The 46,317-nt window shown below is 60.1% G+C and carries 45 protein-coding genes and 2 tRNA genes (1 of these 47 only partly in view); 28 read left to right on the top strand and 19 right to left on the bottom strand.

The genetic code is table 11. The features are described from left to right. Positions 1 to 52 precede the first annotated feature (52 nt). The gene (locus tag ACRESH_RS03450) at positions 53 to 1,156 is read right to left on the bottom strand and encodes a GlxA family transcriptional regulator (RefSeq protein WP_431740621.1); all 1,104 of its coding nucleotides are present in this window, start codon (positions 1,154 to 1,156) and stop codon (positions 53 to 55) included. 399 nt (positions 1,157 to 1,555) lie between these two features. Then, entirely contained in the window at positions 1,556 to 2,932 is a 1,377-nt protein-coding gene (locus ACRESH_RS03445; RefSeq protein ID WP_431740620.1) for an L-serine ammonia-lyase, read from the bottom strand. A 451-nt stretch (positions 2,933 to 3,383) separates the two neighbouring features. Between ACRESH_RS03445 and ACRESH_RS03440 the strand changes: the two genes are divergently transcribed. From ACRESH_RS03440 to choV, 3 genes are all read left to right on the top strand, one after another. Next, positions 3,384 to 4,331, top strand: coding sequence for a choline ABC transporter substrate-binding protein (locus ACRESH_RS03440; protein ID WP_431740619.1), 948 nt, complete (start codon positions 3,384 to 3,386; stop codon positions 4,329 to 4,331). A gap of 66 nt (positions 4,332 to 4,397) precedes the next feature. After that, positions 4,398 to 5,246 (top strand): choline ABC transporter permease subunit, encoded by an 849-nt coding sequence (choW, locus tag ACRESH_RS03435; RefSeq protein WP_431740623.1) that lies wholly within the window; start codon positions 4,398 to 4,400, stop codon positions 5,244 to 5,246. Continuing rightward, positions 5,243 to 6,421 carry a choline ABC transporter ATP-binding protein gene (gene choV / locus ACRESH_RS03430; protein WP_431740618.1) on the top strand — a complete coding sequence of 393 codons (1,179 nt, stop codon included), beginning with the start codon at positions 5,243 to 5,245 and terminating at the stop codon, positions 6,419 to 6,421. The genes choW and choV overlap by 4 nt, the downstream gene beginning before the upstream one ends. Before the next feature lie 37 nt (positions 6,422 to 6,458). On the opposite strand, the gene hisF is transcribed toward choV, so the two are convergent. The 5 genes from hisF to hisB are packed head-to-tail and all read right to left on the bottom strand — an operon-like array spanning position 6,459 to position 9,512. After that, positions 6,459 to 7,229, bottom strand: coding sequence for an imidazole glycerol phosphate synthase subunit HisF (gene hisF, locus ACRESH_RS03425; RefSeq protein WP_038605774.1), 771 nt, complete (start codon positions 7,227 to 7,229; stop codon positions 6,459 to 6,461). 10 nt (positions 7,230 to 7,239) lie between these two features. Beyond that, positions 7,240 to 7,977 carry a 1-(5-phosphoribosyl)-5-[(5-phosphoribosylamino)methylideneamino]imidazole-4-carboxamide isomerase gene (gene hisA, locus ACRESH_RS03420; RefSeq protein ID WP_431740617.1) on the bottom strand — a complete coding sequence of 246 codons (738 nt, stop codon included), beginning with the start codon at positions 7,975 to 7,977 and terminating at the stop codon, positions 7,240 to 7,242. Positions 7,978 to 8,020: 43 nt separating this feature from the next. Continuing rightward, complete coding sequence (locus tag ACRESH_RS03415; RefSeq protein ID WP_431740616.1) at positions 8,021 to 8,281, bottom strand: DUF2164 domain-containing protein; 261 nt, start codon at positions 8,279 to 8,281, stop codon at positions 8,021 to 8,023. Further along, complete coding sequence (gene hisH, locus ACRESH_RS03410) at positions 8,281 to 8,919, bottom strand: imidazole glycerol phosphate synthase subunit HisH (protein WP_431740615.1); 639 nt, start codon at positions 8,917 to 8,919, stop codon at positions 8,281 to 8,283. The genes ACRESH_RS03415 and hisH overlap by 1 nt, the downstream gene beginning before the upstream one ends. Continuing rightward, positions 8,919 to 9,512 (bottom strand): imidazoleglycerol-phosphate dehydratase HisB, encoded by a 594-nt coding sequence (hisB, locus tag ACRESH_RS03405; RefSeq protein WP_028942262.1) that lies wholly within the window; start codon positions 9,510 to 9,512, stop codon positions 8,919 to 8,921. The genes hisH and hisB overlap by 1 nt, the downstream gene beginning before the upstream one ends. Before the next feature lie 311 nt (positions 9,513 to 9,823). Between hisB and ACRESH_RS03400 the strand changes: the two genes are divergently transcribed. From ACRESH_RS03400 to ACRESH_RS03385, 4 genes are all read left to right on the top strand, one after another. Beyond that, complete coding sequence (locus ACRESH_RS03400; protein WP_431740614.1) at positions 9,824 to 12,076, top strand: AsmA family protein; 2,253 nt, start codon at positions 9,824 to 9,826, stop codon at positions 12,074 to 12,076. Further along, entirely contained in the window at positions 12,073 to 13,140 is a 1,068-nt protein-coding gene (gene mutY, locus ACRESH_RS03395; RefSeq protein ID WP_431740613.1) for an A/G-specific adenine glycosylase, read from the top strand. The genes ACRESH_RS03400 and mutY overlap by 4 nt, the downstream gene beginning before the upstream one ends. Further along, complete coding sequence (locus tag ACRESH_RS03390) at positions 13,137 to 13,409, top strand: oxidative damage protection protein (RefSeq protein ID WP_431740612.1); 273 nt, start codon at positions 13,137 to 13,139, stop codon at positions 13,407 to 13,409. Before mutY ends, ACRESH_RS03390 begins: the two co-directional genes overlap by 4 nt. Positions 13,410 to 13,500: 91 nt before the next feature. Beyond that, positions 13,501 to 13,576, top strand: a tRNA-Phe gene (locus ACRESH_RS03385). Positions 13,577 to 13,757: 181 nt separating this feature from the next. Here the strand turns inward: ACRESH_RS03385 and ACRESH_RS03380 are convergent. Beyond that, a complete protein-coding gene (locus ACRESH_RS03380; protein ID WP_431740611.1) occupies positions 13,758 to 14,327 on the bottom strand; it encodes a TetR/AcrR family transcriptional regulator in 570 nt (189 codons plus the stop codon). Positions 14,328 to 14,435: 108 nt separating this feature from the next. On the opposite strand from ACRESH_RS03380, the gene ACRESH_RS03375 reads away from it, so the two are divergent. From ACRESH_RS03375 to ACRESH_RS03365, 3 genes are all read left to right on the top strand, one after another. Further along, positions 14,436 to 14,924, top strand: a complete 489-nt coding sequence (locus ACRESH_RS03375) for an HPP family protein (protein ID WP_431740610.1) — start codon at positions 14,436 to 14,438, stop codon at positions 14,922 to 14,924. 99 nt (positions 14,925 to 15,023) lie between these two features. After that, a complete protein-coding gene (ppk2, locus tag ACRESH_RS03370) occupies positions 15,024 to 16,064 on the top strand; it encodes a polyphosphate kinase 2 (RefSeq protein WP_431740609.1) in 1,041 nt (346 codons plus the stop codon). A 78-nt stretch (positions 16,065 to 16,142) separates the two neighbouring features. Continuing rightward, positions 16,143 to 16,583, top strand: coding sequence for a hypothetical protein (locus ACRESH_RS03365; protein ID WP_431740608.1), 441 nt, complete (start codon positions 16,143 to 16,145; stop codon positions 16,581 to 16,583). Between the two features lie 70 nt (positions 16,584 to 16,653). Here the strand turns inward: ACRESH_RS03365 and gabP are convergent, their stop codons facing one another. Both gabP and ACRESH_RS03355 read right to left on the bottom strand, forming a co-directional pair. Next, a complete protein-coding gene (gene gabP, locus ACRESH_RS03360; RefSeq protein ID WP_431740607.1) occupies positions 16,654 to 18,048 on the bottom strand; it encodes a GABA permease in 1,395 nt (464 codons plus the stop codon). A 233-nt stretch (positions 18,049 to 18,281) separates the two neighbouring features. Continuing rightward, complete coding sequence (locus ACRESH_RS03355; RefSeq protein ID WP_431740606.1) at positions 18,282 to 18,461, bottom strand: hypothetical protein; 180 nt, start codon at positions 18,459 to 18,461, stop codon at positions 18,282 to 18,284. Positions 18,462 to 18,656: 195 nt separating this feature from the next. Here ACRESH_RS03355 and ACRESH_RS03350 point away from each other — a divergent pair, with 195 nt between their 5' ends. Genes ACRESH_RS03350 through ACRESH_RS03330 form a run of 5 tightly spaced genes read left to right on the top strand, consistent with a single transcriptional unit; the run spans position 18,657 to position 22,887 of the window. Next, positions 18,657 to 19,430, top strand: a complete 774-nt coding sequence (locus ACRESH_RS03350) for an ABC transporter ATP-binding protein (RefSeq protein ID WP_431740605.1) — start codon at positions 18,657 to 18,659, stop codon at positions 19,428 to 19,430. A 13-nt stretch (positions 19,431 to 19,443) separates the two neighbouring features. Beyond that, positions 19,444 to 20,220, top strand: a complete 777-nt coding sequence (locus ACRESH_RS03345) for an ABC transporter substrate-binding protein (RefSeq protein ID WP_431740604.1) — start codon at positions 19,444 to 19,446, stop codon at positions 20,218 to 20,220. Between the two features lie 58 nt (positions 20,221 to 20,278). Further along, positions 20,279 to 20,935, top strand: a complete 657-nt coding sequence (locus ACRESH_RS03340; RefSeq protein WP_431740603.1) for an ABC transporter permease — start codon at positions 20,279 to 20,281, stop codon at positions 20,933 to 20,935. Continuing rightward, positions 20,932 to 21,621, top strand: coding sequence for an ABC transporter permease (locus tag ACRESH_RS03335; RefSeq protein WP_431740602.1), 690 nt, complete (start codon positions 20,932 to 20,934; stop codon positions 21,619 to 21,621). The genes ACRESH_RS03340 and ACRESH_RS03335 overlap by 4 nt, the downstream gene beginning before the upstream one ends. Before the next feature lie 45 nt (positions 21,622 to 21,666). Beyond that, on the top strand, positions 21,667 to 22,887 hold the full coding sequence (locus ACRESH_RS03330) for a methyltransferase (RefSeq protein ID WP_431740601.1): 1,221 nt from the start codon (positions 21,667 to 21,669) through the stop codon (positions 22,885 to 22,887). A 239-nt stretch (positions 22,888 to 23,126) separates the two neighbouring features. Here ACRESH_RS03330 and mdtI read toward each other — a convergent pair whose 3' ends face one another. Together mdtI and ACRESH_RS03320 are read right to left on the bottom strand one after the other, a co-directional pair. Beyond that, complete coding sequence (mdtI, locus tag ACRESH_RS03325; RefSeq protein ID WP_157190839.1) at positions 23,127 to 23,456, bottom strand: multidrug/spermidine efflux SMR transporter subunit MdtI; 330 nt, start codon at positions 23,454 to 23,456, stop codon at positions 23,127 to 23,129. Continuing rightward, complete coding sequence (locus ACRESH_RS03320; RefSeq protein ID WP_431740600.1) at positions 23,450 to 23,809, bottom strand: SMR family transporter; 360 nt, start codon at positions 23,807 to 23,809, stop codon at positions 23,450 to 23,452. The genes mdtI and ACRESH_RS03320 overlap by 7 nt, the downstream gene beginning before the upstream one ends. A gap of 770 nt (positions 23,810 to 24,579) precedes the next feature. On the opposite strand from ACRESH_RS03320, the gene ACRESH_RS03315 reads away from it, so the two are divergent. The 6 genes from ACRESH_RS03315 to ACRESH_RS03290 all read left to right on the top strand — a co-directional run bounded on the left by ACRESH_RS03315 (position 24,580) and on the right by ACRESH_RS03290 (position 27,145). Next, positions 24,580 to 24,864 (top strand): hypothetical protein, encoded by a 285-nt coding sequence (locus ACRESH_RS03315; protein ID WP_431740599.1) that lies wholly within the window; start codon positions 24,580 to 24,582, stop codon positions 24,862 to 24,864. A 9-nt stretch (positions 24,865 to 24,873) separates the two neighbouring features. Beyond that, positions 24,874 to 25,080, top strand: a complete 207-nt coding sequence (locus ACRESH_RS03310; RefSeq protein ID WP_038605723.1) for a helix-turn-helix domain-containing protein — start codon at positions 24,874 to 24,876, stop codon at positions 25,078 to 25,080. A gap of 18 nt (positions 25,081 to 25,098) precedes the next feature. Further along, positions 25,099 to 25,479 (top strand): hypothetical protein, encoded by a 381-nt coding sequence (locus ACRESH_RS03305; RefSeq protein ID WP_431740598.1) that lies wholly within the window; start codon positions 25,099 to 25,101, stop codon positions 25,477 to 25,479. Positions 25,480 to 25,503: 24 nt separating this feature from the next. Next, a complete protein-coding gene (locus ACRESH_RS03300; protein WP_431740597.1) occupies positions 25,504 to 25,746 on the top strand; it encodes a hypothetical protein in 243 nt (80 codons plus the stop codon). A 97-nt stretch (positions 25,747 to 25,843) separates the two neighbouring features. Continuing rightward, positions 25,844 to 25,919: transfer RNA gene (locus tag ACRESH_RS03295), tRNA-Thr, on the top strand. 242 nt (positions 25,920 to 26,161) lie between these two features. Continuing rightward, the gene (locus tag ACRESH_RS03290) at positions 26,162 to 27,145 is read left to right on the top strand and encodes an Abi family protein (protein ID WP_431740596.1); all 984 of its coding nucleotides are present in this window, start codon (positions 26,162 to 26,164) and stop codon (positions 27,143 to 27,145) included. A 3-nt stretch (positions 27,146 to 27,148) separates the two neighbouring features. Here the strand turns inward: ACRESH_RS03290 and rfaD are convergent, their stop codons facing one another. The 3 genes from rfaD to ACRESH_RS03275 all read right to left on the bottom strand — a co-directional run bounded on the left by rfaD (position 27,149) and on the right by ACRESH_RS03275 (position 30,933). Beyond that, positions 27,149 to 28,156: an ADP-glyceromanno-heptose 6-epimerase gene (gene rfaD / locus ACRESH_RS03285; RefSeq protein ID WP_431740595.1), complete on the bottom strand. Its 1,008-nt coding sequence runs from the start codon at positions 28,154 to 28,156 to the stop codon at positions 27,149 to 27,151. A gap of 92 nt (positions 28,157 to 28,248) precedes the next feature. Then, a complete protein-coding gene (locus tag ACRESH_RS03280) occupies positions 28,249 to 29,439 on the bottom strand; it encodes an MFS transporter (RefSeq protein ID WP_431740594.1) in 1,191 nt (396 codons plus the stop codon). A 174-nt stretch (positions 29,440 to 29,613) separates the two neighbouring features. After that, positions 29,614 to 30,933 (bottom strand): OprD family porin, encoded by a 1,320-nt coding sequence (locus ACRESH_RS03275; protein ID WP_431740593.1) that lies wholly within the window; start codon positions 30,931 to 30,933, stop codon positions 29,614 to 29,616. Between the two features lie 386 nt (positions 30,934 to 31,319). Between ACRESH_RS03275 and ACRESH_RS03270 the strand changes: the two genes are divergently transcribed. Beyond that, positions 31,320 to 33,422 carry a TonB-dependent receptor gene (locus ACRESH_RS03270; RefSeq protein ID WP_431740592.1) on the top strand — a complete coding sequence of 701 codons (2,103 nt, stop codon included), beginning with the start codon at positions 31,320 to 31,322 and terminating at the stop codon, positions 33,420 to 33,422. A 658-nt stretch (positions 33,423 to 34,080) separates the two neighbouring features. Here ACRESH_RS03270 and ACRESH_RS03265 read toward each other — a convergent pair. The 4 genes from ACRESH_RS03265 to ACRESH_RS03250 all read right to left on the bottom strand — a co-directional run bounded on the left by ACRESH_RS03265 (position 34,081) and on the right by ACRESH_RS03250 (position 40,354). Further along, positions 34,081 to 35,106 (bottom strand): IS110 family transposase, encoded by a 1,026-nt coding sequence (locus tag ACRESH_RS03265; RefSeq protein WP_431740591.1) that lies wholly within the window; start codon positions 35,104 to 35,106, stop codon positions 34,081 to 34,083. A 109-nt stretch (positions 35,107 to 35,215) separates the two neighbouring features. Continuing rightward, positions 35,216 to 36,322 (bottom strand): agmatine deiminase, encoded by a 1,107-nt coding sequence (gene aguA, locus ACRESH_RS03260; RefSeq protein ID WP_431740590.1) that lies wholly within the window; start codon positions 36,320 to 36,322, stop codon positions 35,216 to 35,218. Positions 36,323 to 36,382: 60 nt separating this feature from the next. After that, the gene (gene aguB / locus ACRESH_RS03255) at positions 36,383 to 37,261 is read right to left on the bottom strand and encodes an N-carbamoylputrescine amidase (RefSeq protein ID WP_431740589.1); all 879 of its coding nucleotides are present in this window, start codon (positions 37,259 to 37,261) and stop codon (positions 36,383 to 36,385) included. 183 nt (positions 37,262 to 37,444) lie between these two features. Beyond that, positions 37,445 to 40,354 (bottom strand): aminotransferase, encoded by a 2,910-nt coding sequence (locus tag ACRESH_RS03250; protein ID WP_431740588.1) that lies wholly within the window; start codon positions 40,352 to 40,354, stop codon positions 37,445 to 37,447. 161 nt (positions 40,355 to 40,515) lie between these two features. Here ACRESH_RS03250 and rfbB point away from each other — a divergent pair, with 161 nt between their 5' ends. The 6 genes in view from rfbB to ACRESH_RS03220 are tightly spaced (at most 35 nt apart) and all read left to right on the top strand, a layout consistent with a single transcriptional unit that may run on beyond the window. Further along, positions 40,516 to 41,598 carry a dTDP-glucose 4,6-dehydratase gene (gene rfbB / locus ACRESH_RS03245; protein WP_431740587.1) on the top strand — a complete coding sequence of 361 codons (1,083 nt, stop codon included), beginning with the start codon at positions 40,516 to 40,518 and terminating at the stop codon, positions 41,596 to 41,598. Then, positions 41,595 to 42,470: a glucose-1-phosphate thymidylyltransferase RfbA gene (gene rfbA, locus ACRESH_RS03240; RefSeq protein ID WP_431740586.1), complete on the top strand. Its 876-nt coding sequence runs from the start codon at positions 41,595 to 41,597 to the stop codon at positions 42,468 to 42,470. Before rfbB ends, rfbA begins: the two co-directional genes overlap by 4 nt. Continuing rightward, entirely contained in the window at positions 42,467 to 43,012 is a 546-nt protein-coding gene (gene rfbC / locus ACRESH_RS03235) for a dTDP-4-dehydrorhamnose 3,5-epimerase (protein ID WP_431740585.1), read from the top strand. The genes rfbA and rfbC overlap by 4 nt, the downstream gene beginning before the upstream one ends. Continuing rightward, a complete protein-coding gene (gene rfbD / locus ACRESH_RS03230) occupies positions 43,009 to 43,884 on the top strand; it encodes a dTDP-4-dehydrorhamnose reductase (RefSeq protein ID WP_431740584.1) in 876 nt (291 codons plus the stop codon). Before rfbC ends, rfbD begins: the two co-directional genes overlap by 4 nt. Before the next feature lie 35 nt (positions 43,885 to 43,919). After that, positions 43,920 to 45,734 (top strand): sensor histidine kinase, encoded by a 1,815-nt coding sequence (locus ACRESH_RS03225; RefSeq protein ID WP_431740583.1) that lies wholly within the window; start codon positions 43,920 to 43,922, stop codon positions 45,732 to 45,734. Further along, positions 45,731 to 46,317, top strand: partial view of a sigma-54-dependent transcriptional regulator gene (locus ACRESH_RS03220; RefSeq protein WP_431740582.1) — the beginning only. Its footprint extends 826 nt past the window's final position; 587 of the gene's 1,413 nt are visible here — the first part of the coding sequence; its start codon is at positions 45,731 to 45,733; its stop codon lies beyond the right edge, outside the window. Before ACRESH_RS03225 ends, ACRESH_RS03220 begins: the two co-directional genes overlap by 4 nt.

Genomic DNA, 46,317 nt, shown 5'->3' with positions numbered 1-46,317 from the left:
GGGCAAACCCGCTCCCACAGTGTGGGAGCGGGTTTGCCCCGCGATGCGCTACTTAGAGCCTCACACTGGCAAACGTCGACTCATTACGGGCCTGACTCAATGCCGACATCGGCCCCGCCAGCGGCGACAGCACCAATGCCTGCGGAATCGGCATCATTGCCACCTGCTGCGCAGTATTGGAGCCCACGCGCTCGTCACGCGGCGGAATGCCGAAGTACTCGCGGTAGCACTTGGAGAAGTGCGGCGTGGAGACAAAGCCGCACACCGACGCCACTTCAATGATCGACATCGGCGTCTGCTTGAGCAGTTGCCGGGCACGAATCAGGCGCAGCTTCAGGTAGTAACGCGACGGCGAGCAGTGCAGGTACTTCTGGAACAGGCGCTCAAGCTGGCGACGCGACACCGCGACATACACAGCCAGCTCGTCCAGATCGATCGGCTCTTCCAGGTTGGCTTCCATCAGCGCGACGATTTCCTGCAGCTTCGGCTGGTTGGTGCCGAGCATATGCTTGAGCGGCACACGCTGGTGGTCCTGCTCGTTACGAATCCGCTCGTAGACGAACATCTCGGAAATCGCTGCCGACAGCTCGCGACCATGATCGCGGCTGATCAGGTGCAGCATCATGTCCAGCGGCGCGGTGCCACCGGAGCTGGTAAAACGGTTCCGGTCCAGGGTGAACAACCGGGTGCTCATGCTCACCCGTGGGAAGGCTTCCTGCATCGCCGCCAGGCATTCCCAGTGCACGCTGCAATCGAAGCCGTCGAGCAAGCCGGCGCAAGCCAGTGCCCAGCTGCCTGTGCATACCGCACCAAGACGGCGCGACTGGCGGGCCTGGCTTTGCAGCCAGGTCACGTGTTCGCGGGTCACAGTACGCTGAATGCCAATACCGCCGCAGACGATCACGGTGTCCATGGCCGGCGCCTTGTGCATGGCCGCATCCGGGGTGATCTGCAAGCCATCGCTGGCCCAGACCTGACCACCATCCACGCTCAAGGTACTCCAGCGATACAGCTCGCGGCCGGACAGCTGGTTGGCCATGCGCAGCGGTTCGACTGCAGAAGCCAGGGAGATAAGGGTGAAGTTATCCAACAGCAGGAAGCCGATGGATTGTGGTGTGCGGTTCTGGGTTGGGGTCCCGGAGTTGTACGACATCATCGCGGTATCTCCTCACACAATGCAGGTTGCGCCTCAGGCAGGCACGGGCTTTTTTGTCACGGCCCCGATTCGAATGCAGGGGCTTTGCCAATCACAACGCAATTGCCATGCCTGAAATTGAATGGGTATTCAATAAAACCCAAAAACGACGTCGCGCAGCGTCTACAGGGCCTTTGTTCCGGGACAGCGCTTTAAACGCAAACAAGCGTCCTAGCGCCGCTGCGTAAGAGACATGAGCAATTCGGTAGCACTTGTGGGAAGGATGCCCAGAAACGACATCAACGAGTGTCACCCCAGGCGCCAATGGCTGGGGTGACAGCTGTTTATAGAGGGAATATCGAACAGCGCGCTAAAAGGTGGCACAGGTGCCAGTCGCGGGCATAAACGGCGCAGGCCGAATCAACATTCGATGGCGTTGACCGCCAAACCACCGCGTGAGGTTTCCTTGTATTTGTCGTGCATGTCGGCGCCGGTGTCGCGCATGGTACGAATCACCCGGTCGAGCGAGATGAAGTGCTCACCGTCGCCACGCAGCGCCATCTGTGCGGCATTGATCGCCTTCACCGCGGCAATGGCATTGCGCTCAATGCAAGGCACCTGGACCAACCCGCCGACTGGATCGCAGGTGAGCCCCAGGTTATGTTCAAGGCCGATCTCGGCCGCATTTTCCAGTTGTCCCGGGGTCGCGCCGAGCACTTCGGCAAGACCCGCCGCCGCCATCGCACAGGCCGAACCGACCTCGCCCTGGCACCCCACCTCGGCACCGGAAATCGATGCATTTTTCTTGCACAAAATACCCACCGCCGCCGCCCCCAGAAAGAAATCCACCACGCAGGCTTCGCTGACTTCATCGCTAAAACGCATGTAGTAATGGAGCACCGCCGGGATGATTCCGGCCGCGCCATTGGTCGGTGCCGTGACCATGCGTCCACCCGCCGCGTTTTCCTCGTTGACCGCCAAGGCATAGAGGTTGACCCACTCCATGGCGCTCAAGGTCGAACCGATCACATTAGGCTTGTTCAGCTCTTGCAGGCTGCGGTGCAGCTTGGCCGCACGGCGTTTGACGTTGAGCCCGCCGGGGAGGATGCCTTCATACTTGAGGCCGTTTTCGACACACGCCTGCATGGCATGCCAGAGCTTGAGCAAGCCGGCGCGAATCTCCGCTTCGCTACGCCAGACCTTCTCGTTTTCCAGCATCAGTTGCGACACGCGCAGGTCGTTTTGCTTGCACAGTTCCAAGAGCTCCACGGCGCTGTTGAAATCGTAGGGGAGTACGGTGTTGTCAGCGTCCAGCACGCCACTTGCGGCCTGGGCCGCGTCTACCACAAAGCCGCCACCGACCGAGTAATAGGTATCGCGATGCAGTTCGCCCGCCGCGCCTTCAGCGACCAGGGTCATGGCATTGGGGTGGTAGGGCAGGTTTTCATCGAGCAGGAGCATGTCGCGCGCCCAGACAAATCCGACTTCGAGTCGCCCATCGAGCAGCAAGGTGTCTGTTTCACGCAGTGCAGCGATGCGTGGGCCGATTTGCGACGGGTCGATTGCGTCCGGCCATTCGCCCATCAGGCCCATGATCACCGCATTGTCGCTACCGTGACCGATACCGGTGGCCGACAGTGAGCCGTACAGGCGCACCTCGATGCGTCGCACCTGCTCCAGCTCACCGCGCTCGCGCAGCCCCTGGACGAACAAAGCCGCGGCTCGCATGGGCCCGACGGTATGAGAACTGGATGGGCCGACGCCGATCTTGAACAGGTCGAACACACTGATGGCCATGCCACATACCTCCTGATTGAGCAGCCACCCGTAACCCAAGCCAAGGGCGTTGCAACTGCTACGCTAAATAGGCGGCAATCCGCCGAATTCGCGCATCATCAGGCTTTTGACCGGACTTCTGACGTCTGCAACCGACGCGCTCTTGCCCAGCAACGCCGCCAGCTGTCACGACTGTTTCTGCGCCGTTTTTTTGCGGTGCACAGACGCCAAAACCGCGTTTACAGGGTAGGAAAAATCTGTAAACGACCTCATCGACACTGGATGCGACCCTGTCTGTACTGGATACGACGCTCCCTGTAGGCGTTTGATTTTCGCTGTTAGATGATCGGTATCGACTCGATTGCACGGCACCTGTCCCGCTATCGCCCGATAGTCAGGTCCGACCGAATGCAAACCATAAAGCACGGCGGTCCCATGGGACATCCGAGAAAAAACATCAGGAGTCCATCGCATGAAAGGTTCACCCTCGCTATTGCTCGCCGCACTACTGAGTGTGCCGCTGCTGGCCCAGGCCGCCGAGCCCGAGCAGTGTCATACCGTCAACTTCTCCGATGTCGGCTGGACTGATATCACCGTGACCACCGCGGTGACCAGCGTGGTCCTGCAATCGCTGGGCTACAAAACCAAGACCACCATGATTTCGGTGCCAGTGACCTACAAGTCGCTGGCCGACGGCAAGAACATGGACGTGTTCCTCGGCAACTGGATGCCGACCATGGAAAACGACATCAAGCAGTACCGTGATGCTGGTACGGTGGAAACCGTGCGCGCCAACCTGGAGAACGCCAAGTACACCCTGGCCGTGCCTCAGGCGCTGTATGACAAGGGCCTGAAGAGCTTCGCCGACATTCCCAAGTTCAAGAAGGAACTGGACGGCAAGATCTATGGCATCGAACCCGGTAACGACGGCAACCGCACCATCCAGAGCATGATCGACAAGAACGCCTTCGGTCTCAAGGACGCCGGTTTCAAGGTGGTCGAATCCAGCGAGGCGGGGATGCTCTCGCAAGTTGATCGCGCCGCCCGCCGCGGCACCGATGTGGTGTTCCTGGGCTGGGAACCGCACCCGATGAACACTCGCTTCAAAATGAAATATCTGGACGGCGGCGATGACTTCTTCGGCCCCGAATACGGCAAGGCCACCGTGCTCACCAATACCCGCAAGGGCTACGTGCAGGAATGCAGCAACGTCGGTCAGCTGCTGAAAAACCTGTCCTTCACCCTGGACATGGAAAGCACCCTGATGGGCAACGTCCTGGACGACAAGATGAAACCCGACGCAGCCGCCAAAGCCTGGCTGAAAAACAACCCTCAGGTACTCGATACCTGGCTGGCAGGGGTTACCACCGTTGACGGCAAACCGGGCCTGGAGGCGGCCAAGGCCAAACTGACGCAGTAAGCACTGCCTGCGGCGGGCTGGCCCCGCCGCAGGCTGTCTTCAATTTTTTGCAGGTGGACGCTCGCTATCATGCTGATCGATGAAAAACTCCCTCTGGGCCAGTACATCGCAGGCTTCGTTGAATGGTTGACGCAACACGGCGCCAACTACTTCGATGCTTTCGCTGCGGCACTGGAATACATGATTCACGGTGTAACCGGGGCACTGACCTGGTTCAATCCCTTCGTCCTGATCGGCCTGATTGCAGTGATCGCGCACCTGATCCAGCGCAAATGGGCGCTGACCACCTTCTGCGTGCTGTCATTTTTGCTGATCCTCAACCTCGGTTACTGGCAGGAGACCATGGAAACCCTGGCCCAGGTGCTGTTCGCCACCATGGTCTGCGTGGCCATCGGCGTGCCCCTGGGCATCCTCGCCGCGCACAAACCGATGTTCTACACCGCCATGCGCCCGGTCCTCGACCTGATGCAGACGGTACCTACCTTCGTGTACCTGATCCCGACCCTGACCCTGTTTGGCCTGGGCGTGGTCCCCGGGCTGATCTCAACAGTGGTGTTCGCCATCGCTGCACCGATCCGCCTGACTTACCTGGGTATCTGTGATGTGCCCCAGGAACTGCTCGACGCCGGCAAAGCTTTCGGCTGCTCACGCCGCCAACTGTTGTCGCGCATTGAACTGCCCCACGCCATGCCGAGCATCGCCGCCGGAGTCACCCAATGCATCATGCTGTCGCTGTCGATGGTGGTGATCGCCGCCCTGGTGGGCGCCGATGGTCTGGGCAAACCTGTAGTCAACGCACTGAACACCGCCGATATCGCCCTGGGCTTTGAAGCGGGTCTGGCGATCGTACTGCTGGCGATCATGCTCGACCGTATCTGCAAACAACCCGACGCACCGGTGAGGAGTGAAGCATGAGCATTATTCGCTTCGAAGATGTAGACGTTATCTTCTCCAGCCGACCGCGTGAGGCCCTCAGCCTGCTCGACCAAGGCCTTTCGCGGGAGCAGATCCTGAAAAAAACCGGGCTGGTAGTCGGCGTGGAAAAAGCCAACCTGGACATCAACAAGGGCGAGATATGTGTGCTGATGGGCCTGTCTGGCTCGGGCAAGTCGAGCCTGTTGCGCTGCATCAACGGCCTTAATACTGTCAGCCGCGGCAAGTTGTTCGTCGAGCACGAAGGCTCGCATATCGACATCGCCCATTGCACCCCGGCGGAACTGAAGATGATGCGCACCAAGCGTATCGCCATGGTGTTCCAGAAGTTCGCCCTGATGCCCTGGCTCACGGTGCGCGAGAACATCAGCTTCGGCCTGGAAATGCAGGGGCGTCCGGAGAAAGAGCGGCGCAAGCTGGTCGACGAGAAACTCGAACTGGTCGGCCTGACCCAATGGCGCAACAAGAAACCTGATGAACTCTCAGGCGGCATGCAGCAACGCGTCGGCCTGGCCCGCGCCCTGGCCATGGACGCCGATATCCTGCTGATGGACGAACCCTTCTCTGCCCTCGACCCGCTGATCCGTCAGGGCCTGCAGGACGAGTTGCTGGAGCTGCAACGCAAACTGAGCAAGACCATCGTGTTCGTCAGTCACGACCTGGACGAAGCACTGAAGCTGGGCAGCCGTATCGCCATCATGAAAGACGGCAAGATCATCCAGTACAGCAAGCCCGAAGAGATCGTTCTCAACCCGGCCGACGAGTACGTGCGCACCTTCGTCGCCCACACCAACCCGCTCAACGTACTGTGTGGCCGCAGCCTGATGCGCACCCTGGACAAGTGCAAGCGCATCAACGGTTCGGTGTGCATCGATCCGGGCGGCGATTCCTGGCTGGACCTGGCCGAAGGCAACACCATCAAAGGCGCACGCCAGGGCGCCAATGGCATGGACCTGCAGAACTGGGCACCGGGCGAGGCGGTAGAAGGACTGGGCCGCAAACCGACCTTGGTCAGTGCCGGCATCGGAATGCGTGAAGCGCTGCAGATCCGCTATCAGACCGGCAACAAGCTGGTGCTGCAGGAAGGTAATACGGTGGTGGGGATTCTCGGCGACAGCGAGCTGTACCACGCGCTGCTGGGCAAGAATCTGGGGTGAAGCTGTGGGAGCTGGCCTTGCCAGCTCCCACAATGTTTCAGCGAACGACGATACCTTGTTTGGCCATGAACGCCTTGGCTTCCGGCACCGTGTACTCACCGAAGTGGAAGATGCTCGCCGCCAGCACTGCGCTGGCATGGCCTTCAAGAATACCGTCGGCCAGGTGCTGCAGGTTGCCCACACCACCCGAGGCAATCACCGGAATGCCCAGGGCATCGCTGATCGCCCGGGTCACGCCCAGGTCAAAGCCGTTCTTCATGCCGTCCTGATCCATGCTGGTCAGCAGGATCTCACCGGCACCCAGGCCTTCCATCTTCTTCGCCCACTCCACCGCGTCCAGGCCAGTCGGCTTGCGACCGCCATGGGTGAAGATCTCCCAGCGCGGGGTTTCACCCGGTCCGGAAACCTTCTTGGCGTCGATGGCAACCACGATGCACTGGGAACCGAAGTGCGCGGCGGCTTCGCCAACGAACTCAGGATTGAACACCGCGGCAGTGTTAATCGAGACCTTGTCGGCACCGGCATTGAGCAGGTTGCGGATGTCCTGCACGGTACGCACGCCGCCGCCCACGGTCAGCGGGATAAACACCTGGCTGGCCATGCGCTCGACGGTATGCAGGGTGGTATCGCGACCATCGACGCTGGCGGTGATGTCGAGGAAGGTGATTTCATCAGCGCCCTGTTCATCGTAGCGCCGGGCGATTTCGACCGGGTCACCGGCATCGCGGATATTCTCGAACTTGACGCCCTTGACCACCCGGCCGTTATCCACGTCCAGGCAAGGGATGATGCGCTTGGCCAGTGCCATGTCGGAGTCCTCAGCCTTTATAGCTGTCGCAGAAGGCTTGCGCCTCGGCGACATCCAGGGTGCCTTCGTAGATGGCGCGGCCGGTGATCGCACCAATGATGCCTGGGGCCTTGGCGTCGAGCAGGGCCTTGATGTCACCCAGGTTGTGGATACCACCAGAGGCAATCACCGGGATTCTGGTAGCCGCGGCCAGGGCGGCAGTGAACGGCACGTTGCAGCCTTGCATCATGCCGTCTTTGGCGATGTCGGTGTAGACGATGGCCGAGACGCCGTCGGCTTCGAAACGCCTGGCCAGGTCAATGACCTGCACCGAGCTGACTTCAGCCCAGCCGTCGGTGGCAACGAAGCCGTCTTTGGCGTCCAGGCCGACAATGACTTTGCCAGGGAACGCGCGGCACGCCTCAGCAACGAACTCCGGCTCCTTGACCGCCTTGGTACCGATGATCACGTAGCTGACGCCGGCTTTGACGTAGTGCTCGATGGTTTCCAGCGAACGGATGCCGCCGCCGATCTGGATCGGCAGGTGCGGGTAGCGCTTGGCGATGGCGGTAACCACTTCACCGTTGACCGGCTGGCCTTCGAAGGCGCCGTTGAGGTCAACCAGATGCAGACGACGGCAGCCGCCTTCGACCCACTTGGCGGCCATGCTCACCGGGTCGTCGGAAAATACCGTGGAATCTTCCATGCGGCCCTGGCGCAGACGTACGCAGGCACCGTCTTTAAGATCGATAGCGGGAATAATCAGCATCTGGAAAACCTGTTCAATTCGATAAACAGCGATGCTCGGGAAGTCAGTTCTTCTCGAGCGCCCACAAGTCGCTTTCGATGCTCTCGAACCTCTCTTTGAGGTGCGTCTGCACATCGAAAATCGCCCTGTTGTAGTAATGCGGGGCAATCTCTTTGGTGAACAGATCCAGAACCTCGGCCACCTCGAACGACCCCAATTGCAGCTCGAAACGGTCTTCGAGGAAGCGCTTGAGTACATCCAGCGCCTCGCGTTCCTGTTCCGCTGCGAGGGTAAGGATCGGTACCTTGGTCCTGGACTTGCTCATTACCAGCGTCCGTCCCAGGCCGCGAAGTTCTGCAGCAGCTGCAGGCCATGGGTATGGCTCTTCTCCGGGTGGAACTGCACGGCAAAGCGCGAGCCTTCGGCCAGCGCGGCGGCGAAATCGACACCATAGTGACCGCGACCCACTACCTGCAAGACCTTGGCCGCAGCGATGTAGTAGCTGTGGACGAAATAGAAACGCGCCAGGTCAGGGATGTTGTGCCACAGCGGATGCTCGATGGACTGGGTGACTTCGTTCCAGCCCATGTGCGGCACCTTCAGGTGCTCGCCGTCTTCGTGCAGGTCTTTGCCGAAGAACTTCACCTGACCTGGGAACATGCCGATGCAGTCGACACCGTCGTTCTCTTCACTGTGATCGAGCAGCGCCTGCATGCCGACGCAAATACCGAGGAACGGACGGTCCTGGCTGACTTCGCGCACCAGGCTGTCGAAGCCCAGGCGGCGAATCTCGGCCATGCAGTCGCGAATCGCGCCGACACCCGGGAACACCACGCGGTCAGCCTCGCGGATTACCGCGGCGTCGCTGGTGATCAGCACCTTGCCGGCGCCGACGTGCTCCAGGGCCTTGGCCACCGAGTGCAGGTTGCCCATGCCATAGTCGATAACGGCAACTGTCTGCATTACAGGCAACCCTTGGTCGATGGCATCTGCCCGGCCATGCGCTCATCCAGTTCGATGGCCATGCGCAGGGCGCGGCCGAAAGCCTTGAACACCGTCTCGATCTGGTGGTGGGTGTTGTGCCCACGCAGGTTGTCGATGTGCAGGGTGACGTTGGCGTGGTTGACGAAGCCCTGGAAGAACTCCTGGAACAGGTCGACATCGAAGCCGCCCACCGAGGCGCGGGTGTAGGGCACGTGCATCTGCAGGCCGGGACGGCCGGAGAAGTCAATGACCACACGCGACAAGGCTTCGTCCAGCGGCACATAGGCGTGGCCATAACGACGGATGCCCTTCTTGTCGCCGATGGCCTGGTTGAAGGCCTGGCCGAGGGTGATACCGACGTCTTCGACGGTATGGTGATCGTCGATATGCAGGTCGCCCTTGCACTCGATGTCGAGATCGATCAGCCCATGTCGGGCGATTTGGTCGAGCATGTGTTCAAGGAAAGGCACACCGATATCAAATCGGGCCTTGCCGCTGCCATCCAGGTTGATCGAGGCCTTGATCTGGGTTTCCAGAGTATTGCGCTCGACGGAAGCCTTACGTTCGACCATCACCAGCTCCGCAAAATCATTGGGCGAAAAAGGTGATCATTATAGGCCTAGAAGCGCCTGGCATGAAACGAAGATGACATATGGCAGGGGATTTACCTGCCACATGAAGATTCTCCGCTATCTCTGTGGGACAACTGCCTTGGATACAAGCAACTGTCTTAACCGGTGGGAGCGGGCTTGCCCCGCGATTGCAAGCTGTCAGCCACATCGCATCGCGGGGCAAGCCCGCCATAGAGTGCCTAGCAACCGACCACCACCACAGCGCTATACTCTGCGGCTAAATTTTAGAATCGGACTACAAGGACTCGCCCATGAAAGCGTTCGGCAAAATCCTGGGGCTAGGGCTTCTCGGGCTGTTGCTGGTCATTGTGGCTCTAGGCTTTGCCCTGACCCACCTCTTCGATCCCAACGACTACAAAGACGAGATTCGCCAGCTGGCACGCGACAAGGCCCACGTCGAGCTGACCCTCAATGGCGAGATTGGCTGGAGCCTGTTTCCCTGGCTGGGGCTGGAACTGCATGAAGCCAGCATCGCTACCCTGAACAATCCGAAAGTGCCCTTTGCCGACCTGCAAATGCTTGGCCTGTCAGTGCGCGTCCTGCCTCTGCTGCGCCGTGAAGTGCAGATGAGCGACGTGCGCGTCGAAGGCCTGAACCTGATTCTGAGCCGCGACGAAAACGGCCACGGCAACTGGGAAGACATCGGCAAGCCGTTGCCAGCCGCCGCAGCGACCCCAGCCGACGGCGCAGCCCCTGCACCTGCCGGCGACACCACGGCCAAGACCGACAGCAAGAACGACGCCAGCGAGCGTCCGGTCAAGCTGGATATCGACAGCCTGACCGTGAACAACGCCCGGGTTCAGTACAGCGATGCGCGCAGCGGCCAGACCTTTGGCGCCGAAAGCATCCAGTTGAGCACAGGTGCTGTACACGAAGGGGTGAACATCCCACTGAAAATGACCGCCTTTATCAGCACCGGGCAACCGGTACTCAAAGCGCGCACTGAACTCAATGGCGAACTGCGCTTCGACCGCCGCCTCAAGCGCTACCAGTTCGAAGACATGAAACTCAGCGGCGAAGCCTCTGGCGAGCCTCTGCAGGGCAAAACCCTGACCTTCGCCGCCCAGGGCCAGTTGCTGGTCGACATGGCAGCCAATGTCGCCGAATGGAACGGCCTGAAGCTCTCGGCCAACCAATTGCGCGCCCTTGGCGAGCTTAACCTGCGCGACCTGGACAAGACCCCACAGCTGACCGGCGGCCTGTCCATCGCACAGATCAACCTGCGCACCTTCCTCGACAGCATCGGCCACCCGCTGCCTGCCGCAGCTGACACCACCACGCTGAACAGGTTCGAGATGGTCAGCCGCCTGCAAGGCAGCTCCAACAGCCTGGCTCTGGAAGACCTGGCGATAAAACTCGACGGCAGCACCTTCAGCGGTCGCCTGGCGGTCGAAGACTTCGCCAAACAAGCCCTGCGCATTCAGCTCAAAGCTGACACGTTCGACGCCGACCGCTATATGCCGGCCAAGAGCGAAGCGGCGGCCAGCACCACTGCGGCGCGCCAGGCCGAGGTCAAGAGCAAGGAACAGAGCGCCTTGGCCAGCGCCGGCAACACGCCGCTGCCCGACGCCCCAACCCAGGTAGCCTGGAGCAACGACAAGCTGTTGCCGGTCGATCGCCTGCGCCAGCTCGACCTGCAGGCTGACCTGAGCTTCGGCCTGCTGACGCTGGAGAAGCTGCCGATCGCGAACGCCCACCTCAAGACCCAGGGCCAAGGTGGCCTGATCACCCTGGAAACCCTGCGCGGCGGTCTCTACAACGGCGACTTCGAAACCAAAGGCACCCTGGATGTTCGTCCGGCAGTGCCGCAGATCGGCCTTAACACCAAGGTCAATCGGGTACCGGTCGAACACTTCATCAAGAGCCAGACCGAAGCGCCACCGGTCAAGGGCCTGTTGACCCTGAACAGCGACCTGACTGCCACCGGTAACAGCCAGAAAGCGCTGGTCGATACCCTCAACGGTAACGCCAGCTTTGTCATCAACGACGGCATCCTGGTCAACGCCAACCTTGAGCAACAGCTCTGCCAAGCCATTGCCACCCTCAACCGCAAAGCCCTGAGCGGCGAACCCCGAGGCAAGGACACCCCTTTCCAGGAGCTCAAAGGCAGCCTGGTGCTGCGTAATGGCGTGGCCAGCAACCCCGATCTCAAGGCGCGTATTCCCGGCCTGACGGTCAATGGTCATGGCGATCTCGACCTGCGCGTACTGGGTATGGACTATCGGATAGATGTGGTCGTCGAAGGCGACAAACGCGACATGCCGGATCCGGCCTGCCAGGTCGGCGAGCGCTACGTCGGCCTCGAACTGCCACTGCGCTGCCGTGGTCCGCTTGAGCTTGGCGCCAAGGCTTGCCGCCTGGACAAAGACGGCCTGGGCAAGGTCGCAGCCAAGCTGGCGGGTGACAAGGTCAGCGAAAAACTCAGTGACAAGATCGACGAGAAGTTCGGTGACAAGGTCAGTCCGGAACTCAAGGATGCACTCAAGGGGTTGTTCAAGCGATGAGCCCCGAGCAGTTTTCCAGCGCCGTGCTGGAGTGGTACGACCGTAACGGCCGCCATGACCTGCCCTGGCAACAGGGCATTACGCCTTATCGGGTGTGGGTTTCGGAGATCATGCTGCAGCAGACCCAGGTCAGCACCGTGCTCAACTATTTCAGCCGCTTTATGGAGGCCCTGCCGACGGTGCAGGCCCTGGCCGAAGCGCCTGAAGACGAAGTGCTGCACCTGTGGACGGGCCTGGGTTACTACACCCGGGCGCGCAACCTGCAAAAGACCGCGAAAATCGTCGTCGAGCAGTACGGCGGCGAATTCCCGCGGGATGTCGAGAAGCTGACCGAGCTGCCCGGCATCGGCCTGTCCACCGCCGGGGCCATTGCCAGTATCAGCATGGGCCTGCGCGCGCCAATCCTCGACGGCAACGTCAAGCGCGTGCTGGCCCGCTACACCGCACAGGAAGGCTATCCGGGCGAGCCGAAGGTGGCCAAGGCGCTGTGGGCCAATGCCGAGCGCTATACCCCGCACAGCCGGGTCAACCATTACACCCAGGCAATGATGGACCTCGGCGCGACCCTGTGTACCCGCAGCAAGCCCAGTTGCCTGCTGTGCCCGCTCAAGCTTGGCTGCGAAGCGCACATGCTCGGCCAAGAGATTCGCTACCCGGTGCCCAAGCCGCGCAAGGAGCTGCCACAGCGCCGCACACTGATGCCGCTGCTGGCAAACCGCGAAGGTGCCATCCTGCTTTATCGCCGCCCTTCCACGGGGCTCTGGGGTGGCTTGTGGAGCCTGCCGGAGCTGGACAACCTGGAGCAGCTCGACGACCTGGCCGACCAGCACGGCCTGAACCTCGCCGGTAGCCAGGCGCTGGACGGCCTGACGCACACCTTCAGCCATTTCCAGCTGGCCATCGAACCATGGTTGGTCCGGGTCGATGACACCCGGACTCACGTGGCCGAGGCCGACTGGCTCTGGTATAACCTCGCCACCCCGCCGCGCCTGGGCCTTGCCGCCCCGGTCAAAAAACTGCTGAAACGCGCGGCCGACGTTTTGATTGCAGGAGAGTCGCGATGACCCGCACCGTAATGTGCCGCAAATACAAAGAACAACTGCCAGGCCTGGAGCGTCCACCCTATCCGGGCGCCAAGGGCCAGGACATTTTCGAGCACATCTCACAGCAAGCCTGGGCCGACTGGCAGAAGGAACAGACCATGCTGATCAACGAGAAGCGCCTGAACATGATGAACGCCGAGGACCGCAAATTCCTCCAGGGCGAGATGGACAAGTTCTTCTCCGGCCAGGATTTCGAAAAGGCCGAAGGCTACGTTCCACCGGCCGAATAACCCCCGGAAATCGTAAGCGACGGAATTAATTTAAGAAATTTTCAAAAAGTCGTTGACGCAAATCCGAAAAAGCCTTTTAATGCGCCCCGTTGCCCAGATAGCTCAGTCGGTAGAGCAGGGGATTGAAAATCCCCGTGTCGGCGGTTCGATTCCGTCTCTGGGCACCACTAATACCGAAAAGCCCCAAGCGAAGTGATTCCTTGGGGCTTTTTTCATGCCTGCGTTTTCTCACCACACCCAAGCTTCGACCTCGCACACGGGAATGGCACGCGCAAGCCAAAGCCAGGGATGAGATCGATCGTCGCTGCCGTCGTGCCGCAGGGGTACGGCTTGAATACAGCTGACCGGCTAAATTTTTGCGCTTCCTGCCTCTTCTGTGCGCTTGACCAGAGCGCACACCAACTCGCGCGCCGCTTCAAACAGCGACGCCTGCACCCCGCCAACCTGAGACGCAACGATCAGCCCCTCGCCAATCAGGAATAACTGCCCGGCCACCGCCGACTGTCGACACCCCGCCTCCTTGCAAGCCCGCTCCAGCACCGTCAATACCTTCTGCTTGTGTAGCCTGGCCAGCACATGGGGTGGTTCGCTCGCGTCGGCATACTCAGCTGAAGCATTGATGAAAGCACAACCGTGAAAGTCTTCAGAGCGTGCCCAAGCTTCGATGAAGTTGATATAGGCAAGTGGCCGTGCTTTTGCCGCAGCGGCCACCAGCGCGCCTTCCAGGCGTGTCATGAAATCCAGGTCACGGCGCTCAAGCGCCGCCTCGATCAGCAGCTCCTTGCTGGGGAAATGTCGGTACAGCGTTTTTTTGGTTACCCCGGCCTCCTGGCTCAATTGCTCGACCCCGGTGCCGTGGTAGCCCTGGCGATAGAACAGTCGCAGGGCCGACTCGGCAATTTTCTCGGACGTACTCATGACACACCTTCGAACTGGACAGATGCACTCAGTGTATACCGATCGGTTGACTCACAGGTAAACCGATCGGTATCCTCGACGCAAATTGCCCTCGCGGAGACTGTACCCATGCTCTTCAAGTCCAAGGCGCCAGCCGCCCCCTCCCTGCATTTCAGCCTGCTGTCCCTGATTGGCGCGGCTCTGGCGATCGGCGCCACCGGCTGGCTCAGCCAGGTGTCCGGCGCGCCGTGGTTGATGGCGTCGTTTGGCGCGAGCTGCGTCCTGGCCTTCGGCATGCCTGATTCGCCGCTGGCGCAGCCGCGCAACATCATTGGTGGGCACGTGATTGCCACTTTGGTAGGCCTGGCGGTGCTGCATACCCTGGGCGACAGCTGGTGGAGCACAGCACTGGCAGTCGGCCTTGCCCTGGCAGCCATGCAGCAGACCCGCACCCTGCACGCGCCTGCCGGGGCCAACCCTTTGGTGGTGATCGCCAGCCATGCACCACTGAGCTTCGTGGTTGCGCCAGTGCTGGCCGGCTCGCTGGTGATCGTCGCCGTGGCCTGGTGCCTGAACAATGCGCGCCAGGCCAACAGCTACCCGAAATACTGGTACTGATTGCGCTATGCCAAGGGCTGTTGACCACCGTCAATATGCCCTTGGTGCGCAGCTGTAAGATGCCTTGAGGACATTCGAAAGTACCAACAGGCCTATATAATGAGCGAAGAATCCACTGCCCTGCCTCTGCCCTCGCCGACTTCGGACACACCGGCCAGCACCAGCCAGACCCCGCCACGCAAACCCGCCAGCACACGTCCACGGCGGCCACGCACTGCGCGCAAGCCAACCACGGTTACCGCTGACGGCGAAATCAGCGCCATCAGCCAGCAACCGGCCGCACTGAAAGTTGCCTCTGCTCCACGCGGATCAAACGAGGACAGCACCGCAGCGAAACTGCCGGCCAGCTATCCCTACCGGACCCGCATGCGCCGCGCGGAGTACGAAAAGGCCAAGCACGAACTGCAGATCGAGCTGCTCAAGGTGCAGAGCTGGGCCAAGGAAACCGGCCAGCGCATCGTCGTGCTGTTCGAAGGCCGTGATGCCGCAGGCAAAGGCGGCACCATCAAACGCTTCATGGAACACCTGAACCCGCGTGGCGCACGGATCGTCGCCCTGGAGAAACCCTCCGAACAGGAAAAGGGCCAGTGGTACTTCCAGCGCTACATCCAGCACCTGCCCACCGCCGGTGAAATGGTCTTCTTCGACCGCTCCTGGTACAACCGCGCCGGTGTCGAACGGGTCATGGACTTCTGCTCGCCCCTGCAGTACCTGGAGTTCATGCGCCAGGCACCCGACCTGGAACGCATGCTCTGCAACAGCGGCATCCTACTGTTCAAATACTGGTTCTCGGTCAACCGCGAAGAACAACTGCGCCGCTTCATCTCACGCCGCGACGACCCGCTCAAACACTGGAAACTGTCGCCCATCGACATCAAGTCGCTGGACAAGTGGGATGAATACACCGCTGCCAAGGAGGCGATGTTCTTCCATACCGACACCGCTGATGCGCCCTGGACGGTAATCAAGTCCGACGACAAGAAGCGCGCACGGATCAACTGCATCCGCCACTTCCTGCATTCACTGGACTATCCGGGCAAGGATCTGCGCGTGGCCCACCTGCCTGATCCGCTGCTGGTTGAGCGTGCTGCGCGGGTGCTCGTCGAGGAAGACCGTGGCGAGCTGGCACAGCCCGCCTGAGCGAGGCCGTCGGATACACTTGGGTTTCTTTGCCAACTAAGCTTCAATACGCAAAATTTTTCGACTCAGGGTTCACCGATGGCCTCCAACAGCAAACAGCAGAAACGCGCCAAGCGCGCCGCCACCAAGGCTCGCGAGAACCGCATGGTGCGTAGCGGCCAGGCGGTCAAGGGTTCCGGCGAAAGCTCCAGCGCCAGCGTCGAGCAGGTCTTCAACAAGGCCATGAACTCGGGCAGCTACACCGCCCTGTTCGACAAAATGAAACAAGCCGAGGAAGGCGGCCTGGTGGCGCTGATCTCGGTGTTCCTGGTCGACCCGCTGCTGGCGTTGGTGCTCAAAGGCCACAAGGAAGAGCACGCGACCGACTACATCGTCATGGTCTTCACTGCCTACCGCCAATGGCTGGACGGTGCCGACGAAGCCACCACCATGGCCTGGCTGGAGAGCGACGAGTTCCAGGAAGCCTATATCTCGGCCTCGGAAGCAGTGGCCAAGCAGCAACAGAAGATGTTCGGCTGATAAATCCAGCAGACACAAAAAAGGCCGCGATCCTCACAGATCGCGGCCTTTTCATTTCATCGGCACTGAATCAGTTGTTCAGCACCACACGCCCAGCCGCCTCGGCTTTGCGCTTACGCGCCACCAGCAGGCCCGCCGCTACCACAGCAATCGACAGCAAGCCGGTCGCAATGATCTCGATACGGTGATCCGGACGAATCAGCATCACGGTGAGGATGCCCACAATGAAGGCTATGGTCACCCAGGTCAGGCCCGGGAACAGCCACATCTTGAAGGCGATCTTCTCGCCACGCGCCATGCGCTGACGACGCATGCGCAACTGCGATATGGCAATCACCAGATACACCAGCAAGGCAATGGCGCCGGAACTCGCCAGCAGGAACTCGAACACCGCGGCAGGGGCCACGTAGTTGGCAATCACCGTCAGGAACGCCGCTGCCGTCGACAGCACTACCGCGCAGTACGGGGTACCGCTGGAGGTGGTGCGTTGGGCCATGGCAGGAGCGTCACCACGCTTGCTCAGGGAGAAGAGCATGCGCGAGGAGGTGTACAGCGCCGAATTCAGGCAACTGGTCACCGCAATCAACACAACGATGTCGACGATCAGCTTGGCATTGGGGATGCCCATCAGGTTCAGCACCGTCTGGTACGAACCGACTTCCGCCAGCTCACTGCTGTTCCACGGTACCAGCGCCACCACTAGGAAAATCGACACGAGGTAGAACAGGAAGATCCGCCAGATCACCGAGTTGGTGGCCTTGGAGATCTGCTTGCCCGGATCCTTGGATTCGGCTGCCGCAATGGTGACGATTTCGGTACCCATGAACGAGAACATGGTGGTCAGCATGGCTGCCAGCACCGCGCCCAGACCGTTGGGCATGAAGCCCTGGGTGTCGAACAGGTGGCTGACACCGCTGACCTGGCTGTTGGGCAGGAAACCGAACACGGCCGCCAGGCCAAGAACAATGAAGCCGATGATGGCGATAACCTTGAGCAGAGCGAACCAGAACTCGAACTCGCCGTAGTTCTTCACACTGAACAGGTTGGTTGCGGTCAGCAACAGGGTAATGACCAGGCTAAACACCCAGATGCCGACATCAGGGAACCAGGCATGCAGGATGGCCGCTGCGGCGTTGGCCTCCAGCGGAATCACCAGCACCCAGAACCACCAGTACAGCCAGCCGATGGTAAAACCGGCCCAGTGGCCGATGGCCTTGTCGGCATAAGTAGAAAAGGAGCCCGTATCCGGCGAAGCGACCGCCATCTCCCCGAGCATGCGCATCACCAGCACCACCAGGGTACCGGCGGCGGCATAAGCCAGCAAAACGGCCGGACCGGCTGCGGCGATGGCATGCCCGGAACCTACGAACAGGCCGGCACCGATGACACCAGCAATGGACAGCATGGTGACATGCCGTTGTTTGAGCCCCTGAGCGAGGTCATTGGAATTGTGCGTACCGCTCATAAAACTCCTTTGCAAGGAGTGGCTTTCTAAATCCTGCTTCGTCAGGCGCACCCTTCAAAAAAGAGTGCTACATCCTGTAGTCGGTGAGCAAGGCAATAAACGCGCCAGCGACATGACCGTTCGTGCGGAATTTCTCACAGCCCCGTGCAACAAGGCTTACAGGCCTTTCTGCCAGAAACTGACCGAAAAACCATCAAAAACAGGCGGAAAAGCAAAATTACTGAAATACCCACTTACAAATGCCCAGGCGCACCATAACCCGCCTGCGGCAACACCTTTTGCACAACCTCCGGGCAAAAAGGCGCAACCGCCAGGCGCAACCAGTCGCCGTGCTCAAGCACCAAAGCTGTGCACAAGGTCAGAAACGACTTCCCAGCACTGGCCAAAACTGGCACCATCGCGCCTTTTTTCATCAAGGCTCCGGCCCTGGAAACGAGGGCAAGTGGTCATCCGCGCGACAGTCCGCTGCAGCGATGCGACACTCGCCCTCTTGGCAACCGCTTGCCCCTCCCGACCTTGTTGGCTGTCATTCGGCCGCTATGCTAGCTTGGCGCTCGCCAAGAAGGCCGCCAACAGCAGGAGCGCACCAGAACACATGAGGACCGCACATGGCTGAGGCCACGCCCGCGCTGGAAATCCGCAACCTGCACAAACGCTACGGCGACCAGGAGATCCTCAAGGGCATCTCGCTGACCGCTCGCGATGGCGACGTGATCTCGATCCTGGGATCGTCCGGCTCCGGCAAGTCCACTCTGCTGCGCTGCATCAACCTGCTGGAAAACCCGCACCAGGGCCAGATCCTGGTGGCCGGCGAAGAACTCCGGCTCAAGGCCGCGAAGAACGGTGAACTGGTCGCTGCCGACAACAAACAGATCAATCGCCTGCGCAGCGAGATCGGTTTCGTATTCCAGAACTTCAACCTATGGCCGCACATGAGCATCCTCGACAACATCATCGAGGCGCCACGGCGCGTGCTTGGCCAGAGCAAGGCCGAAGCCATCGAGCATGCCGAAGCACTGCTCAACAAGGTGGGTATCCACAACAAGCGCCACAGCTACCCGGCCGAATTGTCCGGTGGTCAGCAGCAGCGCGCAGCCATTGCCCGCACCCTGGCGATGAAACCCAAGGTCATTCTGTTCGACGAACCGACCTCGGCGCTGGATCCGGAAATGGTCCAGGAAGTGCTTAACGTTATCCGCGCCCTCGCCGAAGAAGGCCGTACCATGCTACTGGTTACGCACGAAATGGGCTTCGCCCGCCAGGTGTCCAGCGAAGTTGTCTTCCTGCACCAAGGGCTGGTCGAAGAGCAGGGAACGCCGCAGCAGGTTTTTGAGAACCCGAACTCGGCGCGTTGTAAACAATTCATGTCCAGCAACCGCTAACGGAGCAACACGCATGCAGACCTATAAGAAATTCCTCCTGGCCGCTGCCGCCACGCTGGTGTTCTCGGCCAATGCAATGGCTGCCGAGAAACTGAAGATGGGCATCGAGGCGGCCTATCCGCCGTTCAACAGCAAGGACGCCAGCGGCCAGGTAGTCGGCTTCGACAAGGACATCGGCGACGCGCTGTGCGCCAAGATGAAGGTCGAGTGCGAAGTGGTCACCTCCGACTGGGACGGCATCATCCCGTCGCTGCTGGCGAAGAAGTACGACTTTATCGTCTCGTCGCTGTCGATCACCGACGAGCGCAAGCAAGCCGTCGACTTCACCGACCGCTACTACTCCAACAAGCTACAGTTCATTGCACCAAAGAACAGCGACTTCAAGATCGACAAGACCGACATGGACTCGCTGAAGGCCTCGCTCAAAGGCAAGACCATCGGCACCCAGCGCGCCACCCTGTCCGGCACCTGGCTGGAAGACAACTTCAGCGACGACGTCAAGGCAATCAAGCTCTACGACACCCAGGAAAACGCCTACCTGGACCTGACCTCCGGTCGCGTCGATGCCCTGCTGGCTGACAAGTTCGTCAACTACGACTGGCTGAAATCCGACGCGGGCAAGAACTACGAGTTCAAGGGCGAGCCTGTGGTCGAGAGCGACGAGATCGGTATCGCGGTCCGCAAAAACGACCCACTGCGCGAGAAGCTCAACGCAGCCCTGAAAGAAATCGTTGCTGACGGCACCTACAAGAAGATCAACGACAAGTACTTCCCGTTCAGCATCTATTGATTCGCCCCGACCGGCACCGCCTTGACCGGCGGTGCCCGTCCCTTGAACACACCTGCCCATGAATATTGATCTATACGGATTCGGTCCGGCCCTGGCGGCCGGGACGCTGATGACCGTCAAACTGGCGTTGTCAGCCCTCTGCGTGGGGCTGGTGCTGGGGCTGCTCGGCGCCCTGGCCAAGACTTCGCCGTTCAAACCCCTGCAATGGATTGGTGGCACCTACTCGACGCTGGTTCGCGGCGTGCCGGAATTGCTCTGGGTACTGTTTATCTATTTCAGCTTCGCCACGCTGATGGACAAGCCCTTCGTTGCCGGCGTCATCGCCCTGGGCCTGTGCTTCGGCGCCTATGCCACGGAAGTCTTCCGTGGCGCGATCCTGGCCATCCCGAAAGGCCATCGTGAAGCCGGCCTGGCCCTCGGACTGTCCAAGAGCCGGATTTTCACCAGGTTGATCCTGCCGCAGATGTGGCGCATGGCCCTTCCGGGCCTGGGCAACCTGTTCATGATCCTGATGAAAGACACCGCCCTGGTGTCGGTGATCGGCCTGGAAGAAATCATGCGTCAGGCGCAGAACGGCGTAACCAACACCAAGTTGCCGTTCACCTTCTACATGGCCGCAGCCTTCATCTACCTGGGGCTGACCATCATCGCCATGATCGTCATGCACTTTCTGGAAAAACGCGCCGCTCGCGGCTTCGCGAGGGCCAACCAATGAACTGGGAAGTCATCATCAAGTGGCTGCCAAAGCTGATCCAGGGCGCCACGCTGACCCTGGAACTGCTGGCCATTGCCGTCATCGTCGGCCTGATCCTGGCGATTCCGCTGGGTATCGCCCGCTCGTCGCGGCACTGGTATGTGCGCGCCCTGCCGTTTGGCTATATTTTCTTCTTCCGTGGCACGCCGCTGCTGGTCCAGCTATTCCTGGTGTACTACGGCCTGGCGCAGTTCGACGCAGTGAAAACCAGCGCCTTGTGGCCTTACCTGCGTGATCCCTTCTGGTGCACGGTGCTGACCATGACCCTGCACACGGCCGCCTACATCGCCGAGATCCTGCGCGGCGCCCTGCAAGCCATCCCACGCGGCGAAATCGAAGCGGCGCGTGCTCTGGGCATGTCCCGGACCAAGGCGATGATCTTCATCATGCTGCCACGTGCGGCCCGCATCGGGCTGCCGGCGTACAGCAACGAAGTGATCCTGATGCTCAAGGCCAGTGCCCTGGCCAGCACCGTGACCCTGCTGGACATCATCGGCATGGCGCGGACCATCATCGCCCGCACCTACATGCCGATAGAGATCTTCTTCGCCGCCGGGGTGCTGTACCTAGTGATCTCCTTCGTGCTGGTGCAAGCGTTCAAGCAACTCGAACGCTGGCTGCGCGTCGACGCCTGCCAGGGTCGCTGAACCTGTATAACGGGGCTAATCACAGCCCCGTTTTCGTACCTGCCTATGACCACTCCTCGCCCACTAAAAGATGACCAGTTGCTTAACCGCTTCCAGGCCCTGGACGGCTTTCTGCGCGAGCATCAACCGCTATGGCGACCACGCCCCTTCACCCAACGGCGCTTGCCCTGGGAAGCCAGGCACCCGGACTTGGCCAGCTGGTTGCGGCAACGTTCGTTGAGTGAGGCGGAGGCAGCACACAACCATCCCGAACAACTGGACGCACCCGCGCCTTTTCCACAGCTGGCAAGCTTGGCCAGTCAGCTGTCAGAGGTTGGCGAGTTATCCACAATCGCCCTGCCCGCGGCGAGCCAGCGCCTGAATGTAGATGTGCCGGGGCGCAAGTGGCAGCAGATCGAGGCGTTTGCCAGCCACCTGGGTTTTACCCACCAACCGCAACACTGGCTCGACTGGTGCTCGGGCAAAGGCCACCTTGGGCGTCGCCTGCTGCAAACCGACAGGCAAAAGCTGACGTGCCTGGAATACGATGCGGCACTGGTCGAAGCAGGGCAAAAACTCAGTCAGCATCATGGCCTGGTCAGCCAGCACCTGTTGCAGGACGTACTGAGCGCAGATGCCGACCGTTACCTGGGCAGCGAACATACGGCAGTGGCCCTGCATGCCTGCGGCGACCTGCATGTGCGCCTGATGCAACTGGCCAGTCGTCAGGGCTGCCGCCAGCTGGCCATTGCGCCCTGCTGTTATAACCGCATCCAGGCAGCGCAGTATCAGCCACTGTCCGCCGCCGCCATTGCCTCAGGCCTGCAGTTGTCCATTGATGATCTGGGTCTGCCACTGAGCGAAACCGTCACCGCCGGGGCACGGGTACGTCGTCAGCGTGACGAATCGATGGCCAGACGGCTGGGATTCGATCTGCTGCAACGTCAGCTGCGGGGCAAAGATGAATACTTGCCGACACCGTCATTGCCGGTCAGTTGGCTGCACAAACCCTTTGCCGACTACTGTCGGCAGCTGGCTGCACTCAAAGACCTGCAGATCGACTACGCCCCAGACTGGGAAGCGTTGCAGGCCGAGGGCTGGCAGCGCCTGGCCCAGGTACGCAACCTGGAACTGCTACGCAATCTGTTCCGTCGCCCGCTGGAGCTGTGGCTGGTGCTGGACCGTGGCTTGTACTTGCAGGAGCAAGGCTACCGGGTGCAGCTGGGGGTGTTTTGTGAGCAACCGCTGACCCCGCGCAATCTGATGCTCCTGGCCGAGCGCCAGTAACCGACCCCAACTGTGCGCAGCCTGTGGATAAGTCTGTGGGCAACCTTTTGAAAAAACCCTGAAAATCCTTGGATCCAAGCGCTTTCAGCGATTGGTGGTTTTTTGTTCAGCGGCTTATCGCCAGCAAAAACAGCCATTTGCGCAAAGACCAACGGCGGGCGTTGCTCCGATGTACGCGCTGCATGGCTGGCACGCAGCTTGTGCATAAGCCTCCCGGCAAATGGCTCTAAGCAGGAAAATCAGGCCAGTTTCAACAGGCTCATGCCTGCCAGCAACAGGACCAGGCCCAACCAGCCACGCCCGGCCAGGCGCTGACCAAACAGTGCCCATCCCATCGCCACGGTGGCGAGGATGCCGAAGCCGCCCCAGATGGCATAAGCCAGCGACAGTTCAATATCGCGAACAGCCTGGGCCAGCGCGGTAAAGGCCGCCAGCACACAGAGAATCGACAGGACGCCCAGGCCACGCTTGCGGAAGCCATCAGAGTACTTGAGCAGCAGGTTGGCGATGACTTCCAGCACGATTGCCAGGCCAAGCCAGGCGAAAGGAATCCAGTTCATGCTTAGCATGGCAGGGCCTCCCTGTTGCGCTCGGCAGGTGCTGAGCGGGTACCGGCCTTGATCAACAGGATGCCGGCGATCATCACACCCAGACCCGCAGCCTTGAGCAGGCCCAGGCTTTCACCCAGCCAGGTAACGCTGATCAGGGTGATAAACACGATGCCGAACCCTTCCCACAGCGCGTAGGCAACGCCCACCGGCACACGTTTTACTGCCAGCGCCAGGAAGAAGTACGACAGACCGATCATGGCGTACATCAAGCCATGGCCCAGAATCGGGTGGTCAGTGGCGGCGAATTTCATCGACGCAGTGCCGATCACCTCAGCGGTGATGGCGATAAACAAATAAATCCAGGAACGCATGATGCCCTCCCACGGGCGACACAAACCCGGCGCACAAACGGCGACGGCTACAGACAAAAAGAGAGAAAAAGCTGTTTGTCGGGGGAGGCGCTAGAGACCGCCGGTCCAGTGATTTTCACGGGAGGCCAGACGAGAGGTGGGGAGCAGAAACGCTTTAGTGTTCAACATAATAAACAGAAAATTAACTCAAGGCATTGTAAAAGTCAAATCGATAGAAAATAACTAATTAAATTTCGCGTCTTTGAGCACGTATTCAGGTGGAAGCCCTTAAAGGCTGCAGAAAGGTTCGTAAATTATACTTTTCACTCTTAAAAGCATCGCGGGGCAACCCCGCTCCCACAGGGATTTGGGTGGGAGCGGGCTTGCCCCGCGATGAGTCAAAACGCCGCATTACCCAAATGTACAACAATTAATTATTGTTTTGCGATAATTTATAGAAAATAATGCCTACCGCTCAACACCGAACGGAGGCATTCCATGAACAGCAAAACAGTGGCCTATGCGCGCTCGCGCCTTCGAGTGATCGGCGCATTCGCCGCCCTCCTCGCCTGGACGACCGCCGTCGCCGAATTTGCCGGCACCTGGCTGCTATGGGTATTCGACAAAGCCCAAGTACAAAGCGCTTACTTGCAAAGCTATGGCGATCAGATGCCATTGCTGCTGGCGCCCGACTATCAACCCTCCACCCTGGCCCTGAGCCTGGTACTCGCCCTGGAACTGATCCCCAGCAGCTTGTCGGTACTGGCGCTGTTCTTCACCGGTTGTTCTTCATGCGCCTGTCCAAGGGGCAGACCTGGACCGCGCCGAACATCAAGCTATTGTGGTGGGTCGGCCTGCTGTGCATCTGCACACCGATGCTCTGGCCGGTGATCAGCACGCTTCAGGGCCTGGCCTTCGCCATCGACTTGCCGGCCGGGGAAAGAAGCTTCAGCGTATCGATCGGTGTATCATCTGTGGCGGTTTACGAGATCATGAAAGGGATTTTGCTCTGCGCCTTTTCACTCCTCATGCGTGACGCCAAAACCATCAGCGATGAACACAACTGTTATGTCTAGCTTCCCCCTATGCCGATAATCATCCGCCTCGACGTGGTCATGGCCAAGAACAAGATCCGCTCCAAGGATCTGGCCGAAATTATCGGGATTACGGAAGCGAATCTGTCGCTGCTGAAAAACGGCAAGATCAAGGGTTTCAAGATCGAAACCCTGGAGAAGCTCTGTCGCGCGTTGAACTGCCAGCCAGGTGACCTGCTGGAGTTCAGCGAGGAATGATCAAGGAACGGGTAACTCGTGAGCAATTCACTCAAGTGGCGCGTCGCGCTGCTCCTGGCTGTCGCCCTGCTCGGCGGCTGCGGCCCCAGCTACACCTATAGATACTCGCCACCGCCCAGCATGATGGGCATGAACTGCATCAACAGCTGCGCCACCGAACGCAACCACTGCAAACAGATGGCCCGCCTGCAAGAAAACAGCGACCAGGCCCTGTACCAGGCCAACCTCAGAAGCTACCAACACTGCCACGCTGGCAAGAGCAAAAAAGAGGCACGTAAAAGCTGCTACTACCCCAGCTACCCGTACAGCAGTGGCTCAAGCTTAAGCTGCGGCAATGACTACGACAGTTGCTACCAGAGCTGCGGCGGCACCATCCAGCGCATCCTCAACAAAGACTGAAACCTGCGGAAAACGGAATTCATTGTGAATACACTCAGCTCACTCGCCTTGCTCACCGTCATCCTGACCCTGGCCGGTTGCAGCAGCTCAAGCTACACGCCGGACGCCGGCTGGGACATGCCCAAGATGCAAGTCCTGGGCGACAACGGCCTGCCGGCGCAGCCCTACATGCACTGCAACAAGCGCGGCTGCCACGACCACAAACCGATGCTTTTCGACCCGAGCAAAGCCGAACCCGACGCCACGACATTGCACCGCGGCTGGTAAGAAAATGCTTCGTGATACCTGTTGATAACAGGTATTGCGAGGAATGTTGCAGAAGTGGTTTACAGACGCAAACTGATCGCTATAATGACGCCCCTGTGCCGGTATAGCTCAGATGGTAGAGCAACTGACTTGTAATCAGTAGGTCCCGGGTTCGATTCCTGGTGCCGGCACCATACGCAGTAAAAAGAGGCTCACCGCAAGGTGGGCCTTTTTTGTTTGTGCCGTCCAGCTCCTGCCTGAATCAATGGCATCCCCCTGCTTTTTACTGGGGAGAGATCGTTACAATTTAGCCAGATCTTAGCGTTGACCATCATCGCTCGGCGCCTATAATGCACCCCAACACACCCGCCAAGCCTAGGTTGACCCAGTCAGCATGCTCAAATCGTGCGGGTTTTTTTTGCCTGGAGAAAACCACATGAGGCCATTCGCCAAGCCGGCCCTCAGCGTTGAGCAGCAGTTGGAATTGCTGAAGCAACGTGGCCTGCACATCGCGAATGACACAAGGGCGCTGCGCTTTCTGGAAGTGGTCACGCTGTTTCGCCTAAGCCCTTATATGCGACCGTTTCAAGAGCAGGATGTGAATCATACGTTCAAGGCCGGTGCGACACTGCGAGAGGTGGTCGATATCTATCGATTCGACGGCCTCTTACGACGCTTGATCATGGACGCCATTGAGCGGGTAGAGGTGGCCATTCGGGCGGCCATCAGCAATCACATGTGCCCGCGCCACGGCCCTGACTGGATCGCTTGCCCCGCGATGTTCTTGTCTTCGTATGCACATGCGGAGCTATTGAAGCCACTACGGGACCAGCTAAGGAAAGAAGCTCAGAAGCTTCAAAGGGAGATCGCCCGAGCCGGGCAACAGCCTCATGTCACTCATCCAAATCGAAGCGAGAACCGGGTCAGGGACAACTATTTTCGTTACTACGGGGCAACCTACAATCACCCGGAGCTTCCACCAGCGTGGGCGATTTTGGAGGAGCTAAGCCTGGGGACCATCTCCACGTTGTTCAGAGCCATTGCGAAGAGCGCTGACAAGAAAGCCATTGCCGCCAGATTCTCGCTGCCTTTCGAAGTGCTCGAATCCTGGCTTCATACCCTCACATTCATTCGCAATTGCTGCGCCCATCACTCACGGTTATGGAATCGGGAGCTTGCGGTTCGCCCCAAGCTGCCCAAAGGCTGGACCCTCCCCCCTATTTGCAAGACCCATCCCCAACCGAGCCAACGTGTTTATGTTGTTTTAACAATGCTGGCATACCTGACCGATCTCATTAGTCCGGATAGCCAATGGAAAACACGAGCGGCTGAACTGGTGAGAGATCAAGATGACGTCCGCCTGAAGCTCATGGGATTCCCAAACGAGTGGTTGCAACAACCTCAATGGGCTTGCCCATAAAACTCACACAGGCGGCGGACGCTCGTGCCCCTGTAACCAGCCACAGTAACGAGCAACACCCTGCTCGACCGTCAGCGTCGGCACCTGATAGCCCACACCGCGCAAGCGCTCAAGGTCGGCGCAGGTGTAGCACTGGTACTTGCCACGCAGATGCTCGGGGAATTCGCTGTACTCGAGGATACCTTCGAGCAAGGCCATCTCCAGTGACAAGGGCGGTTGGTCCTGCTGTTCGCGCAAGCGATTGATCACTGCCAGGGCCACGTCGTTGAATGGCTGGGCGCGGCCACTGCCAACATTGAAAATGCCGCTCAGGTGCGGGCGATCGAGGAAGAACAGGTTGACCTTGACCACGTCCTCCACCGAAACGAAATCGCGCAAATGCCCTCCATCTGGGTAGTCACCGTAGCTGCCGAACAAACTCACCTTGCCATGGGCCTGATACTGGTTGAAACAGTGCAAGGCCACCGAAGCCATCACGCCCTTGTGCTGCTCGTGCGGGCCGTAGACGTTGAAGTAACGCAGGCCAACGACCTGACTACGCGCTGTTGGCAGTTGCCTGCGCACGCGCTGGTCGAAGAGGAACTTGGAGTAGCCGTAGACGTTCAATGGCCGCTCACCTTCGCGCTGTTCGCGAAAGTCCCGCCCTGCGCCATACACCGCCGCCGACGAGGCATACAGCAACGGCACCTGCAGGCCTTGGGCAGCGTCGAGCAGGTCGCGGCTGAAGCGGTAGTTGTTGTCCATCATGAAGCGTCCGTCGTCTTCGACGGTGCTGGAGCAAGCGCCCTGGTGCAGCACGGCGCGGACCTTGCCGAACTGGCCACGGGCAAAACGCTCAAGAAAGTCGTCTTTGTCCAGGTAATCAGCGATCTCACCGTCAACCAGATTGCGAAACTTGTCACCATCGGTCAGGTCGTCGACAGCGATGATTTCGGTTTCACCGTGCTGGTTGAGGGCCTGTACCAGGTTGCTACCGATAAACCCGGCCGCGCCGGTCACGATGATGGTCATGTCTTGTCCCCCTTTGAGGGTGCAGAGCATGCAGTCTAGAACGGACTAATTGGGCAAAATTTAACCAGGATCAATAAATAGCCAGTTAGGCTTCAGTTCGCCATGACCACCGCTCGGGCACGCCAGCGGCCGAGCAAACGAACCAGGCTCACCAGCCAATTGAGCAGGGCAATCACCAGCAAGGCCACGAACATGGCCTCGGTACCGCCGCTGACAATCAGATTCCCGGCCAGCCAGGGAAAACCGAATACCCCAAGGAAGTACGCCAGACTGAATAGCAAAAGGGCCTGTGGGGTGTGTCCATGCGGCGCCTGGTTTGCCGCCAGGCCATTGATCACCGAATAGTTCAGGCCATAGCCGACACCCAGCAACGCCGCGGCCAGCAGGTAGCCGAGGTTGTCCTGCACCCACCAGCCCAGCGCCAGCACAGCCAAAACGATAAAGCCCGAAAGCAGGCAGGACGCACGATAGGCGTCGCGCTTGACCACCCAGCCAGCAATCAACAGCCGACAGCCGATAGCTGCGCTCATGAAGCCGATGAAAAACAGTGAGTAATCCAGGCCAAGAGCGGCTGCGTAAGACGTCTGGAAACTGCCCAGGCCGCCAAAAATTGCGCCGCCCAAGCCAACCATGAGAATTGGCCAGCGCGCAGCCGAACTCAATACCAGAGCGCTCGCCCGGCCACTGATGCCAACCCGGCTGGAAAGCTGACGTGGTTGATGCGCAAGATGATTGAACAGCAGCAGACCGCAGATTGCGGCCAGCGCAGCCGCGTAGAAGGCTGTCTGCACCGGCAGGTAGAACAGGCTGGCGAGTTTTCCCACCAGGGGCCCAGAGCCAATACCGCTCATCATACTGCCCGACAACAAGGCGAAACAGTGCGTGCGGCGCTGCGGCGCAACCCGCTCAGCCACCAGAATCGGCCCCAGGGTGTAGAAAGCGCCCCAACCAAGCCCCAGCATCAGGCCGCAGAGCATCAAGCCACCTCCCGTACCGGGCACCAGGGCAAACCCCAGGCAGGCCGCTATCAGGCACAACGCCGAAAGCGCGATGGCCCGCGCCGAGCCCAGCCGGTCGGCCAAGTGACCGCTGCCCAGCACCGCGACAACCGTACTGAGCATGGCCAGGGAAATGATCGTGCCGGCGTCCTGCTCATTGCCGCCGCGGGTGCTGACCAGCAACGACAACAGGAAGGTCGAGCCGTACGACAACGACAACAGATAGCTGGCCAGGCAGAGCAGGCCAACCCCCTGTCCGGTGGTTTCTGTGCGGGTAGCGGACATCGTTCGGCTTCACTTGGAGAGTACTGGAGATGCCTTGTAGCACAGGCTCTGCGAGCGGCAGTTATGCAACTAACGGAGTTGGGTTCAGCCAGCAGAGAACTAACGCATCAACAGCGTACACCGCAAAGAAGCAACCCCGGCCTAGGCCGGGGTTGCTGGAGACGCGAGCAGCTATCAGAAGATGCTGATCGGGTACTCGACGAATACGCGGACTTCGTTGCCGTCGTCGTTGTAGCCACTCTCACGAACACTGGTAGAGGTGCGCAGGAACGAGCTACGCAGTTTGACGGAAAGGTCCTTGGCAGGGCCTTCCTGAACCACGTACTTGAACTGGTTGAAGATTTCGCGCTCTTTACCCTCGCCGAAACCCTCTGGGTTCTTGAGGGTACGAGTGTTGATGTTGTCACCCACTACGTAAGCAAGCTTGTAGGTCAGACCTGGAACGCCAAAGGCGCCGAAGTCCAGGCCGTAGCCCAGTTGCCAGGAGCGTTCGTCTTCTGCGTTGAAGTCGGACCAGTAGGAGTTGGCCAGGTAGATGGTCGAACCACCGTCACCCACGCCACCGGCGTTCTGGTAGAAGCCGTACTGATAACCGGTGTCGCCAGTGCTGCGCTGATGAGCGAGGGTGAGCGAGTGCGGGCCGAAAGCATAAGTGGCCGCCAGGCTCCAGATAGTGTTGGAGTCGCCGTTCAGCTTGGCTGCGGTGACGTACTGCTTGTCGATGTCCGATTTGTAGCCGTTGAAGTCCAGGGTCAGCGACTGATCATCCGCGATCGGGTAGACATAGTTGACGCCCAGGTAGTACTTCTTCAGCACGTCTTCGACGTCGGAGCCGTACACCGAAGCCGACAGGTTCTCGGTGAACTTGTAGCTACCGCCGAGCACGTTGATCGACTTCAGGCCACCGCTGTCACGGCCTTCAGCACTTTTACGCGCTTCCTGGGTGAAACGACCGGCGTTCAGTTCCAGGCCCTTGATCTCCTTGGAGGTGATCAGGGTACCGGTGTAGCTCTCTGGCAGCAGGCGGCCGTCGTCGTACTGCAGCACTGGCAGTTCCGGCATTTGGTCGCCGTACTTGAGCACAGTGTTGGAGACGCGGAATTTGACCGCCGCACCTGCACGGGCGAGGTTGTGCGGAGAGTTTTGCTGGTTGGTGTCACTGTCGCCATCGGCCGGCTTGAAGAAGTCGATACCGCCGCCGCCATTGCGGCCTTTACCACCGTCCAGACGCACAGCGTACAGACCGAAAGCGTCCACGCCGACACCAACGGTGCCCTGGGTGAAGCCAGAGGAGAATTTACCGATGAAGGCCTGGCCCCATTCGCTCTGGTCCTTGGTGCCATGCTTCTTGTCGCGGTTGATGAAAGCGTTGCGCAGCAGAACGCTGGCGCTGCTGTCTTCTACGAAGCCCTTTGCCGCAGCCTGGTCATTGGCCGAAGCCTGAGTCGCTGCCATAAGCCCCAGCGCGATCAGGCTGATCCTGGTTTTCAACATTTTATTTTCCTTATTACGTAGTCAAATACGCTCTGCGGCCTACGCCAGAAACCACGCCCCCTGCGTGGGTTGACGCGCGCGGGTCAGAAAACAAAAAGCCCGCCTGCGAGTGATCGCAGCGGGCCTTTTATTCTGGACTCTTGGCCTAAGGGCCTACAGGCGTTGACCGAATCCTATCCGCGTGCGGATCAGCATGTCAAAAATTCGTGAAATCTCCTTGATTTTTGAGAAAAATCGCAACTATCCAGTACGGATGAAACAATTTGAAATATAAAATCACAAGAGCAAATGAGAAACGATTACCGCAAGTAAATAGCAAGCATTACCATCCGCGCAAAATGTCCACCCCCCTTCGTCTAGTGTTCAAACCCCTTCGGATGTCCTTAATGCCTGCCCCCTGCCGTCTGTCACCCTTGACCTTGGGTGTCTCCCTGTTCCTCAGTTCCGGATTGGCTCTGGCCGCCAGCACCACCCTTCCTGAGCTCTCGGTTACTGCTGAAAGCGACCGCGATCGCGATGATCCACGGGTCAAGGAAGTAAGCACCGCTACCCGCACCTCCACCCCGGCCCGCTACGTCCCCCAGGCTATCGACTCGGTGAAGACCAGTAACGTCCTGGACTACGGCAGCAACGACCTGGGCAAGGCGCTGAGCGGCATCCCCAACGTCAGCAGTGGTGCCGATACCCGCTTCGACAGCGTGCGCATCCGCGGCTTCGACGCCAGCAACGACTTCTACCTGGACGGCATCCGTGACGACAGTCAATACGTGCGCGACCTGCATAACATCGAGCGAATCGAGGTGCTCAAGGGTCCGGCTGCGGTACTTTACGGGCGCGGCAGCCAAGGCGGGATCGTCAACCGCGTAAGCAAGATGCCAGAAGCCGGCCGTCGCTCAACCATCGAAGCCCAAGGCGGCAGCGAAGACTTACGCAGCCTGTACGCCGACCTCAGTGCCGATCCGTCCGAGAACATCAGCCTGCGTCTGAACATGGGCAATCAGGACAACAACAGCTTCCGCCATGGCATCGACGGCAGCCGCCAGCTGTTCGCCCCGTCCATGAGCTGGCAGCTGACCCCGGAGCTCAACTGGTTGGTGCAGTACGAATACAGCCGCTACAACCGTACCCCTGATCGCGGCATCCCGAGCGTCAATGGCCGCCCGGCCGATGTTGACCGTGACACCACTTACGGCGACACCCAGCGCGACTTCATCGACGACAAGGCGCAATCGCTACGCTCGCGCCTGAACTACCAGCTCAGTGACAACTGGCAGGTGCGCCACACCCTGGGCCTGTTCAAGCTCAATAGCGACTTCGACAACACCTACCAGACCGCTTACAACGCCACTACCAACCAGGTCACTCGCCAACGCTGGCAGCAAGACCTCAGCACCCGCAATCTGTTCAACAACATTGAACTGGAAGGCAACTTCGACACCTTCGGTTTGCAGCACACCCTGCTGACTGGCCTTGAGCTCGGCAACCAGCGTCGTGATCCGCTGCTCTACAACGCGGCCACCAAGGGTGTTGGGGCCCGTCCGGTGCCGAGCCTGGACCTGGATAACCCTAACCGCGACTTGCAGCACAACGGTCTGATGGTGGTGTCCAGCAACAACCACACCGTGGTCGATAGCCGCGGCCTGTACATCCAGGATCAACTGCGCCTGAACGATCAGTGGCAAGTGTTGGCCGGTGTGCGCTTCGACCAGTTCGACGTGGAGACCACCAACAAGATCAAGGGCATTTCCGAGAAGCAGGACAGCAACAGCGCCAGCCCACGCCTGGGTGTGGTCTATTCACCCTGGAAAGAGCATTCCTTCTATGCCTCCTGGAGCAAGACCTTCTCGCCAGTGGGCGGCGGCTTGATCGGTATCACCCCGGGAGCGGCCGGCAACAGCAACGAAACCAGCCCCGAAGAAACCCGACAGAAAGAAATCGGGGTCAAGAGCGACTGGTTCGACGAGCGCCTGAGCACCACCCTGGCGGTCTACGAACTTGAACTCTACAACCGCCGCACCAGCGACCCGAACAACCTAGGCATCACCCTGCTCACCGGCATGCAGCGCTCGCGTGGTGTGGAGCTGACTGCCACCGGCAACATCGTTGGTAATTGGTACGTGCGTGGCGGTGTCGGTATTCAGGATGCAACCATCGTTGAGGACAACAATGGCCAGGAAGGTAATCGGGTAAGCAACGTCGCCAAGCGCAATGGCAGCCTGTTCGTGACCTGGAAACCGGAGATGGGCTGGTACGGCGAAACCGGCCTGACCCTGGTCGGCGACCGCTATGCCGACAACCAGAACACCGCTGTGTTGCCTGGCTACGGTCGATGGGACGCCCTGGCCGGTTTCCGCACCAAGGACTGGGACCTGCGCGCGGCGTTGAACAACATTACCGACAAGACCTACTACAGCTCGGCAACCAGCGCCGCGCAGATCCAGTTTGGCGATCCGCGCAGCCTGGTGGTTACTGGCACCTATAGCTTCTGAGCTGTGGGCTTGCCCCGCGATGCGATGTGCCTGACAGCGCACAATCGCGGGTCAAGCCCGCTCCCACCCACCCAGCAGCGCTTCGAGCTCTGCATCAGTAATCAGGCCTGCCGGATAGCGCTCAAGCAACACGCGCCGTGGGTCGGACTTCCTGCCCCGGATTGCTCCATTGTGTTTCAACCACTGCGCCACCCGCTGAAGGGACTCGTGATTCACTGCTGATGAGGGCGAAGCCGACTCACTTACTGCATTCATTTCGACACGTACTCCCTTGGGCCGTGAGCGGCTAACCTACTCAAACTTTGTGACAGAACAATGCTGTCCTATCTGCTTGAAATACAATGCAAAACAAATACAAGAGGTGTGCCAGCACACACGCCGATTGTCGCCCACCCATAAAAAATCTATGGTCACCCCCATTTTTGCAATACTGATTACTGGGTGAAGTGGTTGGCTTGCTTAAATCTATCCGGCGTCTGTTTGGGGCATGCCCCGCGCCACGATGAGAGTCGCACCTGACGATCCTGAAAAATCCGACGGCTTCTAAAGCCGATTTTTATGCCAGGTTCTTCGCCAGGCCGTTGGGCCGTTCACGTCATCCATTGTCAGCTATCGCAAAACCTGAAGGGTGATACGTGGTACTGCAACAACCGCAGGGTCAGGCGCTCAAGGCGCTTGACCCTGTTTCATATTGTGTATGGTGGACCGCCAGCGCCCACGCGATGCGTGCCAGCTTGTTAGCCAGAGCGCAGGCCACCACGTTCGAATGGCGCCGCATCAGCATCGAGCGCACCCAGTCGGCCAACGCGCCTTTCTGATGTTCCAGTCTTTGCAGATAGACCCGAGCGCATTGCACCAGCAGTTGTCGCAGATGCTTGTCACCGCGCTTGCTGATGCCCAGCAGGTTCGCCCTGCCGCCGGTGCTGTATTGCCTGGGTACCAGGCCCACGGACGCTGCGAAGTCGCGACCTCGCTTGAACTGCTGGCCGTCGCCCATTTCCACAGCCAACAGGCTGGCGGTGATCGGCCCGACACACGGCATGCTCAGCAAACGACTACCGAGATCATCGGCAGCCAGTTGGCCAACCAGCTCTTTGTCCAGTGCCTTGATCTGCTCGTCCAGGTAAGCGAAATGCTCGTGCAGTCGTTGCAGATGACTGATGAACTGAGCGGGCAGCTCATGCTCGGCGAGGACACTCGCCAAGCGCTTCATGACCGCCAGGCCTTTGGGCAGGCTGATACCGAACTCCAACAGGAATGCATGCATCTGGTTAGCCGTCTTGGTGCGGTCGTGAACCAGTGACTCACGCATGCGGTGCAGAACAGAAAGTGTCTGTTGTGCCTCGGTCTTCGGTGAAACGAAGCGCATTGAAGGGCGTGAAGCAGCTTCGCAAATGGCCTCGGCATCGACAAAATCGTTCTTGTTGCCCTTCACGAAGGGCCGAACGAACTGCGGGGAAATCAGTTTGGCCTGGTGTCCCATGGCGATCAGCTTGCGCGAGACGAAATGCGCACCGGCGCAGGCTTCCATCACCACGGTGCAGGCCGGCAGGTTACCGAAGAACTGCATCATTTGCGCTCGCGACAGCTTCTTGCGGAACACCTCACGGCCCGACTTGTCCTGACCGTGTAGGTGGAAACTGTGTTTACCGAGATCGATACCGACCAGCGCTGACTCACTCATGATGATGGCCTCCGAGAACAAAACACCCTGCGAAAGCGTAGCCCTCGCAGGGTGTGGGGGTGACCATCTCATTAACCCGTCCGAAGACGGGTTTTTTATTTGCGTGAACTCAGCCCTTGAATGGTGCCGGTTGCTGCTGGGTCAGGCAGTGGATATTGCCCCCACCCAAAAGCATCTCGCGGCCCGGGATCATCACCACTTCATGATCAGGGAAAACCCGAGCGAGAATCGCTCTAGCCTCGGCATCTGCCGGATCGTCGAAGCTCGGCGCAATGATGCCGCCATTGACGATCAGGAAGTTGACGTAGGAGCCAGCCAGGCGAACCGACGGGTTACGCTCCTGACTTCCGGCCACCGGATCGACGCCTGCACACTCTTCCTCAGTGGCGAACAGCGGTCCCGGGATCGGCATCTTGTGCACCGTAAACGCGCGCCCTTTGGCATCACGGCTGTTCTGCAGTACGTCGAGTGCGGCATGGCAACGCGCATAGTTGGGGTCTTGCGGATCATCTGTCCAGGCCAGTAACACTTCACCTGGGCGCACGTAACAACAGAAGTTGTCGACGTGGCCATCGGTCTCGTCGTTGTACAGGCCATCGGGCAGCCAGATGATAGTGTCCACCGCCAGGTGATCACGCAGCACCGATTCGATCTGCTCACGATCGAGGTGAGGGTTGCGATTGTGGTTGAGCAGACATTCTTCAGTGGTGATCAGGGTGCCTTCACCATCGACGTGAATCGAGCCGCCTTCAAGCACGAAGCCTTCGGTGTGGTAACGCTGGCAGCGTTCCATCTCGAGGACCTTGCTGGCCACCTGCTCGTCACGGTTCCACGGCGCGTACAGCCCGCCTTCGAAGCCGCCCCAGGCATTGAAGCCCCAGTCAACGCCGCGCACCTCGCCACTGTCGTTGATGACGAAGGTCGGCCCGGTGTCACGCACCCAGGCGTCGTCGTTGCTGATTTCCACCACACGGATGTTCGGCGCATCCAGGCGGGCGCGGGCGTTGTCGTACTGGGCGGCCGAGACAGCCACGGTCACCGGTTCGAAACGAGCGATAGCCTCGGCCAGCGTCACATGTGCGGCTTGAACCGGCTTGCCGCCCAGGCGCCAGTTGTCCGGACGCTCGGGCCAGACCATCCATACCTGGGTTTGCGGTGCCCATTCGGCTGGCATGTGGAAGCCGTCGGCGCGTGGGGTGCTGGTCAGGGTCTTCATGAGTAAACCTTTGCAGTGCCCGACGCAGGGCTAAAAGCCCGCGTCGAGGTCATTGATTGATCAGGATTCCAGCGCGCCATCGAGGGTCTTCACCGGGCCGTACAGGTTCGGACGGCGGTCACGGAAAGTGCCCCAGGCGCTGCGGGTGTGCTCCAGTTTGTCGAGGTCGAAAGTATGCACCAGCACGCCCTCTTCGGTCTCGTTGAGCTCCTCGACTTTCTCACCAAACTGGTTGGCGATGAACGACGAGCCGTAGAAGGTGATGTCGTAGCCGTCCTGCTCTTCGGTACCGATACGGTTGCTGGCGATCAGCGGCATCAGGTTGGCGCCGGCATGGCCCTGCTGCACACGCTGCCAGTGGTCACGCGAGGAGATGGTCTTGTCGTGGGGTTCGCTGCCGATGGCGGTCGGGTAGAACAGGACTTCGGCGCCCAGCAACGCCATGCTGCGAGCGCACTCCGGGAACCACTGGTCCCAGCAGATGCCTACGCCGATCTTGGCGTAACGGGTCTGCCAGACCTTGAAGCCGGTGTCGCCCGGGTTGAAGTAATACTTTTCGTGGTAGCCAGGGCCATCCGGAATGTGGGTCTTGCGGTACACACCCAGGTTGCTGCCGTCGGCATCGATGATCGCGATGCTGTTGAAGCGCGCACGCCCGGCCAATTCGAAAAAGCTGATCGGCAGCACGACCTGCAGCTCTTTAGCGAGCTTCTGGAAGTGGGCGATGGCAGCGTTGGTTTCAACCGGCGTAGCCAGTTGCAGGTAATCCGGATTCGGCTTCTGGCAGAAGTACGGGGTTTCGAACAGCTCCTGGATCAGGATGATCTGCGCGCCCTTGGCAGCCGCTTCGCGGACCAGTTTTTCGGCGGTGGCCAGGTTGTCCTGGCGATCCCAGGAGCACGCCATCTGGGTGGCGGCGACGGTAACGGTGCGGCTCATGAAAACCTCTCGAAGGATGACTGGGCCGACTGACCGTGCAGACGACCGATGACAGATTGCAGGGTGATGAGCGACTTTATATCCGATAAATATCGGCTTTGAAAGCCATAAAGTAGAAATTTAAGACACAAAAAAGCCGCTTAGGCCGATAAGAATCGACCTAAGCGGCTTTCAGGCCACGCGCTAGAGCTCTTCTGACAGTACCCTGTCGATGCTGTCGACGAAGAAGTCCACGCTTTCGCGGGTCGTGCACATCGGCGGCTTGATCTTGAGGATGTTCAAATAGTCGCCCGTTGGCTGCATGAAAATCCCCAGGTCGCGCAAGCGGTTGCACAAGGCGGTGGTTTCTTCGCTGGCCGGCTCCAGGGTGCTGCGGTCCCGAACCAGCTCCAGACCCAAGTAGAAGCCCGAGCCATGTACGGCACCGGCTAGCGGATGTTTATCGACCAATTGCTGCAGGCGCGCCTTGAAGTGCCTGCCGACGTCACGGGCGTTGTCCCACAAGCCTTCCTCGCCCATCACATCCAGCACCGCCATGCCGATCCGGCAACTGACCGGGCTACCGCCAGCAGATGAGAAGAAGTAGCCCTGAGCCTCCAGCGCCTCGGCAATCTCCCGACGGGTGATCACCGCACCCAAGGGCTGGCCATTGCCCATGCCCTTGGCCATGGTGATGATGTCCGGCACCACACCCTGCTGCTCAAAGCCCCAGAAATACTCGCCAAGCCGACCGTAGCCGACCTGAACCTCATCGGCGATGCACACGCCACCAGCGGCCCGGACTTTGGCATAGGCCTGTTGCAGGTAACCCAATGGCAGGGAGATGCCTCCGGCGTTGCCGTACACCGGCTCACAGATGAATCCGGCCAGTTGGCGCTGCTCGGCAGCCAGGGCCTCAAGTTTGCTATCAACATCACGCAAATAGTCGGCGCCGCTGTCTTCGCCGCGATAGGCACCGCGATAGGTGTTCGGTGCAATCACCGGATGCACCCATTCAGGCCGAGTGCTCAGCGCCTGGGGATTGTCGGCAATGGAGGTGGAAATCGCATCGGTGGCCACCGACCAGCCGTGATAGGCCTCCAACACGCTGAGCATGTCACGGCCGCCGCTGTAGGCCCATGCCAGGCGAATCGCCAGGTCGTTGGCCTCGGTGCCGCTGTTGACCAGGAACACCCGGTCCATGGAATCGGGTGCCAATGCCAGCAATCGCTCGGAAAACTCGGCAATGGCGGCGTAATGAAAGCGAGAGTTGGTGTTGAGCAGCGACCACTGCCGCGCCGCCTCGCTCGCCATCCGTGGATGACCATGGCCAAGTACCGCGACATTGTTGAGCATGTCCAGGTACGAGCGCCCCTGCATGTCGATCAGATAGTTGCGCCAGCCGCGTTCGATATGCGGCGGCTGCTCGTAGTAGTGTTTTTGCGAGCGGGCAAAGCTGGCATCGCGGCGCTCCAGCAGTTGCTGCGCATCAACCAACGGCTCGGCCTCACAGGTGAATCCCAGCAATGCTTGCGGCGACGGACACAAGGCCTTCCAGGCCGCTGCCCGCGAAGGCACAACGAATGGCGGCGGACACAAGCCCGGGACGCGGCATAGCTGGATGCTCAACAGCCCATCACTTTGCCCCAGGCGCTGTCCCTTGCTCAGCTGTGCACCCGACTCAGGCGCATCGACCAGCCCGCGTAGCCAGAGGCTGCACTGCTCGCCTTGCAGGCAACCCTGGCCGTCAGCAATCTGCAGCCAAGCACCCGCCCACGGTGCCAGCAGCTCGGTGCTCGCAGACACCTGCAGCTCAACGTGCAGGGCAAAGGTCCGAGGCTCTTGCGGATTGTCGATATGGGTTTGCGACAGCCTGTACTGACCATAGAGCGAGCAGGCTGCTCCTTGCGCACCAGCCTGCTCGCGCAACAGCTGCTGGTCGATGCCCGGTTGCTCCCAGTTACCGGCCTGGAAGTGACTGCTCAATACGCCCAGGTCCACCGACGTGACGGAACTGACCTGCAAGCCAGGCAGCAGCGGCGAACTTGCCTGTAGTGGCAGCGCAGGCAGATCGAAGCCGGTAACCTGCAGAATCGCAGCCTCCATCAATTCGAATGGCACGCTGGTCGCGACGTCAAAGATTTCCCACTCGTGGGTCAGATTGTCCCGAATGTAGCGGTTGCCCGGGTCGACACTCAGTTGCTGCTCACTGCTGAGCACCAGCACCGCGGCACGCGCCACCATCATCGGCCAAAGGGCCTTGAGCTCAGCTTCGGTCAATGGATTAAGCGCATGGTAGGCCTGGACGGCTGGCAAGATGCGCAACGGATCGCCTTCGGCATGATGGAGCAAGGCCGCGCAGGTCACCGACAGATCGGCAATGCGCCAGGTGTGCAGCAGGTCACCGAAATCGATGACGCCTTGCAGCTGCCATTGCCGCTGTTCATCCCGTTGCCAGACGGCGTTGTCATCGGTGATGTCCAGGTGCACCGCCTGCATCGGCAATTGGCCAATCAACGGTTGCAAGCGCTGTTCGGCCTTGCCTGTGGCCTCTAACAGCTGCGCCTTGCGGGGCCCGTCGGTGAGCACTGGCGACAGGTGAGCGATCAGCGCCGGGGCATGCCGTGGGTCCCATTGCAACGTGCGCTCAAGCCCAGGGTGAGTGAAATCGGCCAGGGCTTGGTCGATACCCGCGCAGAGCCTGCCCAGCTCGGCGATCAACTGCGGTTCCATGTACTTGAGGCGAGTCAGCGACTGCCCTTCAATGTAGTCGAGCAGTCGAACACGCAGGGGCTGACCATCCAGATCCAGCGCCAGCAATTGCGCGCCGGAACCTGCAGCGATGACTGCGGGCACCGGCAACCCACGTTCGTGCAAGTAACTCAGGGCCGCGTGCTGAGCTTCCAGTTCGGCAACGGTATAATCGCCATGGCAGATTTTCAGCACATAACGCCCCCGGGGGCTATCGACGCGAAAGTTCAGGTCTTGCTGACTGCCTAAAGGCTGCAAGGAACCACTCAGCCCATAGTGCTCCTGCAATACCCACAGGGCTTGCTGCTCGCTGACTTCGGGGCAAGGCTGGCTGGAGCGGTGGAGCAGGGTACTGAGCGGCATGACGGGGACCTCTTTTTTTGTTGCTTATATCGCCACTGCTTTTGCCGATAAGCAAGTACGGCAGGGAAAAAGTAGCACCGGAACTGCCTTGCCCCTGTTTGTAACTGCCTGCAAGCTAGGCTTGATCAGAACATCATCAGATTCACGAAAGGTCACTGGACATGCGCATACTCATAACCGGCGGTGCCGGTTTTATCGGCTCGGCCCTGATTCGTCACCTGATCAGCGCCACCGAGCACGAAGTCCTCAACCTCGACAAGCTGACCTATGCCGGCAACCTGGAGTCGCTCACCAGTATCGCGACCAATACCCGCTATGAGTTTGTCCAGGCTGATATCGCCGACCAGACAACTGTCAGCGCTGTGCTTGAGCGCTTCCAGCCCCATGCAATCATGCATCTGGCGGCAGAGTCGCATGTCGACCGCTCAATCGATGGGCCGTCAGACTTCATCCAGACCAACATCGTCGGCACCTACAGCCTGCTGGAGGCAACTCGCGCCTACTGGATGGCGCTGCCAGCGCAAGAACGTGCGGCGTTCCGCTTCCATCACATTTCCACCGACGAAGTGTATGGCGACCTGCATGGCGTCGATGACCTGTTCACTGAAACCACGCCATATGCGCCAAGCTCGCCCTACTCCGCGAGCAAGGCGGCATCCGACCACCTGGTCCGCGCCTGGCAACGCACTTATGGCCTGCCGGTACTGCTCACCAACTGTTCGAACAATTACGGGCCGTTCCATTTCCCGGAAAAATTGATTCCGCTGGTGATTCTCAACGCCCTCGCGGGCAAACCTCTGCCGGTGTATGGCAACGGTCTGCAGGTTCGCGACTGGTTGTTCGTCGAGGACCATGCCCGCGCCCTGTTCAAGGTTGTAACCGAAGGCAAGGTCGGTGAGACCTACAACATCGGTGGACACAACGAACAGAAGAACATTGATGTGGTCCGTGGCATCTGTGCATTACTCGAAGAGCTCGCGCCAGAGCACCCGGCGGGCGTTGCCAACTATGCCGAGCTGATCACTTTCGTTCAGGATCGCCCTGGCCACGACCAGCGTTATGCCATCGACGCCAGCAAAATCGAGCGTGAACTGGGATGGGGCCCCGAAGAGACGTTCGAGACCGGCCTGCGCAAGACCGTGCAGTGGTACCTGGACAACCTGCAATGGTGCCAACGGGTACAAGACGGTAGTTATCAAGGTCAGCGCCTGGGCGCCAGTGACTTCAAGGATCTTATTGCATGACCAAAGGTATCGTTCTGGCGGGAGGCTCTGGCACCCGCCTGCACCCCATAACCCTGGGTGTTTCCAAGCAACTGCTGCCGATCTATGACAAACCGATGATCTACTACCCGATCTCGGTGCTGATGCTGGCCGGTATTCGGGAAATTCTGCTGATCTCCACCCCGCATGACTTGCCCCAGTACAAGCAACTGCTGGGCGACGGTAGCCAGTTCGGTATCGAACTCAGCTATGCCGAACAGCCTTCACCGGATGGACTGGCCCAGGCCTTCCTGATCGGTGACGAGTTCATTGGCGACGATTCGGTCTGCCTGATCCTGGGCGACAACATTTTTCATGGTCAGGGTTTCAGCGAGCAACTGTTGCGCGCCGTCAAACAACCCTCTGGCGCTACGGTGTTCGGTTACCTGGTCAAGGATCCGGAGCGTTTCGGTGTTATCGACTTCGATCAGGATGGCCGCGCGCTGTCGATCGAAGAGAAGCCCGCCAAGCCCAAGTCTCCCTATGCGGTGACCGGCCTGTACTTCTACGACAACGATGTGGTGAAGATCGCCAGGAACGTCCAGCCTTCGCCGCGTGGCGAACTGGAAATCACCGACGTCAACAATGCCTACCTGCAACGTGGCGACCTGCGTGTCGAGCGTTTCGGCCGCGGCTTCGCCTGGCTCGATACCGGGACCCACGACAGCTTGCTGGAAGCCTCGCAGTACGTACAGACCATCGAGCATCGTCAGGGCTTGAAAGTTGCCTGCCTTGAGGAGATCTCTTTCCAGCAAGGCTGGATCGATCGCTCACAGTTGCTGGAACGCGCCAAGATATTTGGCAAAACCGGCTACGGACAGTACCTCTACGGCCTGGCTGAAGAACACCCATGAACGTAATCACAACTGATCTGCCCGGCGTGCTGATCATCGAACCCAAAGTGTTCGGTGATAGCCGTGGTTTTTTCTACGAGAGTTTCAACGCCGAAGCCTTCAAGGAGCAAACCGGTGTATGCACAACATTCGTCCAGGATAACCATTCCCGGTCGCAGAAAGGCGTACTTCGTGGCCTGCATTACCAACTGGAAAATACCCAAGGCAAGCTGGTTCGCGTAACCCACGGTGAAGTGCTGGATGTGACTGTCGATATCCGTCGCAGTTCTCCACACTTCGGGCAATGGGTCGGGGTCAGGCTGTCCGCCGAAAACCACCGCCAGCTTTGGGTACCTGAAGGCTTCGCCCATGGTTTTGTCGTGCTCAGCGACAGCGCCGAGTTCCTCTACAAGACCACCGACTACTACAAGCCGGCGGCCGAGCGCTGCATTCGCTGGGACGATCCGGACCTGGCCATCGACTGGCAGCTGAACGAGGCGCCGCAATTGTCCGCCAAGGACCAGGCCGGTAAATGGCTGAAAGACGCGGACCTGTTCCCATGACTGCACGCCGACTGAGCATCCTTATCAGCGGCCAGCACGGCCAGGTTTCCCGGGAGCTGCAACAGCATCTGGGCGATATGGCTCAGCTGCATGTGCTGGGTCGTGATCAGCTCGACCTGGCTCACCCCGAAGCCATCCGCCAGTGTGTACAGGCACTCAAGCCGGACCTGATCATCAACGCCGCCGCCCATACCGCGGTGGATCAGGCCGAAAGCGAGCCGGAACTGGCGTTTGCGATCAATGCCCAGGCACCTGGCATCTTCGCCGAGGAAGCCGCGAAACTGGGCATCCCGCTGATTCACTATTCCACCGACTACGTGTTCGACGGTAGCAAGGACAGCCCTTACACCGAAGACGACGCGCCCAACCCGCTGGGTGTCTACGGACGTAGCAAACTGGCTGGCGAGCAGGCCATTGCCGCTGTCGGTGGCGAACACCTGATCCTGCGCACCAGTTGGGTGTATTCGCGGCACGGGCGTAACTTCCTGCTGACCATGCAGCGCCTGCTGCAGGAAAAATCTGAACTGCGCATCGTCGCCGACCAGATCGGCGCGCCGACCTGGGCGGGCACCATCGCGCTGAGCACCCGTGCCCTGATCGAACGCTGGCAGGCAGGCCAGGCTGGTGCCTGGGGTACCTATCACTTGACCGCCCAGGGTGAAACATCCTGGTTTGGTTTTGCCCAGGCCATCGGCGAGCAACTCAAGGCCCAGGGCCTGCTCTGCGCCAAGCTGGTGCCTATCCCTTCCAGTGACTACCCGACTCCGGCCCGTCGTCCGTTGAACTCTCGCCTCGATTGCAGCCACCTGCAACGCCAGTGGCAGGTCAGCCAACCGCACTGGCAGCAAGCGCTGATCGACTGCCTGAAGTAGCGCATAATGCGCCAGATCATTCTGGCGCAATTACGATGACCATGATTCCACCTCTTCCCCGCCGCCCGCGATGGCGCAGCCTGGCTTTGCTGGCGGTGTGCCTGGCACCCTTGCTCTGGCCCTTGCAACACCTCGCCAAACACTATTACCAGGGCGAGCTGGCCGGACAGAACCGCCAGACCCTGGACCTGTACGTCGCTAACCTGCTCGGGACCCTGCACCGCTATGAAACCCTGCCGCAGATCCTTGGCGACCTGCCGGCCCTGCGTGCGGTGCTGGCCGACCCGCTACGCCTGGAAACCCTGACCAACGCCAACCGCCTGCTCAAGGACATCGCCACCCAGACTGGCGCCGAAGTCATGTACCTGATGGACGCCAGGGGCAATACCCTGGCGGCCTCCAATTGGGACAAGCACGATAGCTTCGTCGGCCGGAATTTCGCATTCCGGCCTTACTACAGCGAAGCGATTGCCGGACGCCTGGGGCGCTTCTTCGGCCAGGGCACTACGTCGGCCAAACGCGGCTATTTCTTCGCCGCCGCCGTGCGTGATGGCGAGCAGATCATCGGCGCACTGGTGGTCAAGGTCGATCTGGACCATACCGAAACCCTGTGGGGCAAGACGCCTGAGCAGTTGCTGCTGACCGACCACAACGGCGTGGTAATCCTTACCTCGCGTCCCGACTGGCGCTTCCAAGCCACCCGGCCGCTGACAGATGCCGAACGCGAGGCCATCGCCGCCATCCAGCCCTACCCGACCCAGGCCCCCCAGCCACTCAACCTCACCCCCGAGGCCTGGTTGATCCAGACCCAGGCCATCGAGGAGACCGGCTGGCAAGTCAGCATCCTCGCGCCGCGAACCCTGATCGACCGCTCGGTGAACACCGTGGTGGCCATCGGCGCCGCCGCCCTGCTGGTACTGATGCTGTTGCTGGGCCTGGTCATGCAACGCCGACGTCATTACATCGACCGCATCGACTTCGAGGCCCACGCGCGCCAGGAACTGGAGAAGCGCGTGGTTGAACGCACCGCCGACCTGGAGGGTCTCAACAGCCGCCTGAAAAACGAGGTACTGGAGCGCGAGCAGGCCCAGCAGGAACTGGTGCGCGCCCAGGACGAACTGGTCCAGGCCGGCAAGCTGTCGGTACTGGGGACCATGTCGGCCAGCATCAGTCACGAGCTCAACCAGCCCTTGGCGGCGATCCGCAGCTATGCGGAAAATGCCGAGATCCTGCTCGACCACCAGCGCACCGATGACGCCCGCAGCAACCTCAAGCTGATCAGCGAACTGACCGGGCGCATGGCCTCGATCATTGCCCACCTGCGCGCCTTCGCCCGTCGCGACCGCCACGCGCCGGAAAGCGTCGCCCTGCAGCCCGCGCTGGATGACGCCTTGGCCCTGCTGGCCAAGCGCCGGCGGGCCATGGCGGTGGAACTGGTGCGCGACCTGCCGGACGCTACGCTGTGGGTCCAGGCCGGCGAAACCCGCTTGCGCCAGGTACTGGGTAATCTGTTGGCCAACGCCCTCGATGCCCTGACCGAAAAAGCCAACCCGCGTAAACTCACACTCAGTGCCGAACAGCGCGAAGGCAACGTCTACCTTTACCTTCGCGACAACGGCCCGGGTTTTACCAGCGAAGCGCTGGCCCGTGCCCGCGAACCCTTTTTCACCACCAAGACGCGCACCCAGGGTCTTGGCCTGGGCCTGGCGATCTGCGATACCTTGATGCGCGCGCTGGGCGGCGAGTTGCTGCTCGGCAACCACCCTGAAGGTGGCGCCCTGCTCACCCTGCAACTGCGCATGGCCAAGCCCGGCGCCAACCTGCACACCTCAGAGGACCCATCGGCATGACAACCGAGCCGCTCATCGACAGCCGCGTACAGGTGATCCTGGTCGACGACGACCCGCACCTGCGCCAGGCCCTGAGTCAGACCCTGGATCTTGCCGGCCTCAAAGTCCTGTCCCTGAGCGATGCCCAGAACCTGGCAGGACGCATCGGGCAGGACTGGCCCGGCGTGCTGGTCAGCGATATCCGCATGCCCGGCATCGACGGCCTGGAGCTGTTGCAACAGGTGCACGCCCAGGACTCGGAGCTGCCGGTGTTGCTGATTACCGGGCATGGTGATGTGCCGCTGGCGGTACAGGCCATGCGCGCCGGTGCCTATGATTTTCTCGAAAAGCCCTTCGCCAGTGACGCCCTGCTCGACAGCGTTCGCCGCGCCCTGGCCCTGCGCCGCCTGGTGCTGGACAACCGCAGCCTGCGCCTGGCCCTGAGCGACCGCCAGCAACTGAGCACCCGCCTGGTCGGCCACTCGACACCCATGCTGCGCCTGCGCGAACAGATCGGCGCCCTGGCCGGAACCCGTGCCGACGTGCTGATCCTCGGTGAAACCGGGGCTGGCAAGGAAGTGGTCGCCCGTGCTCTGCATGATCT

The sequence above is a fragment of the Pseudomonas sp. genome (assembly GCF_050739775.1).
Classification (GTDB): Bacteria; Pseudomonadota; Gammaproteobacteria; order Pseudomonadales; family Pseudomonadaceae; genus Aquipseudomonas.
The sequence above is the reverse complement of the archived record's forward strand: the minus strand, read 5'-3'. Positions and strand labels throughout refer to the sequence as shown.

Excerpts from the sequence above, each read along its gene's own strand:
- ACRESH_RS03450 (WP_431740621.1), bottom strand. The coding sequence starts at position 1,156 with ATGATGTCGTACAACTCCGGGACCCCAACCCAGAACCGCACACCACAA.
- ACRESH_RS03445 (WP_431740620.1), bottom strand. The coding sequence starts at position 2,932 with ATGGCCATCAGTGTGTTCGACCTGTTCAAGATCGGCGTCGGCCCATCC.
- ACRESH_RS03440 (WP_431740619.1), top strand. The coding sequence starts at position 3,384 with ATGAAAGGTTCACCCTCGCTATTGCTCGCCGCACTACTGAGTGTGCCG.
- choV (WP_431740618.1), top strand. The coding sequence starts at position 5,243 with ATGAGCATTATTCGCTTCGAAGATGTAGACGTTATCTTCTCCAGCCGA.
- hisF (WP_038605774.1), bottom strand. The coding sequence starts at position 7,229 with ATGGCACTGGCCAAGCGCATCATCCCTTGCCTGGACGTGGATAACGGC.
- hisA (WP_431740617.1), bottom strand. The coding sequence starts at position 7,977 with ATGCTGATTATTCCCGCTATCGATCTTAAAGACGGTGCCTGCGTACGT.
- ACRESH_RS03415 (WP_431740616.1), bottom strand. The coding sequence starts at position 8,281 with ATGAGCAAGTCCAGGACCAAGGTACCGATCCTTACCCTCGCAGCGGAA.
- hisH (WP_431740615.1), bottom strand. The coding sequence starts at position 8,919 with ATGCAGACAGTTGCCGTTATCGACTATGGCATGGGCAACCTGCACTCG.
- hisB (WP_028942262.1), bottom strand. The coding sequence starts at position 9,512 with ATGGTCGAACGTAAGGCTTCCGTCGAGCGCAATACTCTGGAAACCCAG.
- ACRESH_RS03400 (WP_431740614.1), top strand. The coding sequence starts at position 9,824 with ATGAAAGCGTTCGGCAAAATCCTGGGGCTAGGGCTTCTCGGGCTGTTG.
- mutY (WP_431740613.1), top strand. The coding sequence starts at position 12,073 with ATGAGCCCCGAGCAGTTTTCCAGCGCCGTGCTGGAGTGGTACGACCGT.
- ACRESH_RS03390 (WP_431740612.1), top strand. The coding sequence starts at position 13,137 with ATGACCCGCACCGTAATGTGCCGCAAATACAAAGAACAACTGCCAGGC.
- ACRESH_RS03380 (WP_431740611.1), bottom strand. The coding sequence starts at position 14,327 with ATGAGTACGTCCGAGAAAATTGCCGAGTCGGCCCTGCGACTGTTCTAT.
- ACRESH_RS03375 (WP_431740610.1), top strand. The coding sequence starts at position 14,436 with ATGCTCTTCAAGTCCAAGGCGCCAGCCGCCCCCTCCCTGCATTTCAGC.
- ppk2 (WP_431740609.1), top strand. The coding sequence starts at position 15,024 with ATGAGCGAAGAATCCACTGCCCTGCCTCTGCCCTCGCCGACTTCGGAC.
- ACRESH_RS03365 (WP_431740608.1), top strand. The coding sequence starts at position 16,143 with ATGGCCTCCAACAGCAAACAGCAGAAACGCGCCAAGCGCGCCGCCACC.
- gabP (WP_431740607.1), bottom strand. The coding sequence starts at position 18,048 with ATGAGCGGTACGCACAATTCCAATGACCTCGCTCAGGGGCTCAAACAA.
- ACRESH_RS03355 (WP_431740606.1), bottom strand. The coding sequence starts at position 18,461 with ATGAAAAAAGGCGCGATGGTGCCAGTTTTGGCCAGTGCTGGGAAGTCG.
- ACRESH_RS03350 (WP_431740605.1), top strand. The coding sequence starts at position 18,657 with ATGGCTGAGGCCACGCCCGCGCTGGAAATCCGCAACCTGCACAAACGC.
- ACRESH_RS03345 (WP_431740604.1), top strand. The coding sequence starts at position 19,444 with ATGCAGACCTATAAGAAATTCCTCCTGGCCGCTGCCGCCACGCTGGTG.
- ACRESH_RS03340 (WP_431740603.1), top strand. The coding sequence starts at position 20,279 with ATGAATATTGATCTATACGGATTCGGTCCGGCCCTGGCGGCCGGGACG.
- ACRESH_RS03335 (WP_431740602.1), top strand. The coding sequence starts at position 20,932 with ATGAACTGGGAAGTCATCATCAAGTGGCTGCCAAAGCTGATCCAGGGC.
- ACRESH_RS03330 (WP_431740601.1), top strand. The coding sequence starts at position 21,667 with ATGACCACTCCTCGCCCACTAAAAGATGACCAGTTGCTTAACCGCTTC.
- mdtI (WP_157190839.1), bottom strand. The coding sequence starts at position 23,456 with ATGCTAAGCATGAACTGGATTCCTTTCGCCTGGCTTGGCCTGGCAATC.
- ACRESH_RS03320 (WP_431740600.1), bottom strand. The coding sequence starts at position 23,809 with ATGCGTTCCTGGATTTATTTGTTTATCGCCATCACCGCTGAGGTGATC.
- ACRESH_RS03315 (WP_431740599.1), top strand. The coding sequence starts at position 24,580 with ATGCGCCTGTCCAAGGGGCAGACCTGGACCGCGCCGAACATCAAGCTA.
- ACRESH_RS03310 (WP_038605723.1), top strand. The coding sequence starts at position 24,874 with ATGCCGATAATCATCCGCCTCGACGTGGTCATGGCCAAGAACAAGATC.
- ACRESH_RS03290 (WP_431740596.1), top strand. The coding sequence starts at position 26,162 with ATGAGGCCATTCGCCAAGCCGGCCCTCAGCGTTGAGCAGCAGTTGGAA.
- rfaD (WP_431740595.1), bottom strand. The coding sequence starts at position 28,156 with ATGACCATCATCGTGACCGGCGCGGCCGGGTTTATCGGTAGCAACCTG.
- ACRESH_RS03280 (WP_431740594.1), bottom strand. The coding sequence starts at position 29,439 with ATGTCCGCTACCCGCACAGAAACCACCGGACAGGGGGTTGGCCTGCTC.
- ACRESH_RS03275 (WP_431740593.1), bottom strand. The coding sequence starts at position 30,933 with ATGTTGAAAACCAGGATCAGCCTGATCGCGCTGGGGCTTATGGCAGCG.
- ACRESH_RS03270 (WP_431740592.1), top strand. The coding sequence starts at position 31,320 with ATGCCTGCCCCCTGCCGTCTGTCACCCTTGACCTTGGGTGTCTCCCTG.
- ACRESH_RS03265 (WP_431740591.1), bottom strand. The coding sequence starts at position 35,106 with ATGAGTGAGTCAGCGCTGGTCGGTATCGATCTCGGTAAACACAGTTTC.
- aguA (WP_431740590.1), bottom strand. The coding sequence starts at position 36,322 with ATGAAGACCCTGACCAGCACCCCACGCGCCGACGGCTTCCACATGCCA.
- aguB (WP_431740589.1), bottom strand. The coding sequence starts at position 37,261 with ATGAGCCGCACCGTTACCGTCGCCGCCACCCAGATGGCGTGCTCCTGG.
- ACRESH_RS03250 (WP_431740588.1), bottom strand. The coding sequence starts at position 40,354 with ATGCCGCTCAGTACCCTGCTCCACCGCTCCAGCCAGCCTTGCCCCGAA.
- rfbB (WP_431740587.1), top strand. The coding sequence starts at position 40,516 with ATGCGCATACTCATAACCGGCGGTGCCGGTTTTATCGGCTCGGCCCTG.
- rfbA (WP_431740586.1), top strand. The coding sequence starts at position 41,595 with ATGACCAAAGGTATCGTTCTGGCGGGAGGCTCTGGCACCCGCCTGCAC.
- rfbC (WP_431740585.1), top strand. The coding sequence starts at position 42,467 with ATGAACGTAATCACAACTGATCTGCCCGGCGTGCTGATCATCGAACCC.
- rfbD (WP_431740584.1), top strand. The coding sequence starts at position 43,009 with ATGACTGCACGCCGACTGAGCATCCTTATCAGCGGCCAGCACGGCCAG.
- ACRESH_RS03225 (WP_431740583.1), top strand. The coding sequence starts at position 43,920 with ATGACCATGATTCCACCTCTTCCCCGCCGCCCGCGATGGCGCAGCCTG.